59 protein-coding genes and 1 pseudogene are annotated in these 56484 nt (G+C 36.0%); 40 read left to right on the forward strand and 20 right to left on the reverse strand.

The genetic code is table 11. The features are described from left to right. The 3 genes from HXY53_03385 to HXY53_03395 all read left to right on the forward strand — a co-directional run. Positions 1–308, forward strand: a 308-nt coding sequence (locus HXY53_03385; GenBank protein ID NWF75609.1) for an extracellular solute-binding protein, incomplete at its 5' end; no start/stop codon positions are given. 5 nt (positions 309–313) lie between these two features. Further along, the gene (locus HXY53_03390; protein NWF75610.1) at positions 314–1018 is read left to right on the forward strand and encodes an ABC transporter permease; all 705 of its coding nucleotides are present in this window, start codon (positions 314–316) and stop codon (positions 1016–1018) included. After that, on the forward strand, positions 1018–1671 hold the full coding sequence (locus HXY53_03395) for an ATP-binding cassette domain-containing protein (GenBank protein ID NWF75611.1): 654 nt from the start codon (positions 1018–1020) through the stop codon (positions 1669–1671). The genes HXY53_03390 and HXY53_03395 overlap by 1 nt, the downstream gene beginning before the upstream one ends. 246 nt (positions 1672–1917) lie before the next feature. Here the strand turns inward: HXY53_03395 and HXY53_03400 are convergent. Continuing rightward, positions 1918–2126: pseudogene (locus HXY53_03400) on the reverse strand (DUF2283 domain-containing protein). Positions 2127–2580: 454 nt separating this feature from the next. Here HXY53_03400 and HXY53_03405 point away from each other — a divergent pair. Together HXY53_03405 and HXY53_03410 are read left to right on the forward strand one after the other, a co-directional pair. Further along, positions 2581–2871 carry a DUF134 domain-containing protein gene (locus HXY53_03405; GenBank protein NWF75612.1) on the forward strand — a complete coding sequence of 97 codons (291 nt, stop codon included), beginning with the start codon at positions 2581–2583 and terminating at the stop codon, positions 2869–2871. Positions 2872–2874: 3 nt separating this feature from the next. Continuing rightward, positions 2875–3255 carry a diguanylate cyclase gene (locus tag HXY53_03410; GenBank protein NWF75613.1) on the forward strand — a complete coding sequence of 127 codons (381 nt, stop codon included), beginning with the start codon at positions 2875–2877 and terminating at the stop codon, positions 3253–3255. 116 nt (positions 3256–3371) lie between these two features. On the opposite strand, the gene HXY53_03415 is transcribed toward HXY53_03410, so the two are convergent. Both HXY53_03415 and HXY53_03420 read right to left on the reverse strand, forming a co-directional pair. Further along, positions 3372–5291, reverse strand: a complete 1920-nt coding sequence (locus HXY53_03415) for a phosphotransferase (protein NWF75614.1) — start codon at positions 5289–5291, stop codon at positions 3372–3374. After that, positions 5288–6490, reverse strand: coding sequence for a DUF1343 domain-containing protein (locus tag HXY53_03420; protein NWF75615.1), 1203 nt, complete (start codon positions 6488–6490; stop codon positions 5288–5290). The genes HXY53_03415 and HXY53_03420 overlap by 4 nt, the downstream gene beginning before the upstream one ends. Positions 6491–6702: 212 nt before the next feature. Between HXY53_03420 and HXY53_03425 the strand changes: the two genes are divergently transcribed. The 7 genes from HXY53_03425 to nrfD all read left to right on the forward strand — a co-directional run bounded on the left by HXY53_03425 (position 6703) and on the right by nrfD (position 14834). Further along, entirely contained in the window at positions 6703–7134 is a 432-nt protein-coding gene (locus tag HXY53_03425) for a MerR family transcriptional regulator (protein NWF75616.1), read from the forward strand. Positions 7135–7409: 275 nt separating this feature from the next. After that, positions 7410–8669, forward strand: coding sequence for a WD40 repeat domain-containing protein (locus HXY53_03430; protein NWF75617.1), 1260 nt, complete (start codon positions 7410–7412; stop codon positions 8667–8669). Between the two features lie 24 nt (positions 8670–8693). Further along, positions 8694–9365 (forward strand): nitrate reductase, encoded by a 672-nt coding sequence (locus tag HXY53_03435; protein ID NWF75618.1) that lies wholly within the window; start codon positions 8694–8696, stop codon positions 9363–9365. Positions 9366–9392: 27 nt separating this feature from the next. Further along, positions 9393–10787, forward strand: a complete 1395-nt coding sequence (locus tag HXY53_03440) for a (Fe-S)-binding protein (protein NWF75619.1) — start codon at positions 9393–9395, stop codon at positions 10785–10787. A gap of 21 nt (positions 10788–10808) precedes the next feature. Beyond that, on the forward strand, positions 10809–12479 hold the full coding sequence (locus HXY53_03445) for a hypothetical protein (protein NWF75620.1): 1671 nt from the start codon (positions 10809–10811) through the stop codon (positions 12477–12479). Positions 12480–12637: 158 nt separating this feature from the next. Continuing rightward, a complete protein-coding gene (locus HXY53_03450; protein ID NWF75621.1) occupies positions 12638–13636 on the forward strand; it encodes a 4Fe-4S dicluster domain-containing protein in 999 nt (332 codons plus the stop codon). Next, the gene (nrfD, locus tag HXY53_03455; protein NWF75622.1) at positions 13620–14834 is read left to right on the forward strand and encodes a polysulfide reductase NrfD; all 1215 of its coding nucleotides are present in this window, start codon (positions 13620–13622) and stop codon (positions 14832–14834) included. Before HXY53_03450 ends, nrfD begins: the two co-directional genes overlap by 17 nt. Before the next feature lie 41 nt (positions 14835–14875). Here the strand turns inward: nrfD and HXY53_03460 are convergent, their stop codons facing one another. Together HXY53_03460 and HXY53_03465 are read right to left on the reverse strand one after the other, a co-directional pair. Next, positions 14876–15376 carry a PocR ligand-binding domain-containing protein gene (locus HXY53_03460; GenBank protein ID NWF75623.1) on the reverse strand — a complete coding sequence of 167 codons (501 nt, stop codon included), beginning with the start codon at positions 15374–15376 and terminating at the stop codon, positions 14876–14878. A gap of 211 nt (positions 15377–15587) precedes the next feature. Beyond that, positions 15588–15917, reverse strand: coding sequence for a hypothetical protein (locus HXY53_03465; GenBank protein NWF75624.1), 330 nt, complete (start codon positions 15915–15917; stop codon positions 15588–15590). Between the two features lie 253 nt (positions 15918–16170). Between HXY53_03465 and HXY53_03470 the strand changes: the two genes are divergently transcribed. The 24 genes from HXY53_03470 to HXY53_03585 all read left to right on the forward strand — a co-directional run bounded on the left by HXY53_03470 (position 16171) and on the right by HXY53_03585 (position 33900). Beyond that, positions 16171–16539 (forward strand): CGGC domain-containing protein, encoded by a 369-nt coding sequence (locus tag HXY53_03470; GenBank protein ID NWF75625.1) that lies wholly within the window; start codon positions 16171–16173, stop codon positions 16537–16539. Positions 16540–16553: 14 nt separating this feature from the next. Further along, entirely contained in the window at positions 16554–17027 is a 474-nt protein-coding gene (locus tag HXY53_03475) for a transcriptional repressor (GenBank protein NWF75626.1), read from the forward strand. Between the two features lie 86 nt (positions 17028–17113). Then, the gene (locus HXY53_03480; protein ID NWF75627.1) at positions 17114–17482 is read left to right on the forward strand and encodes a DUF5320 domain-containing protein; all 369 of its coding nucleotides are present in this window, start codon (positions 17114–17116) and stop codon (positions 17480–17482) included. 134 nt (positions 17483–17616) lie between these two features. Next, entirely contained in the window at positions 17617–18027 is a 411-nt protein-coding gene (locus HXY53_03485; GenBank protein NWF75628.1) for a dinitrogenase iron-molybdenum cofactor, read from the forward strand. Between the two features lie 10 nt (positions 18028–18037). After that, positions 18038–18412 carry a NifB/NifX family molybdenum-iron cluster-binding protein gene (locus HXY53_03490; protein NWF75629.1) on the forward strand — a complete coding sequence of 125 codons (375 nt, stop codon included), beginning with the start codon at positions 18038–18040 and terminating at the stop codon, positions 18410–18412. Between the two features lie 15 nt (positions 18413–18427). Then, positions 18428–18652, forward strand: a complete 225-nt coding sequence (locus HXY53_03495; protein NWF75630.1) for a hypothetical protein — start codon at positions 18428–18430, stop codon at positions 18650–18652. Then, positions 18649–19056: a hypothetical protein gene (locus tag HXY53_03500; protein ID NWF75631.1), complete on the forward strand. Its 408-nt coding sequence runs from the start codon at positions 18649–18651 to the stop codon at positions 19054–19056. Before HXY53_03495 ends, HXY53_03500 begins: the two co-directional genes overlap by 4 nt. Then, positions 19046–19927, forward strand: coding sequence for an Mrp/NBP35 family ATP-binding protein (locus tag HXY53_03505; GenBank protein ID NWF75632.1), 882 nt, complete (start codon positions 19046–19048; stop codon positions 19925–19927). The genes HXY53_03500 and HXY53_03505 overlap by 11 nt, the downstream gene beginning before the upstream one ends. 17 nt (positions 19928–19944) lie before the next feature. After that, positions 19945–20202: a zinc ribbon domain-containing protein gene (locus HXY53_03510; protein NWF75633.1), complete on the forward strand. Its 258-nt coding sequence runs from the start codon at positions 19945–19947 to the stop codon at positions 20200–20202. Between the two features lie 66 nt (positions 20203–20268). Continuing rightward, a complete protein-coding gene (locus HXY53_03515; GenBank protein NWF75634.1) occupies positions 20269–21138 on the forward strand; it encodes a P-loop NTPase in 870 nt (289 codons plus the stop codon). Further along, the gene (locus tag HXY53_03520; GenBank protein ID NWF75635.1) at positions 21135–21983 is read left to right on the forward strand and encodes a P-loop NTPase; all 849 of its coding nucleotides are present in this window, start codon (positions 21135–21137) and stop codon (positions 21981–21983) included. Before HXY53_03515 ends, HXY53_03520 begins: the two co-directional genes overlap by 4 nt. A gap of 2 nt (positions 21984–21985) precedes the next feature. Continuing rightward, a complete protein-coding gene (locus tag HXY53_03525; GenBank protein NWF75636.1) occupies positions 21986–22912 on the forward strand; it encodes a radical SAM protein in 927 nt (308 codons plus the stop codon). A 152-nt stretch (positions 22913–23064) separates the two neighbouring features. Continuing rightward, entirely contained in the window at positions 23065–23256 is a 192-nt protein-coding gene (locus HXY53_03530; GenBank protein NWF75637.1) for a ferredoxin, read from the forward strand. A 156-nt stretch (positions 23257–23412) separates the two neighbouring features. Continuing rightward, on the forward strand, positions 23413–24135 hold the full coding sequence (locus HXY53_03535; protein ID NWF75638.1) for an MBL fold metallo-hydrolase: 723 nt from the start codon (positions 23413–23415) through the stop codon (positions 24133–24135). 50 nt (positions 24136–24185) lie between these two features. After that, positions 24186–24338: a 4Fe-4S binding protein gene (locus HXY53_03540; GenBank protein NWF75639.1), complete on the forward strand. Its 153-nt coding sequence runs from the start codon at positions 24186–24188 to the stop codon at positions 24336–24338. Between the two features lie 43 nt (positions 24339–24381). Beyond that, entirely contained in the window at positions 24382–25221 is an 840-nt protein-coding gene (locus HXY53_03545) for an MBL fold metallo-hydrolase (GenBank protein NWF75640.1), read from the forward strand. A gap of 289 nt (positions 25222–25510) precedes the next feature. Next, complete coding sequence (locus HXY53_03550) at positions 25511–26794, forward strand: cation diffusion facilitator family transporter (GenBank protein ID NWF75641.1); 1284 nt, start codon at positions 25511–25513, stop codon at positions 26792–26794. Further along, the gene (locus tag HXY53_03555) at positions 26781–28013 is read left to right on the forward strand and encodes a hypothetical protein (protein NWF75642.1); all 1233 of its coding nucleotides are present in this window, start codon (positions 26781–26783) and stop codon (positions 28011–28013) included. Before HXY53_03550 ends, HXY53_03555 begins: the two co-directional genes overlap by 14 nt. Positions 28014–28111: 98 nt before the next feature. Then, positions 28112–29164 (forward strand): PAS domain-containing sensor histidine kinase, encoded by a 1053-nt coding sequence (locus tag HXY53_03560; GenBank protein ID NWF75643.1) that lies wholly within the window; start codon positions 28112–28114, stop codon positions 29162–29164. Positions 29165–29299: 135 nt separating this feature from the next. After that, a complete protein-coding gene (locus tag HXY53_03565; protein ID NWF75644.1) occupies positions 29300–29761 on the forward strand; it encodes a transcriptional repressor in 462 nt (153 codons plus the stop codon). Beyond that, positions 29754–30017 carry a ferrous iron transport protein A gene (locus tag HXY53_03570; GenBank protein ID NWF75645.1) on the forward strand — a complete coding sequence of 88 codons (264 nt, stop codon included), beginning with the start codon at positions 29754–29756 and terminating at the stop codon, positions 30015–30017. Before HXY53_03565 ends, HXY53_03570 begins: the two co-directional genes overlap by 8 nt. Continuing rightward, positions 30017–31999 carry a ferrous iron transport protein B gene (gene feoB / locus HXY53_03575; protein NWF75646.1) on the forward strand — a complete coding sequence of 661 codons (1983 nt, stop codon included), beginning with the start codon at positions 30017–30019 and terminating at the stop codon, positions 31997–31999. The genes HXY53_03570 and feoB overlap by 1 nt, the downstream gene beginning before the upstream one ends. Beyond that, entirely contained in the window at positions 31996–33108 is a 1113-nt protein-coding gene (locus tag HXY53_03580) for a radical SAM protein (GenBank protein ID NWF75647.1), read from the forward strand. The genes feoB and HXY53_03580 overlap by 4 nt, the downstream gene beginning before the upstream one ends. A 36-nt stretch (positions 33109–33144) precedes the next feature. Beyond that, on the forward strand, positions 33145–33900 hold the full coding sequence (locus HXY53_03585) for an N-acyl homoserine lactonase family protein (protein ID NWF75648.1): 756 nt from the start codon (positions 33145–33147) through the stop codon (positions 33898–33900). Between the two features lie 164 nt (positions 33901–34064). Here the strand turns inward: HXY53_03585 and HXY53_03590 are convergent, their stop codons facing one another. The 4 genes from HXY53_03590 to HXY53_03605 are packed head-to-tail and all read right to left on the reverse strand — an operon-like array spanning position 34065 to position 39216. Beyond that, positions 34065–36464 carry a DNA internalization-related competence protein ComEC/Rec2 gene (locus tag HXY53_03590; GenBank protein NWF75649.1) on the reverse strand — a complete coding sequence of 800 codons (2400 nt, stop codon included), beginning with the start codon at positions 36462–36464 and terminating at the stop codon, positions 34065–34067. Continuing rightward, complete coding sequence (locus HXY53_03595; protein ID NWF75650.1) at positions 36464–37810, reverse strand: phosphoglucosamine mutase; 1347 nt, start codon at positions 37808–37810, stop codon at positions 36464–36466. Before HXY53_03595 ends, HXY53_03590 begins: the two co-directional genes overlap by 1 nt. 3 nt (positions 37811–37813) lie before the next feature. Beyond that, positions 37814–38458, reverse strand: coding sequence for a YbbR-like domain-containing protein (locus tag HXY53_03600; protein NWF75651.1), 645 nt, complete (start codon positions 38456–38458; stop codon positions 37814–37816). Next, complete coding sequence (locus HXY53_03605; protein NWF75652.1) at positions 38455–39216, reverse strand: TIGR00159 family protein; 762 nt, start codon at positions 39214–39216, stop codon at positions 38455–38457. The genes HXY53_03600 and HXY53_03605 overlap by 4 nt, the downstream gene beginning before the upstream one ends. A gap of 281 nt (positions 39217–39497) precedes the next feature. Between HXY53_03605 and HXY53_03610 the strand changes: the two genes are divergently transcribed. Further along, a complete protein-coding gene (locus tag HXY53_03610; protein ID NWF75653.1) occupies positions 39498–39953 on the forward strand; it encodes a hydrogenase maturation protease in 456 nt (151 codons plus the stop codon). 8 nt (positions 39954–39961) lie between these two features. On the opposite strand, the gene HXY53_03615 is transcribed toward HXY53_03610, so the two are convergent. The 8 genes from HXY53_03615 to HXY53_03650 form a co-directional block, all read right to left on the reverse strand. Further along, complete coding sequence (locus HXY53_03615; protein NWF75654.1) at positions 39962–41023, reverse strand: cytochrome C; 1062 nt, start codon at positions 41021–41023, stop codon at positions 39962–39964. A gap of 5 nt (positions 41024–41028) precedes the next feature. Next, positions 41029–41748 (reverse strand): cytochrome c3 family protein, encoded by a 720-nt coding sequence (locus HXY53_03620; protein ID NWF75655.1) that lies wholly within the window; start codon positions 41746–41748, stop codon positions 41029–41031. A 10-nt stretch (positions 41749–41758) separates the two neighbouring features. Then, positions 41759–42832 carry a 6-bladed beta-propeller gene (locus HXY53_03625; protein NWF75656.1) on the reverse strand — a complete coding sequence of 358 codons (1074 nt, stop codon included), beginning with the start codon at positions 42830–42832 and terminating at the stop codon, positions 41759–41761. Next, positions 42829–44565, reverse strand: a complete 1737-nt coding sequence (locus HXY53_03630; protein ID NWF75657.1) for a hypothetical protein — start codon at positions 44563–44565, stop codon at positions 42829–42831. Before HXY53_03630 ends, HXY53_03625 begins: the two co-directional genes overlap by 4 nt. Before the next feature lie 97 nt (positions 44566–44662). Continuing rightward, on the reverse strand, positions 44663–45688 hold the full coding sequence (locus HXY53_03635) for a 6-bladed beta-propeller (protein ID NWF75658.1): 1026 nt from the start codon (positions 45686–45688) through the stop codon (positions 44663–44665). Positions 45689–45712: 24 nt separating this feature from the next. Continuing rightward, positions 45713–46660: a hypothetical protein gene (locus HXY53_03640; GenBank protein ID NWF75659.1), complete on the reverse strand. Its 948-nt coding sequence runs from the start codon at positions 46658–46660 to the stop codon at positions 45713–45715. A gap of 361 nt (positions 46661–47021) precedes the next feature. Beyond that, positions 47022–47939: a cytochrome C gene (locus tag HXY53_03645; GenBank protein ID NWF75660.1), complete on the reverse strand. Its 918-nt coding sequence runs from the start codon at positions 47937–47939 to the stop codon at positions 47022–47024. A 3-nt stretch (positions 47940–47942) separates the two neighbouring features. Beyond that, positions 47943–48788 (reverse strand): cytochrome C, encoded by an 846-nt coding sequence (locus HXY53_03650; protein NWF75661.1) that lies wholly within the window; start codon positions 48786–48788, stop codon positions 47943–47945. Between the two features lie 259 nt (positions 48789–49047). Between HXY53_03650 and HXY53_03655 the strand changes: the two genes are divergently transcribed. The 3 genes from HXY53_03655 (at position 49048) to HXY53_03665 (ending at position 54962) form a co-directional block, all read left to right on the forward strand. Then, positions 49048–50631, forward strand: coding sequence for a fused MFS/spermidine synthase (locus HXY53_03655; protein NWF75662.1), 1584 nt, complete (start codon positions 49048–49050; stop codon positions 50629–50631). Positions 50632–50836: 205 nt separating this feature from the next. Next, the gene (locus tag HXY53_03660; protein NWF75663.1) at positions 50837–53644 is read left to right on the forward strand and encodes a tetratricopeptide repeat protein; all 2808 of its coding nucleotides are present in this window, start codon (positions 50837–50839) and stop codon (positions 53642–53644) included. A gap of 49 nt (positions 53645–53693) precedes the next feature. Then, positions 53694–54962 (forward strand): glycosyltransferase, encoded by a 1269-nt coding sequence (locus tag HXY53_03665; protein NWF75664.1) that lies wholly within the window; start codon positions 53694–53696, stop codon positions 54960–54962. A 156-nt stretch (positions 54963–55118) separates the two neighbouring features. Here the strand turns inward: HXY53_03665 and HXY53_03670 are convergent, their stop codons facing one another. From HXY53_03670 to HXY53_03680, 3 genes are all read right to left on the reverse strand, one after another. Continuing rightward, positions 55119–55556: a DUF86 domain-containing protein gene (locus HXY53_03670; GenBank protein NWF75665.1), complete on the reverse strand. Its 438-nt coding sequence runs from the start codon at positions 55554–55556 to the stop codon at positions 55119–55121. Continuing rightward, on the reverse strand, positions 55543–55998 hold the full coding sequence (locus HXY53_03675) for a nucleotidyltransferase domain-containing protein (protein ID NWF75666.1): 456 nt from the start codon (positions 55996–55998) through the stop codon (positions 55543–55545). Before HXY53_03675 ends, HXY53_03670 begins: the two co-directional genes overlap by 14 nt. Before the next feature lie 61 nt (positions 55999–56059). Continuing rightward, positions 56060–56392, reverse strand: a complete 333-nt coding sequence (locus HXY53_03680; protein NWF75667.1) for a hypothetical protein — start codon at positions 56390–56392, stop codon at positions 56060–56062. Positions 56393–56484 lie beyond the last annotated feature (92 nt).

Here is a 56484-nt window from a genome sequence, read left to right on the forward strand (position 1 = left end):
CAGGGCAGGGTATGGAGAAGACCCAGAGGATAGCAAATGAAAAACGTGCTTATACACTAACAGACAGGGGGACATGGCTTGCTACAAAGGATAAAGACAAACTTGAAATGACGATTGTTGTTGATGGAGATCCAGTTCTGTTTAATCAATATGGTGTCATGGCTGTAAACCCTAAAAAACAGAAACATGTAAAATATAAAGAAGCCATGGAATTTATTAACTGGCTTATTTCTAAAGAAGGGCAAAGTGTTATAGCCTCTTTTAAAGATAAAAATGGCAATCAATTATTTATACCAAATGCAAGGTAAAAAGAATGGATTCAATTATAGATGGACTTAGAAAAGCATTATTTCTCATTCTAAGTCTTGATCCAGAGTTATTAGGTATAATTTTTTTATCTCTTAAGGTTTCAGTTACAGCCTTGATAATAGCCACATTAATAGGGCTTCCTTTAGGTTTAATTATAGGATTGAAAAGATTTCCAACGAGGGGATTAATTATTACCTTACTGAATACTTTTATGGGTCTTCCCCCTGTTGTTGTAGGACTTTTTCTATATCTTCTCTTGTCTCGAAGGGGTCCTTTTGGATTTCTGTCTCTGCTATACACACCTTACGCAATGATTATTGCACAATGTATCCTTGCATTTCCGATTGTTGCAGCTCTATCACATTCGGCTATTATAAAGGTTGACCCCCTAATAAAACAGGCTTCTCAGACCCTTGGTGCTAAACCTTCTCAAGTAACTGCTACTGTTATTAACGAAGCGAGATACGGAATAATGTCAGGGATAATTGCTGCCCTTGGGAGGGTAATGGCTGAAGTAGGTGCAATATTAATTGTTGGAGGCAATATTGCAGGTTATACAAGAGTTATTACTACAACCATAGCCCTCGAAACAGATAAAGGAAATTTTGAACTTGCACTTGCTCTTGGTATTATACTTCTTATTCTGTCATTTATAATAAACATGTTCTTATACTTAATACAGAAAAAAGGAGTAATCCAAATCGCATAATGAATTTGAGACTGAGTGTTTCAAATATTTATAGAAATTACAATGGGAAAAATGTACTGAATAACTGTTCTTTTTCATTTGAAAAAAGTGGAACTTATGTATTGATGGGACCAAATGGAAGTGGAAAATCAACCTTCCTTAGAATATGTGCCTTACTCGAAAATCCTGATGAGGGAAATGTTAATTATTTCATAGGAAGAGATATGCTGAAGAAGGATATTGAACTAATGCGAAGAATAACTCTTTTATTGCCAAAGGTCGGGGTCTTTAATACGACTGTATTTAAGAATGTTGCTTATGGTCTTAAAATAAGGGGTATAAAAGATAATGAAATGAAAGAAAAGGTATATAAGGCACTTGATTTTGTTGGAATGTCTCATAAAAGTAAACAAAATGCATTAACCCTTTCGAGTGGTGAGACCCAGCGACTCGGTATTGCAAGAGCAATTGCCTTTGACCCTGAGATTCTTTTTCTTGATGAACCGACCGCATCAGTTGATCAGGAAAATACAACCCTCATAGAAGATATTATTTTAAGGATGAAGAAAAAAGGAGATTCAATTGTTATTATAACGACACATGACATATCACAGGCTGAAAGACTTGCAGACTGGTTGCTGATTATGAAGGATGGACGAATTTTTTCTAATTAACCATTATATTCAAGAGAGGCAAGTCAAGTGGCACATCTTGATGTATGAGAATTGTTTCTTTATTTTTGCTACCTTTCTTCTTAATCTCGAAGGGCAAGTCATTTTGTCTTTTGTCAAGGTGCGCCCCCAAGAACCCCTCTTTTCACTTATATTTTTCCATTTATTTTCAGATTAACGATTAAAATTAAGGCGGGCTGAAAGCCATTGCCTTGAATGTCTTGTTGAACGCTGTCTTTTTTATTTTCTTTAAGGAATTACTACTTCTTTTTCTTTTACAAGACTGGAGAGAGAATTGAGCAGGAAATCTTTTGCATCCAGTATCTCAAAAAGAACTGGTTCTCCCTCTTTTGAAAAATGGATAATTATCTGACCTTCTTCTTCAGCATAGTCTAATTTTTTTCTGAAAATTCAATAAGAAGGGCGTCGACATCTTTGCTGTATTTAATCTTTCTCATATCGTGACCTCCTTCCTGGATAAACAGCTATAACATATTTCTTATTAGGAAAATCTTCATAAACAACCCTCAGACATGAGCATAATCAAATCCCTCGATACATCAACACAGTGAGCTTTTAATATCTCAATTTTCAACAGCAAATGTAGGCTGAATTCTATGTCAGCTGGCAAAAATTATTTTACCTCAATAGCATATTTTCTGCATAAGCTTGTAGTATCCAGTCTGTCGCAGACAGTTTTTAGATGTGCAAAGTCAAAAAGCACATTCAATCTTGTTTTTTGTTGTAAAACACTTTGGATAAAAATATATAGAAGCAGGCCATTTTCTTAATGAATATTCACTGGCCGACTCAATTGAGCGCTTTGCTTTGTTTTGGGTCACACCTTGACAGAAGAGTATTTCTTTTATGCTGTGGTTGACATAATTATGAGCATATGCCTATAATATATACATGCCTAGGCCTCAGAAAACCAGATGTGTTCAATGTAAGCCGGGTGTTACATATTTTAAACCAAGAGGTATTCCACTTGTAGAACTCGAAGAGATATGCATTACGATTGATGAACTTGAGGCGCTTAGGCTTGCTGATTATGAAGGTCTATACCATGAAGATGCTGCTTCGAGCATGAAGATTTCGAGGCAGACATTCGGAAGGATACTTGATAGCGCACATAAAAAAGTTGCTGAATGTCTTTTAAAAGGTAGGGCATTAAAAATACAGACTAAAAACAGGGAGGAGTAAATTATGAAGATTTGTTTTCCAGTTTTAAATCCTGATGGTTTAGAAAGTGAGGTTTATGGCCATTTTGGTTCTGCGCCTTCGTTTATTATCGTTGATACTGATACGAATGAAGTCACCACAATAAATAATAAGGACCAGCATCATGCTCATGGTGCCTGTAATCCCCTTAGAGCTTTTGATAACCATAAAGTTGATTCATTAATAGTTGGTGGTATCGGAGGCGGTGCTCTGAATAAGCTGAATTCAGAGGGTATAAGAGTATTTCAGGCTAAGGCTAAAACAGTCAGGGAGAATATTGAACTCCTGAAGGGGAAAAATCTGCTTGAATTCTCGTTACAACAGTGTTGTCCAGGACATACACACAAATCAGGATGTAAACATTAAGCAAAATCACATTAGTCAATAATAAATGAATCACAAAGCTACTTAATAAGGCATAAGGCTCTATTTTTAAATCAAAACACGTATAAGCTCGAAGGTTTTCGATACCATACAGGGCACTATAATTGCATAACGAGTTCAAACAATATCGGATAATCGCTTTTTGAGAGAGATACATCTTCTTTTAACAACCTCAAGCCCTCAGGAATGTATTTAAGGAAATATTTTTTTCCTTTTATTTTAGATAAAAATCCATAAGCCCCAAGGGCTTGCATATGTCGCTGGAGCCGGCACGGGAGAAGTGATTCCCTGATTTCTTGCTCGGTAGTCATCAGGTGCCCTTTGGTAAATTGAGATTGTTCTTCTTGAGCAACATTTATTTTTTTAATGTAGTAATTCAAAAGCCTTTCTTTCATATTATCCGCAAGTCGATAGTATGGATCCCATAAGAGTGAAGCGATGTCATAAGCAGGAGGTCCTATTCTTGCTCCCTGATAATCAACTATTTTTGGAATATTTCTTTTTGTGATCATGATATTCTGTGATTGAAAATCACGGTGCACAATCGTTTTATGGAATGAATCAACTTTTAATGCTAAACGGTGAAAATCATCATATAAAGCTGAAAGATTTTTCACTCTAACATTTTTTATCCCATCAACAAATCTTTCGACAAAGTAGTGTGTCTCCCATTTGAGATATTCATAATCGAATATTCTATTCTTAAGAAGTGGACATTCTGAAACATGTTCAGTCACTGAAGTGTGTATTGAAACCATGATATCAAGAACCTTTTTATATATCCTCTCTATCTCTTCAGTTTCACGAGGGCATTTTAGCCAACTATAGAGTGTAAGGTCTCCAAGGTCTTCAAAGAGTGCTTGTTTTTTATTGGTGTCTACATCGATCAATTTCGGAACAGGAATGGAATATTTGTTGAAAAACTGAGTGTATTCAATATGCCTCTGAAAATCAGAATCATGGTCAGGACTTTGCATAAGTATAATTGGATGTTTGTGACTTCTTACTCTATAATATTTTCTGTCGGAGCCCCCTGTTCCAATGAGAAAAACACTGTTATTATCCGATTCGAATATATCTGACTCGCTGAAATCAATTTTAAATTTAGAACCAAGGATGCAGTTTTCGAAAAAATACCCTTCTTTATCAATAGAGGGAGGTTCATTGGTTCTTATATTAATCTTAGTATCAGCAAGCAAGATACAATTTCTTAGGGTAACGTTTTTAGATAAAACACTTCCTTTTTCGAATACTATATATCCATCAAATTTAATATCTTTGCACCAGTTTACAGATGGATGGATATATACAGTTTCACCGATCTTTTTTAGTTCATTAAAAACTGTTTTCGCATATGAAACAGGGGTGCCGATGTCACTCCATGAACAACCTGTTACATCAAAGGTTCCTATTTTGTATCCTGCGGATAAGGCTTTTGCCCATGCATTAACTACACTTGATGTCCCCGGTGGAAGAAATTCAAGGAATTCAGGCTGGTAAACAGCAATACCTGTAAAAGCAACTAATCTCTCGATTGCCTTAGCTTCTCTATTCACTTCAATTCTTTTAAGAAACCCGTTATTGTCAATAAAAAGCTTATTGAATTCTGGATAATTATGCACTGCAAGGGTGGCAAGATTTTTTGATGCATTGTGAAATTCAATCAGTTTAACTAAATCTATATCAGAAATAATGTCTGAATTATGAACAAGGAAAATACTATTTTTTAGAAATGCCTCAGCATTTTTTAAAGCTCCACCTGTGCCGAGAATAGGATCTTCAGGGAAAAGTTCAACATTATTACTGAATGATGAATTTTTAACCCAATTTTTTAACACATCTTTTTTGTGACAAATATTTATTCCTATTTTGTTTATTGGTAAAGCAGAGACTTTTTCAAGGATAGATTGTAAAACAGGTTTCCCAAGTATTGGAATTAGAGGTTTAGGAATATAATCTGTAATCGGTTTCAGCCTTTCACCAAGACCAGCAGCCAAAATGAATACTGAAAGGTTCATTTGTAAATCAGATATTTTTTTCTGACGGTTCTATTAAATTGCAGACATTCCTCTTCCCACCATTCTTCCATTCTATCAAGCTTTTCCCCTTTTTCGATATCTTTTCTCAGTTTATCTGTTCCAACAAGGATATCAATTGGCATCCTCTTATATTCATATTCATATGGCGGCAGTTTCCATGAGAAGTATTCTGGATAGAGATCATATATTGTTTTGATAACAGCTACTCCGGTTTTGAACGGTTTGAATCTTTCTTTATTAATAATATGGATCTGTGCACCTCCGCATAATTTTCCTGTATGTTTTTGAAAGGTTGGCAGAAAATGCATGGGTCTGAAAAAAACACCCTGCAGTTTGTATTCTTTCAAACGATTTACGACCTTTTCAGGAGTGATAAATGGAGCTCCAAATATTTCGAATGGTCTGGTAGTTCCTCTGCCTTCACTTATATTTGTGCCTTCAAGAAGACACATGCCAGGATATACAGTAGCCGTTTCAACCGTGGGCATATTCGGGGAAGGCATTACCCAAGGCAGTCCTGTTTCATTAAACCACATTTTTCGTTTCCACCCTGTCATGTGTATAACATGGAGATTCAGGGAATGATAAATTTCATTTTTTAAATAAATACCTATTTCTCCAATTGTCATGCCATGACGAACAGGCAGAGGTCGTTGTCCTACAAAAGATGCATATGGCATCTTCAAAACAGGTCCTTCTATAATGTCGCCATTTATTGGATTTGGTCTGTCAAGTATAATAATTGCTTTCCCCGTTTCTGCACACGCCTGCATACAGAGTTCCATTGTCCAGATAAATGTATAATAGCGTGACCCGATATCCTGAAGATCAATCACCATCACATCAATATCTTTCAAAATGGATGGCTCAGGTTTTCTGGTGTGTCCATAGAGGCTGAAAACGGGCAGGCCGGTTTTCCTATCAATAAATCCATCCCATTCAATCATATTATCCTGAGTTTCTCCATATAAACCATGTTGAGGTCCAAAGAGTGCTTTTAGCATGAATTTTTTTGACTTGATAAACAGTTCAACAGCGTGTTTTAAATTCCTGTTAATCGAGGCGGGATGTACCAAAATACCAATACGAGAATCATTTAAATGTTTGGGCCATTTTTTATCGAACAGATCAAGTCCTGTTTGAATTGAATAGTTAGCCTTTTTTTTAATTAATTTCATATGAAATTATATAATCTTTTTATTTAATAAAAACAAGTCAAATAATATGTTCCACATCCAGCAATAAGATGAGAGAACCCTTGAATAGTTTGTCTTTGCGGTTGGAGTCGGGATCGGAATGAAATATCCTCCTTGTCGTTAGATTTGGGTAAGATATTTTTATTGGTTTTATTTTTCTGAAAAGTATATAATTACAATTATAAAGTGATATTATGTTAAACAAAAAAGATACAACAAAATTTATCAAAGATAAAAGTGAGATGCCCCTTTATACAATAGGGGTTGTTTCTGAACTATTGGGAACAACAAATCAAACTTTGCGTCTCTATGAAAAACACGGCCTCATTAAACCGTTTCGCAAAAACAAGAATAGATTTTATTCAGAGAATGACATTAAATGGTTATCATGTGTCAGGGATCTGATACATCAAAAAAAAATCAGCATTGAAGGCATAAAAAAACTTTTAAATTATGCTCCGTGTTGGGAGATTACAGACTGTTCTGACAAAAAAAAGAATACCTGTCTTGCCTATAAAGAGAGAGTCAAACCCTGTTGGGAAATGAATAAAATGATCTGTAGCCGTAATATAGGAAAAGCATGTGAAGATTGCGTAATATTCCTTCAGAGCAAAAAGTCCACTTAACAACCCATATTACAATATCTAAAATTTAAGATTTATTTTTTTTAAAGAAAATAGTTATAATTTTTTATATTATTGAAATTTTATGTATAAAAAGTTATTGACTTTTTTAATTAACTATGATAATTTTGCTAACCAATTGTAAACTTTAACTGCTTTGTAAAGGCTTAAAAAGTCTGAATTAATGGAGGGTATGTTAATATTGACATTTGATACATTATCTATAATAATACTGCAAATCCTGCCAAATAGCTTTGAAAAAAGGAAGGTAACTCATTATGAGTGAAAAAACCCAGTGGGATTGGGATACGAAAGAAAAACTTATCGCAGATATAAACGAATGGAAAAAGAAATTTCCTGCAATACGTGAACTTGTACCAAGTGATGATGGAGAGAAAATAGCTACTATAATTAAAACCGAAGATAGAAGATTCACTACTTGTGTAAATGGAGAGACGTGGGAAGAAACATTTGAAAGGGTTTATTCACTGAAATTTAATCCTGATAATCAATTAATTTCCCTTGTTTTTAGAGATTATGAATGGGCTGTTGCAGTTGATCACGAAATGTGGGAAGAAAAATTTGATTTTCTATGGAATCTTACTCTAAGCCCTGATGGTAAGAGTATTGCTGTCAATATACGAACAGGTGAGATGACAAGTGGTGTGTGCTTAAATGGTCAAACGTGGGAAAATAATTTTCCTGAGGCAAGGGACCTCATTATGAGTCCGGATGGGAAAAGAACAGCGTCACATGTTCAGGTTAGGCCGCGTCCTGAACTTGACATCCTGGGTTTCCTTAATAAGAACTGGACGGCTGCAGTAGACGGAGTTGCGTGGGATAACACTTTCTTAATTCTCTGGGGAGGTGTTTTTAGTGATGACAGTAATCATGTAGCAGCAACTGTAATGACTGATATGTCACAATATACAATTGCTGTGGATGGGATACCATGGGATAAGGTTTTTGGTGCAGCTTGGGAGCCAATCTTTAAACCTAAAAGCTCTGATGTCGTTGCCCCTGTTCAGACTCCACAAGGCTGGACACTAGCCATGAATGGTAAGCCAATATGGGGTAATTTTTCACAGGTGTGGAAACAAAAATATAGCCCTGATGGACGTAAACTAGCTGCTGTTGTCGCAGTTGATGTAGGAAAATGGACAGTAGCAGTGGATGGTACACCATGGAGCACTGTATTTAATCAAATGGTATTGTCTCCTGTTTTCAGTCTGAGTGGGGAGAAGATTGCAGTTGTAGTAAAAAATAATAATAAATGGACTATAGCTATAAATGGTTCGGCGTGGGCTGAAACTTTCGATAACATTTGGGATCCTGTTTTCAGTCCTGCTGGTGATGCTGTAGCAGCAAAGGCTGAAAAAGATGGTCTTTATTTTGTTGTTGTTAACGGAAAAGTCGGGAAGAAAGGATATGAGTCACTATGGCCTCCTGTTTTCAGTCCTGACGGAACAAAGCTCTTAGTGCGTGCTGTTGATAATGGTAAATATTACCGCAGGATTGTACCTGTAGGTGAAATTTAAAATGACAGTCTTTGAGGGAAAAATATGGAATTTTTAACAAGTACAGCACTATATAATTTTCTTAGAGGGCCTCTTGTATGGGTTACTTTTTTTGTTTTTATTGTAGGTAGTATCTATAAACTTTATACTTTGATTAATCTGGCAAAAAAAGAAAAAGTAATTTTTCCGTTCATAAGCTTAAAAGCTACGCTCAAATCACTCCTTCATTGGGTTATTCCTTTTGCCTCAAGAAACTGGAGATTGAGACCCGTAATAACAACTTTTACTTTTCTTTTTCATATATGTTTGGTTTTTACGCCTATATTTCTTCTTTCCCACAATATCCTCTGGTATGAATCATGGGGAATAACATGGTGGACTTTAGCTGAAAGCACAGCAGATATTATGACTATAGTAGTTATTTCTGCTTGTATTTTTTTCTTTTTAAGAAGGATTATTGCTTCTGAAGTAAGATTTGTTACATTTACTTCAGATTATGTAATACTTGCAATTTCTTTTATGCCGTTCTTAACTGGTTTTCTTGCATATCACCAATGGTTACTTCCTCATAAAGCCATGGTGAATCTTCATATATTTTTTGGTGAGATAATGTTAATGGCAATACCATTCACCAGATTAGGGCATATGTTCTATTTCTTCTTAACCAGGTCATGGATGGGTTCTAACTTTTCACTCTGGGGAACAAGAGACTGGTAGTGGGTTAAATATATAGGAGGGATAATAATGGCAACAGTATCAAAAGAAAAAGAAGTACAAAAAGAAAAATATGTCAGCAAATATTTTAAAGAATATGTTAGGGATATAATTCCAGATATCGGTCTTGATGAAACAGTAAAAAGACTTACTCCAGAAAAAATAGAAAAGACCATTAAATCAGTTATAGGAAAAAGCTCTTCAAGAATAAAGGCAGTAATGGAGACATGTATTCATTGTGGATTATGTGCAGAGGCTTGTCAATGGTATCTTTCTTACGATAAAGACCCGACATATGCACCTGTTGCAAAAATGCGCATGACAATATGGGAGATGATAAAAAGAGATGGTAAAGTTGATGCAGAATTCATAAAACAATGTGCAAGGATAGTATTCACCGAGTGCAATATATGTCATCGCTGTAGTATGTATTGTCCGTATGGTTTGGATATAACATTTATTATAGGTATGGTGCGTCGTATTTGTTTCCTTCTGGGTGTTATGCCTCAACGCCAATTTGATCAGGCAGAAGCGCATATAGCAACACAAAATCAGGTCTGGATGTCTCAGAATGACTGGATTGATGCTGTTCAATGGATTGAAAGTGAATCAGGTGCGGATTTTAAAGATCTGCGTATTCCTATGGATGTGGAGGGAGCAGACATTATGTTTTTACCACTGGGTGCAGAACCAAAGACAGGCACATATCATCTGGATCGAACAGCGAAAATTATGCTTGTTGCAGGTGTTAAATGGACATTGCCAGAAAAAGATACATGGGACAGCAGTAACATGTCAATGTTTGTCCGTGATTTTGTGACTATGCAACGGATTGTCCGGGGGTTATATGAGAACGCAGCAAGACTAAGAGTAAAAACGTTGATGTTAACGGAGTGAGGGCATCCACGTTTTGCCACAAGTTTTGTGGCACCGCCGATGCTGGGATACAAAGAACTTCCTTTTGAAGTAAAACAAACAGGTGAAGTTTATTATGACCTTTTAAAGAGTGGAAAGATAAAGATAGATAAATCGAAAAAGATTAAAGAGCCTGTTACTCTTCAGGATCCATGTAATATCATAAGAAGGGCAGGAGCAGCAGAGAAATTCAGATATATCGTAAATGAAACATGTGAGGACTTTAGAGAAATGACTCCAAACAAAGAGCATAATTTCTGCTGTAACGCGGGTGGTGGATTAGCTGCGCTGTCAAACTGGGCTGCCCATAAAGCAAAAGGAAACAGGGTTAAGGCTGAACAGATTAAGAAAACAGGTGCAAAAATTGTTATTACCCCATGCCATAATTGTAGTACCGGTATAAAAGATGTTATAAAGATCTGGAACCTCGGTCTCAAGAATATGTTTTTTGATGAAATAATAGTAAATACAATGGTAATTCCTGAGGAATTTAAACTTAAAGCAGGATAATAAACCAAGAAGGGAAGGGTTATGAAGAAAAAGATATTATTCTTGGTAATTACGACAGGTCTTCTCCTCTTCGTTATTATTGGATTAAATGGTGTTTATTCTACCGAAGGTCCTATGCTGCCTAAAAAAGCAGTTAAACCAGTGAAAGAGATCAAACCTGAAAATAAGATTGGTATAGCCCATACCGAGATTTTCGGAGAATTGGAACGTCCTCAGGTAATATTTGATCATCAGAAACATGTCGAAGCACTTAAAAAAGAGAATCAGGATTGTGACGCCTGTCACCCAGTGAACGAATGGAAAGAACTTATATTTGATTTTCCTAAGAAAGTCAAAGATAAAGACGAAAAATCAATAATGAATGCCTATCATGATGAGTGTATTGAATGTCATAAGAAAAAATATAAAGAAGATAAAAAGACAGGCCCAGTTACCTGTGGAGATTGCCATAAAGAAGAATATAAATTAGTAGCCGTCAAATATCCTGTCATGGAATTCGATTTTTCTTATCATGATCAACATGTGAAAAAACTTAAAGAAAAAATAGGTAAAGATGATTGTAGCCTCTGTCATCATACTTATGACATAGATGAGGAAGATGAAACACTTGCATTAGTTTATGAAGAGGGAACAGAGGAGTCATGTTTTTATTGTCACGACCTAAATACAAAGAGAGGTCCCAAATTAAAAGCAATAACCAGTGTTTCTGCAAAGAAGGGGCTTGATATACGTCGTGCATCTCATCTTCAGTGTCTGAATTGCCATCTGGAATATGAAAAAGAATTGAAAATGAAAAAAGTTAAAAGGGAAGATGAGAAAGCTGGTCCGCTCGAATGTGCCAAATGTCATACTGGTAAGTACAAAACAATAGCTGAACTTGAAAAAGTTCCCAGACCTGATAGGGGTCAAAATAATATAGCATTTATTAATATAGAAAACGCAAAACTAAAAGGTGTAGCATTTGATCATAAATATCATCAGAATAATCATAAGAGCTGTCGTGGATGTCATCACGAGACCTTAAATGCATGCAAACAGTGTCATACACTGACAGGCAGTCCTGATGGCAAATGGATAAATATCGCAAATGCATATCATGACGTGTTATCAGAAAAAAGCTGTATGGGATGCCATAGCATAAAGAAAGCTGAGAAGGATTGCGCTGGATGTCACACTCTCTTACCTATTATGGATATTCAGACAAAAGGTCCTAAGAAAGAGATATGTAATACATGCCATGCAGGCAAAAAAGAACTCTTTGATGTTAAACCTTTGTCTATTACAGGGCTTGATACAGAAAAAGTCAAAAAAGAGGTTACCATCAAAGTCCTGGAGAGGGAATATGAGCCTTCAAAATTCCCACATGTCAAGATTATTGAAAAGCTGGTGAAAATTTCAAATGACAGTAAATTGGGAAGTTATTTCCATAGAGATTTGCAGAGAATATGTGAGGGATGCCATCACCAGAGTCGAGCCGAGGCTGAGGTTGAAAAAAATAGCCCCCCTTATTGTAGAAACTGTCATAGTGTCAAATTTGACAGACAAAACAGAAATAGACCTAAACTGGTTGCTGCTTATCATAATCAATGTTTAGGTTGTCATGAGTACATGCAACTCGAAAAAGGCAGGAAATGCAAAGAGTGTCACGAGGAAAAAAAGATTCGACAAAAATATCCCTTAGAGATACAATGATTGCCTTGAAGTAGAAAGGAGAAAAGATGTATATCTTTGAACAACTTTTTACACCAAAAGGCTATGAATATGCGGTAGCTGTTCTGGCTATGTTTGTATTTATTCTAATTTATTTTATCCTTAATAAGGAAACAAAATATTAGCCCGGAGGCAGATGTATGGGAATTAATAGAAGGGACTTCTTTAAAAAGAGCGTCATAATCGCGGGCTCAGCGTTAATCGGTACGAGTTCAAAAGCTTATGCTCAGAATGTCGCTAATGAAAAGAACTGGAAACTTTGGGAGAAAAGAAAAGGCATTATTTCTGAAGATCGTTATGGTGTTCTTGTTGATACAACACGTTGTATTGGATGTAGAAGATGTGAATGGGCATGCAATGAATGGAATAAGAATCCGAATAGGCCTATACAAGAATTTGAAGCATCAGTATCTCAGACAGATTCTGTCTTTAATCATATAAGAAGGATGCATGCGCAGAACTTTACAGTAGTGAACCGCTACTATAGCCCAAAAGATGGTAAACCCATATATGTCAAGAGACAGTGTATGCATTGTGAAGAGCCAGGCTGTTTATCAGCATGTTTTGTTGATGCTTTCAGAAAAACCTCCGAGGGTTCGGTACTCTATAATCCAGGTGTTTGTATAGGATGTCGTTATTGTATGATAGCCTGCCCCTTCGATGTGCCAGCATATGAGTATAATGAACCACTTAATCCTCAAGTTACGAAATGTACCATGTGCTACGACAGGATTACAACAGAAGGTGTAGTCCCTGCATGTGTAGAGATATGCCCAGCAGAAGTAATGACTTTTGGTAAAAGAAGCGAATTAATAAAGCTTGCGCATGAGAGAATAAGAAACAATCCTGGTAAATATGTTGAACATGTTTACGGAGAACGTGAAGTGGGTGGAACTTGTTGGTTATATCTTTCATCTGTTCCTTTCAACCAAATCGGTTTTAAGACAGATATAGGAGAAACACCGATCCCGAAAACAAGCAAGGGGTATCTTTTTGCGGTAAAGATGTTTGAGATTGTTGGTGCCTGGCCACTCGTTTTCGGTGCATACTATGCGATATCAAAAGCTCGTAAGAAACATACCTCGAGCCATGACACATCTTCAGAGAAGAAAGGAGAAAGCCATGGCGCAAAACACTAATTCCTGGTTTAGAGAAAAAATACTTCTCGGGATGACACCGAGAGATTATATTATCAGTAATTTTAATTTTGGTAATCTTGTTGCAGGTGCTTTTATTGGCCTCGGAGTTGGTGTTATGATTTATCGACTAATTTTTGGGCTCGGGCCTTCAACAAATCTTTCAGATAACTATCCGTGGGGATTATGGATTGGTTTTGATATACTTGTCGGAATCGCTTTAGCAGCACCCGGGCTTACCCTCGGGACAGCAGTTCATTTGTTCGGGATGAAAGAATATCATCATTTTGTAAGACCTGCTATCCTCTCCAGCCTTCTGGGATACATATTTGCTGTTTTTGCGCTTATGTTTGATCTGGGTCGCTATTATCGTATTCCTTACCTTCTTGGTTGGTCATGGGGTTTTGCGTCAATTCTGTTTTTAATCGGCTGGCATTTCTTCCTTTATATAAATATCTGTCTAATTGAATGGGCACCAGCGCTATTTGAATGGTTAAATCTAAGAAAAGTTCGCGAATTTTTTACTAAGCTGGCAATCTGGGCAACTATCTTCGGTGTAATAATTGCTGGTGGCCATCAATCGGCACTTGGCGGTTTATACCTTGTTGCCCCGGGCAAGCTTCATCCCCTTTGGTATTCAATGCTACTGCCAGTTTTTTTCCTTTTATCAGCTATTTTTGCTGGAATATCCATGGTGATTGTTGAAAGCACAATTACACATAAGGTTTTTAAAAGACAACTTCAGCATTTTGACCAGGCTAAATTTGATAGACAAACAATTGGTCTCGGAAAAGCAACAGCTTCAGCTTTATTTATTTATCTGATCTTAAAAATCTTTGATCTTGCTCACTACAATAACTGGGGGTATATAAATACTCCATACGGTTACTGGTATTTAGTAGAAATGCTTGGATTTGTTCTTTTGCCAGCTTTTCTATTCACACACGCTGCAAGAAAGGGGAAGGCAAAACTTGTTAGATTTACTGGTTTTTTAACAGCACTCGGAGTTATTTTAAACAGGTTGAATGTATCTATTATTGCATATAACTGGCAGATTCCTGCTTCACAAAAATACTATCCATTATGGAGTGAGATTGCTCTTTCACTTGGTGTGGTGGCAATGCTGGTTGTTGCTTATCGTTTTATTGTAAACCGTATGGCTATAATGTACGATCATCCAGATTACGAATCAGCACATTAAAAGATTCTTTTATTTTCAGATATCTAAAATGAACTTTCGGGTTAAGTATTATTTTTCAAGATTCTCTTAAGGTGTTCCTGTGTATAAGAAATTGCTTCTGATAATTCGTCAGAAGTAAGCCGAGGTGTATTTTCTGATAAATCTTTGATGTCTTTTTCGTCTTTTCCAAGAAGTTTGGCGACATAAAAGCTATCAACAGATGATTGATCAATCAGACAACCACAGCCTCCAATCATACCTAAAAATTTACCATTAACAAAAATTGGGATTACAAACTTTGTAAAACCGGCATCGCATTCTCCAATTGCCAATTTATTGCTATCTCTGGCTATTTTTGAAAGCCTTTGCTGAGCAGACGAACAAATTATAACACCATCTTTACTTCCTTTTATAACAGGGCATAAATTGTTAGCTGGTGAAGTAGATTTTGAAAGAATAAAGTTATCAGATTTATATACTGTTCCATTGAATCCGAATCTGTTATGAATATCGTTGGCAATTTTTTCCCATTCAGATATTGGAATTAAATCATCAAGTTCCATTTTTTGTCCTCCTGTTTTTTGTAATACAAGTATTTATTTTTATTTAGATATCTAAAAATCGCGATATAAAATTATAATTTTATATTATATCATAATCAGTATTTTATAGTAGAATAAATTGTAATGATTTATTCAAATAATTTGCCGAATATCTTTTATTGTGGTCAATTGTGGTCATATTTAGGCCGGACAGGTTTTTATCTAATCATTTTCACTGGCTAATATATTCAAAAAAATCAACAAAACGTTTTCCATACTCGTCTAAGAGTTTTACAAGCTGTTCTTGCGTAAGTGGTCTGCATTCATCAGGATTTTCCTTATCAACCTGCACAAACATTATTCTTTTAATTTTTCCTTCGAGTACTGCCACACATAAGACGATTTCTTGATTTGCTGGACTTAAAGAAAGTTCTATCTCGTCGAATTCATCCAATGATGTTGGCAATGTCTTGCAAACAATTCCATAATTGATTAACTTTTCCGGCTTATTAAGATTTTCTGAAATAATCTCTGCACCGATAAATCTCTTAAACCTCTGCATTTAATCTCCAACTAATGCTTCGAGTAATAAATAATAATTAGTCTTCTTGCCAAGAAAAAGCTCTTTTTTACATTACCATTGTAACATCCTAAAGTTAAAATTGGAAGGTTTATTATAAATTTTTATTTGAAGGTTATATCTCTCGGCCGAATAATCCAGAAACTTTAAATGTTTTTCAAGTTAAGGATTGACAAAAAAAAATATTTATGTTATTAATAATGAAAATCATTATCAATAAAAGGAGGCAGCCATTATGAGCAAAAAAAATATAGCTATCATAGCATGCAAAAATATTAAGGGAACAAGTTGTGTTGGTGGATGTCTTAAGTGTTTTAAAGGCATTGCCGAGAGAAATGGTGAGTATGGGCGGTGGAAAGATTATGAAATTGAAGTCATTGGAATGGATGATTGCGGAGGATGTCCTGGCCTTGTTATACCGAAGCTGAAACTTATGATGGATATGGGTAAATTGTTTAACAGAGATTTTGACGCTGTTCATATCGGGACATGTGTTGTTACTGCTACTCGAACAGCAAAATGTCCTATTAATCTTGAAGATCTGAAAAATATAATTGAAACAAAATTTGAAAAAGAGGTTATACTCGGCACCCATTCTTACTAATAAAGGATAAGTTTATGCCTTGGAGAAATGGAACAGGACCACCCTGGCTACAGGGAAAATTTAGAGGTTGTGGTTATAGGCTCACAATGCCGAGACAGATTATTCTCGATGTTTTAAGTAAAACGACTGATCATCTTAGTGCAGAAGAAATATATATGACAGTTCACAAGGTCTATCCAGCTATAGGGCTTACAACTGTTTACAGGACTCTTGAATTGCTTGTGCAAATGGGTCTTGTTTTTAAGTTTGATTTTGGTGATGGTAGGGCAAGATATGAATTATCCGAGGGTCCTAAAAGTATAGGGCACCATCATCACCTTATCTGTACAGGTTGCAGAAGGATTATTGATTATACAGATTTCATTGATGAAGAAATTGAATTATTAAAGAGAACTGAAAAGGGACTTTCAAAAAAATATAATTTTAAAATAAGTAACCATCTTATTCAGTTCTATGGATTATGTGAAAAATGTAAAGGTAAAGGATAAAAATTTTTTGATTCATAATGAAAATGATTATCATTAATAATAAATTAATTATTGTCATCATAAATAAAGAAAGGAGGTGAAGTAAAATGCCATTTGGAGACAGGACAGGACCTATGGGCTTAGGACCAAGAACAGGAAGAGGAGCAGGATATTGCAGTGGATTCGGCATGCCTGGTTACGCAAATCCTGTTTTAGGTAGAGGTTTTTACGGATTTGGTCGTGGTTGGGGTAGAGGACGCGGCTGGTTCGGTGGAGGTCGTGGATTAAGGAATCGGTTCTGGGCTGCTGGCATGCCTGGCTGGCCAGGATATGGCTATCCTTACGGTGCGGGCTTAACAGCTCAAGAAGAAATAGATATGCTTAGAGATCACGCTGATCTTCTCAAGAGAGAACTTGATGAAATTCAGAGTCGTATTAGCAAAATAGAAAAAAGCAAGGGATCTGAAAACGAATAATCTTTATTACAAGAATCATTGCGGGTGCAGGGAGTGCAGACTTTATTCCCCCTTCAGAGTTTGCTGGTGCCTGAGCACTCGCAATGATGAAGTTTCTTTTATTTCTGAACATTATAGAAAGGAGGTGTTAAAGATTGAAGATAGCAATATCTACAGATGGCGATTTTGTATCTGCTCATTTTGGGAGATGTCCTTTTTTCACAATACTGAATATAGAGGATGGCAAACTCTTACAACAAGAGATAATAGAAAATCCCGGACATCAACCTGGATACATACCTCAGTTCCTGCATCAGAAAGGCGTTGAATGTATTGTTGCAGGAGGGATGGGTATGCGTGCAAGAGGTTTTTTCGAGGAGGCAGGTATCCAGACGATACTCGGAGTAACTGGAAAAATTAACGATGTAATAGAAAAAATCAAAGATGGTATTTTGAAAGGTGGTGAAAGTCTTTGTAAGCCTGGTGCTGGAAAAGGATATGGTCTGGATAAGACTGAATGTAACCATCCACACGAAAAGATACATAAAAAATGCGAACACAAATAGAGGTGATTTTATGAAAATATGTATAAGTTCACAGGGGAATTCTTTAGATTCAGAAGTTGACCCAAGATTCGGGAGATGCCAGTATTTTATTATTGTTGATACTGAAACAATGGAATTTGAGGCTATAAAAAATCCAAACATAGATGCAATGGGAGGTGCGGGAATACAATCAGGTCAATTTGTAGTAGGGAAAAAAGTCAAGGCAGTTTTAACAGGTAACGTTGGACCAAATGCCTTTCAGACATTAAATGCTGCAGGACTTGACGTTATCACCGGTGTATCAGGAAGTATAAAAGAGGCAATAGAAAAATATAACAAGGGTGATTATAAAACTGCTAAAGGCCCTACATCTGCATCTCATTCTGGTATGCCAGCAAGCAAATAAAATAGGAGGTAAAAAATGCCATTTGGAAAAGGACAAGGATCAGCAGGACAAGGTGGAGGAAGAGGTATGGGAAGAGGAAGAGGAGGAGGTCGAGGCAGGATGGGTGGAACGAGGTCAGGTGCTGGCCCTGGAGGTTATTGTGTATGTCCGTCATGCGGAGAAAAAGTTACACACCAGCCGGGGGTACCATGCTATTCCGTGAACTGCCCTAAATGCGGGGGCAAGATGGTAAGGGGATGATTAAAGAAACGATATTCAAAGAGAACCATGTTAGTTCATTGAGGGTACTGAGTTTTATTTTTAATGCGCTGGCAGAATTAAAAAATGATCCAGTGTGTAAAAGATGCAGTACTTTTGCCGGAAGTATCGATACCGCAAAAGAGTTTTTTATTGACTTTGAAAGGTCGATAAAGAGAAACAGCGATTTACCGGGAGATTTTAGGAAGTTGCTCTTTGATATCTATGCCATATTAGCAGAATTGAATACTTTCGGGAACCTGGTGGAACAAAAGACCATGGGTAAATGTCAGCTTCCTGATGATATTTGTTTTGCCAGGGCGATACTCGAAATGTATAGAAATTGTGAAGTGGGTAATATTCATATGAGAAAAGAGAAAGGAGAAGAAGTGAAATATGAGCAATGACCAAGAGAGTAAAAGTGGCTTGAAATGTTCTACCAAGAATTTGCCAAGCGAAAAGGAGATCGAGGAAATACGGGAGAAGCTTGCCCTGCAGGACAATATAAGCAGGATAAAGCATAAGGTTATTGTGCTATCTGGAAAAGGAGGTGTTGGAAAGAGCACTGTAGCGACAAATATTGCTGTTGCACTTTCGATGAAAGGGCAGAAAGTTGGTTTAATGGATGTTGATATCCATGGTCCGAGTATTCCAAAGATGCTCGGCTTAGAAGGAAATACACTCAGAGGAACAGAAACAGGGCTTGCACCAATTGTATATAATGATAATCTGAGAGTTATGTCTATTGGTTTTATACTCCGTTCCCAGAATGATGCAGTAATATGGAGGGCACCTCTGAAACACAAATTGATAAGAGATTTTCTGACAGATGTAAAATGGGGATATCTGGATTATTTAATTGTTGATTCTCCTCCTGGTACAGGTGATGAACCTATGTCGGTGGTCCAATTGATTGAGAATGCAGACGGTGCAGTCATTGTTACTACACCTCAGGACGTATCACTCATAGATGTACGTAAAGCTATCACTTTTTGTCGACATGTAAATCTCCCTGTGCTTGGAGTTGTTGAGAACATGAGCGGTTTTATCTGTCCTGATTGCGGCAAGACTATAAATATATTCAAAGTCGGTGGAGGAAAAGAAATGGCTTTAGAAATGGGGGTTCCTTTTTTAGGCAGTATTCCTCTCGACCCGCATGTTGTTGAAGCTGGCGACAGCGGAAGGCCTTATCTTCAGTACAATTTGAGTTCTGAAACTGCAAAGGCTTTTGATGGAATAATCAAGCCTTTACTTTCTTTAGAAGATAAAAACAAATAAAAGATTCAGGAGCTTATATGCCAAATTATGAATATAAATGCGAACAATGTGGGCATTCCTTTGAAATTCAGCATTCTATGAAAGAAGCCCCGCTTGTGAACTGTCCTAAATGCGAAGGACGAACAAGAAAAGTAATAACAGGCGGTAGCGGTTTCATTTTAAAGGGGTCCAGGACTAACTATCCTATGGGCAGCAATCTGACTCCACAATGTGGTAGAGAACAGAGCTGTTGTGGACGTAGTACGCCCTGTGAAACAAGACCTTGTGATAAATAATTTTCTTTAAGAATTTCCTTAATTAGAAATCAAAATTGTATTTTAAAAATATTTCGGGAGAGAAAAATGATAATTTCTGTCGCAAGCGGAAAAGGTGGTACCGGAAAAACCACGTTTGCAGTGAATCTGGCTTTAGCATTGAACAATGTGCAATTTCTTGATTGTGACGTTGAGGAACCAAATGCCCATCTGTTTTTAAATCCTTTGATTAAACAAAGGAGTATTGCATCAATACCGATACCGGAGGTTGATGAATCCCGATGCGATTATTGCGGAAAGTGCAGGGATGTATGTTCCTATAATGCAATAGCAGTATTCCCGAAAGATAAAGATTCGAGGGGTGGTATATTAATTTTCCCACATCTTTGTCACGGTTGTGGTGGATGTAGTCTCTTATGCCCTCAGCAGGCAATAAGAGAAGTAAACAAAGAGATAGGGGTTGTTGAAAGGGGGGCAAGCGGAAGCATTGATTTTATACACGGGAAGCTGAATATCGGGGAAATAATGTCACCGCCACTGATCAAACAGGTAAAGGAATATATTGATGTCAGTAAAACGGTTATCATTGATGCTCCACCAGGCACTTCATGTCCTGTTATTGCCTCAATAAAAGGAAGTGACTACTGTATACTTGTGACAGAACCAACACCCTTTGGTTTGAACGATTTAATCCTGGCGGTAGAGGTTGTGAAGAAGATGTCCATCCCCTTCGGCGTAGTTTTGAATCGGTCGGATATTGGAGATCAAAAGGTCGATATTTTCTGTAAAGAGAATAGTATTCCTGTGCTGATGCGTATCCCTTTTGACAGGGACATTGCATTTTTGTATTCTGAAGGAATTCCTCTGGTCAAAAAAAAGAAAGAATACATTCAGAATTTCCAGCAGGTATTTAACCATATTGAAAATGAGCTATCTGTGAAAGGGAGAGCAAAGTGAAACAAATAGTAATAATTAGTGGCAAAGGTGGAACAGGAAAAACTGTACTAACCGCATCTTTTGCAGTTTTGGCCAAAAATAAGGTTATGGTGGATTGTGATGTGGATGCAGCAGATTTGCATCTTTTGTTACACCCTGAGACGAGGGAGAAACACGAATTCAGAAGCGGGGTGACAGCCCGGATTAATTCAGAAATATGCCAGCAGTGCGGCCAGTGCATTTCTGTTTGCCGGTTTGACGCCATAAGTGAAAATTTTGTAGTTGATCCAGTATCATGTGAGGGCTGTAAAATTTGCAGTTATGTCTGTCCTGAAGGTGCGATTACACTCGAAGAAAATGTTTCGGGAGAATGGTTTGTTTCTGATACAAAATATGGGCCTCTTGTCCATGCAAAATTGGGTATTGCTGAAGAAAATTCCGGGAAACTGGTGACGCAAGTGAGGCAGACAGCAAAAGAGATTGCCGAGAAGCAAGGAATGGATTACGTGATCATTGACGGTCCTCCGGGCATTGGCTGTCCAGTCATTGCTTCCATAACTGGTGTCGATTTGTCTTTAATTGTGACCGAACCTACTCTTTCCGGCATTCATGATATGCAAAGAGTTGTTCAGGTATCAAAACATTTCGGTGTTCCTACCAAAGTAGTCATAAACAAATTTGATATTAATACGGCTAATAGCGAGGAAATTAAAAAACTCTGTGATAAAGAAGGAATAGAATTGATGGCAGAAATACCATTTTCCAGAAAAGTGAGCGAATCAATTGTTCAGGGAATACCTTTTGTTGAACACTGTACGAACGGGATATCGAATATTATATCTTCTTTATGGGAGAGGATTAAGTAATTATGGAATATGTTTATGGTCCTGTACCTTCGAGAAGGTTAGGTTTTTCCCTGGGGGTGGATTTAGTCCCTTATAAAACTTGTACCCTCGATTGCATATATTGTCAGCTCGGGAGGACAACTAAAAAAAGCATAAATAGAAAACATTATGCTCAAAGAGATAATGTTCTGAGAGAAATCAATGAAGTTTTAAGCAAGGAACATCAAATAGATTATATAACCTTCTCAGGCTCTGGAGAACCAACACTGAATTCAGACATTGGTGTTTTTATAAGAGATATAAAAGAATTAACAAATATCCCGGTAGCGGTTCTTACCAATAGTACATTAATTTCCGCAGATGATGTTCAGTATGATCTGGTAGGCGCAGATGTTATCTTGCCATCTCTTGATGCCGCCTCCCATGAAATATTTAAAAAGATAAACAGACCTCATAGTTCCCTGAAAATCGAAGCAATTATTGCCGGTCTAAAACGATTCAGAAAGATTTACAATGGCCAGATTTGGCTTGAAGTTATGTTGATAAGAAATATTAACAATAATGCAAAAGAGCTATCTATGATAAGAAATGCCATATCCGAAATACATCCGGATAAGGTTTATCTCAATACAGTTGTAAGGCCCCCGTCCGAAATATATGCAAAGCCACTTAACAAAGATGAAATGATTGCTGCAAAAAACTTTTTAGCTACAAGTTGTGAGGTTATTGCAGAATTTCATGGTGAAAGAGTTGCTGAAACACAAAATGTTGAAGGCGCCATTGTAGAAATGGCTAAAAGACGCCCGTTGACAATTATAGATATAGCGAACGTCCTTGGGATTTCTGAGACTAATGCAAAAAACTGGGTGAATTGCCTGAAAGATGCAGGTGGGTTACAAGAAAAGCAATATAATGGGAAAAAATATTATTCTTACTCAATGAAAAAATAGTGCATATGAAAAAATTTATATTAGTAGAAAAAATCAATATGAAGATAGACAACAAAATATTATAAAAAATTTATGCTTTATCTTTTTGAGTTCTATTATTTTATTTAAAAAGAGTAGTATCTTAGGGAAAACAGATAAAAGGAGGAGAAAAAATGGCAAAAAAATTAGTAATTGATGAAGACTTATGTGAAGGGTGTGAGACTTGCGTTTCACTTTGTCCGGATGTTTTCGAACTTGGAGAAAACGGCAAAGCGCGGATTAAGAATCCTAATGCTATTGATAGTTGCAATGTTCAGGAAGCAATCGAATCATGCCCTGTAGGTGCCATAAGGTGGGAGGAGTAGCAGGAAAGGCAGATATATAGTCAAAAATACTCAAAAAACAGTTGAGCAACCAAACCGCTTGCAAAGAAATGTAACAAAACATGGATAGACATCGCTCCGAGACTTGCTGAAAAGCCATCGGATCATACAATTGTAATAGCTGAATTTTCGGAATAAATGAGAAATATAAGCATAACGATTGTATATGACAATAATCCATATAAAGCAGGATTAAAAACTGCGTGGGGATTTTCCTGTCTTGTAAAGGTAATAGAAAAAACTATACTTTTTGATACAGGCGGAGACGGGTTCCTGTTGTTAAGAAATATGAAGTCACTAACAATTGATCCGACGGAAATAAGTCTGATTTTTCTATCACATATTCATAATGACCATGTGGGAGGGTTATGGAATATTATTGAAAACAATAATAAAGTTACTGTTTGTGTGCCTAAATCTTTTCCTGAAAGTTTTAAAAATGAGGTTAAAGGTCACGGGATAAAAATCATTGAAATTCAGCGTCCTGTGAAGATATGCGACAATGTTTATTCTACTGGTGAACTTGGGGTATTGATAAAAGAACAGTCTTTGATTATACACACGTATGAAGGTTTAATATTAATAACAGGATGCGCGCACCCCGGTATTGTCAATATAGTCAATAAAGCGAAAGATATTTTTAAAGAGGATATCTTTCTGCTTCTGGGGGGTTTTCACCTGAGTGGGAAAAGCAAAGATGAACTGGAAAAAATTGTGTACAGTTTGAAAAAAGCAGGCGTGCGTAATGTAGGGCCCTGCCATTGTTCAGGCGATGCAGCGAGAGCAGTTTTTAAGGAGAAATATCAGATGAATTACATAAATGTAGGTGTAGGGCAGATAATAGATATCAGATACAGGTGAGATGATTCGAGTTCCTTTTATATGCTGCTACAAAGAAGGGAGACCTAAAAATGCCCTGGGTTGATGAGGAAAAATGCACAGGGTGTGGAATCTGTGTTGAGGAATGTCCTGTTGGTGCTAAATCAATGGAAAATGAAAAGGCAGAGATTTATTTCCATATATTGGTTCTCAGTCGAGATGCCTCAGGTAGCGTCAAGCTTTAGAACGTTGTAAGGTTATTAAAAGCGTGATAAGGAGACAAAGGAGATGAAAATACGAATAACAGTGTTGTGTGACAACTTAGTATGTAGATTGGCTGGTTCAGGGGAACATGGGTTTTCAGTTTTTATTGAAACGGATAAAGGAAATTACCTATTCGATACAGGAAGTGGGCATTCTATTGTTGGAAATTCTCTTGTCTTCTGCAAAGACCTCCGGACTATAAGAAAGATATTCCTTAGCCATGGACACTACGATCACACAGGAGGACTTCCTGAAGTCCTCAAGATAAGAGGGAAAGTGTCTGTTCATGCACATCCTGACATATTTTTAGAAAGAATAGCAGTCATTAAAGAAAAAACTAAAGAAATTAAAAGATTTGTGGGAATTCCTTTTAAGAAAAGTTATCTTGAATCCTTAGGAGCAAATTTTATTTTTAATACAAAATTCGTTGAAGTGGAGAAAGGGATTTCTTTAACAGGGCAGGTGCCAAGAAAAACCCCTTTTGAGAAACCGGATCCAAGACTATTTACCGAAGTTAATGGAAAGATAAATCAGGATATTTTGCTTGACGATCAATCTCTTATCCTTGATAGTAAAAAAGGGCTTATCCTGATTCTTGGATGTGCCCACTCGGGAATGATTAATATCATTAACCATGTCATAAATAAAACAAAGAAAGAAAAGATTTATGCTATTTTAGGAGGAACCCATTTAGATTTTTTAACCGCCGAACAACTGGAGAAATCGATCGAGTTTCTTAAGAAAATTGAAGTCGAAAAAATTGGGGTCTCCCATTGCACTGGTTTGAAGGCAGCGTTTCGACTTCAACAGGAATTTGGAGACCGATTTTTCTATGGATGCGTGGGGGGTGTTTTAGAAGTTTGAGTGCAGAACATAAGTAAGAAATTGTGGCTGTAGAAGAGGAATTATACAATGCCATTTGGTTTTGGAAGGTGTAGAAGAAGAGGATTGGGCAAAGCTTTCGGTGAAAGATGTCCTGACAGACCCCCTACTAACTGTATATGTCCTAAGTGTGGTTTCATAATGCCTCATCAGCAAGGTATTCCCTGTTTCCAAACAAGATGTCCACGATGCAGCTCACCGATGGTACGTCAATTTTTTCAATGAGTATAAATAGAATATATTTTATACCGATGAAACTCTGACTGAAACAATGGGCAATAGAAAAGAAGAAAATGTTAAAGAATTAAAAAAGGGACAGAGGATAGCCTTTATTGCAACCTTTGTAACACTTGTTTTAGCAGCTATGAAGGGCGTCATAGGTTATTTATTTGATTCCAGGATTCTGATAGCCGATGCCTTTCATAGCGGAGCTGATCTCCTGGCTATCTTTGCATCATGGTTTGGTCTTTGGATGGCCGCCAGGAAAAAATCTGCAAGATTCCCCTATGGGTTATATAAGGCTGAAACCCTGGTTAGTTTTATAATAGGTGTATTAATAGCATGGGCAGGAGTGGAGTTATTAAAAGAGGGATATCATAAGCTTTCTTATACCGCCTATCCTCAGGCATTTCCATTTTTGCCGGTTATGGCAAGTATCATTTCTATTATTGCCGCCTATTTTATAGCAAAAAAGGAAAAGGCTGTCGGCAGATTAATTAATTCCCAATCCCTGATTGCGAATGCAACCGAATCCTTTTTAGATATCTTTACCTCCATAGTTGTTTTGACAGGCATATTGTTTGCCTATGCAAGGATTCCCTTTATAGAGGGCACTATTATTATGTTGATTTCATTGCTTATTCTCAAATTGGGAATAAAAAACATATGGACATCTCTTCTGGTCTTAATGGACGCAAATCTTGACCCGGAATTGCAATCCGAGATTGAAGAAAACATAAACAAAATCTATGGGGTTAAAGGAGTCAGTGAGGTAAGGATACGCCAATCAGGTCCGCTTAAGATGGTTGAATGCAAGATTGCAACCAGTCCATCACTCTCATTATATAAGGCACATGAACTTGCAAATATCGCAGAAGATTTTATAATTAAAAACTATAAACACATTGAGTCAGTTTTCATCCATGTTGAGCCATCAAGGGATAAGGCTATCTCAGCTATTATCCCTGTTAAGGATATCAACGGTTTGGACTCGAAAGTTCATGGCCATTTTGGCCGGGCCCCTTATTTCATCATATTAAGGCTTGGCAATGATAACAATGAAATAGAGGATTTTTACTATAATGAATTCATTAATGAAAAAAAACATGCAGGGATTAAGGTCATAAAGGCTGTTATTAAATATAAAATTGATGTGTTATTTACATCGCGGGTTGGAGAAATTTCCTTCTATATGCTTAAAAATAACTTTGTTGATATATATAAGACTGAAGAAGGCTGTTCGGTAAGGGAGATTATAGAAAAGTATCGCAAAAATCAAATTGAACGGATTACGTTACCAACACATTCAGTAGAAGAAGCCCATGCAGAAAGTTAAAAGATGCAAGCATAAACCCTCTCAATTGGGAATTAAAGAAATTTTGCGTGCCTACGATATTTCTTCTGGTATATCTGCTTCGATCATACCCCTCGTTGAGGCCGAAGACAGGGGAATAATTGTAGATCTAAAAGAACCTCATAATATTGCATCGAAGATCATCAGATACGATGCCCTTTTCTCAATTGGATTGTCAAAGGAATATGTGGACAAGAGGGAATTAAATTTATTTATATCATTAAGGGAGTTAATTCAGAATGCCTTAGATGAAGAAGAATCGGTTAGCGGGCAACCTCAAGTTCAGTTTGAACAAGACTTACAGGGAACATGGATTATTGACAAAGGTCGCGGTCTTAAATTAGAGGCACTGCGCATGGGAGAAAGCAACAAGGATTGCTGGATGAGGGGATATTTTGGAGAAGGATTAAAACTGGCAGCATCATATCTGACGCTTAATCACATACCGGTCTATATATTTACGAAAGACAAGATTCTTAAATTTTTGGTACTCCCAAAAGATGCTCAAAACCCCGGTATCTTCGTACTCATTGGACGGTCAAAAGAAAAAGTACAGGGAACAAGAATCCTTCTTTATGGATATAAACCTGATCCTGAGTTCATCGAAAAAATAGTGCGCTTCTGGAATAATGAACTTGAGAATAAATTGATTGCAGAGGTAAAATTTTCCTCCAAGGATTGTCCGAAAGAAATGCCTTCTGCAATTTTTGATTTCCCTAATCTGCTTTATATAAGGAATATGTATGTCGGGGAAATGAGTCAGGTTGCTAAAAGAAAATCTCTCCTTAGTTATGACCTCTGGTGGGTCCGGCTTGATATCTCAAGAAAACTGATGACCCAGACTACACCGCAGCTATTCTTTGAGATTGCCAAGTTGCTTGGGCTCTCAGTAGTGGCACGAAAAAAGTTTGTTGAAAAGCTTGTAGAAACAGGGATGCTCAAAACAAGAAGAATCGGAGAAAAACTTGCAATTGAATTTAATCCGATATTCTCTATTGTTGAAGGTCACCTTTTTGTATACGCCTTTCCAGAGGGAATGTTTGATACATTTGTCGATATTCTGGGACTTGTAGAAAAAAAAGACTTCATACGTCGGGTTACTTCGCATGAAGAAGTAGAAAGAGCTATTTCAGAAGGGATGATTCCGTTATTACTTCCTTACGAAATTTCTGATAGGTTTAGCAGTATCCCGTCTTTATAAAAAAGTAGTGGTTTTGAGCGTAATTACTGTGAGGCTTTGGCCATGCTAACTTAGGTATAAGGTTTACACAGGACAAATAGTATGATATTTTATAAATTATGGAAAATGAAAAAGTGTTATACAAGCAAGTTTGTGAAACCATCGTAAAGAACCTGCCAATCGGATTTACCGTTATAGATGAAGAAGGAATAGTTATCAATTTTAATGATTCTGCAGAGGGGATAACTGGATATAAAAAAGAAGATATTATAGGTCAATCCCACCTTGAGATTTTTCATGGGACATCGGATAAGAATGCCTGTCCTTTATTATCCCATTTATTTGATTTGTATAAACCAATAGATGCAATAGAAAGTAAAATAAAAAATAAAAACGGAGATGAAATTATTCTTCTGATAACAGCAGCTCCTATTTTTGACAGTAAAGGCACATTTATGGGAGGTGTTGAGCTTTTCAGAGATATTACAAAAATTAAGAAATTAGAAAGAGAACGTCAGTATCTTTTCTCAGCTCTTGTTCATGATATGAAAAACCCGATTACAGCATCATTAGGCTTTCTGTCGAGAATTCTGGCAGGCAAAGCAGACGAGCAAAAGCAAAAAGACTATCTGGAATTAGTCGTTGGAGAACTTATAACAGTAGAACAATTGATAACAAATTTCCTTGATTTTGCAAAAATTGAAGCAAAAGAGATGAGATTAATCCCAACGCCTTTCGACCTAAATGCAGCAGTAGAACAACAAGTCAAAAATATGGAAATAATAGCAAAAGAGAAAAATATCCAATTAATCGCTGAAAGACCTGATCGTGAAATGCCAAAAATTGTGGTTGACGGAGCAATGATTCAAAGAGTCATAATAAACCTATTAGATAATGCAATAAAATTTACAAAAGCTGGAGGTTCTGTGACCGTCAGGCTCATGGATCAAAAAAAAGATTTACTTGTTGAAGTTATTGATACTGCTGTCAAAATACCTCGTGACCAGTTCCCGTACATCTTTGAGCCGTTCTATCGGGGGATGAGAGAACAAAAAGGATCAGGGCTGGGACTTTTTATTGCCAAAAAAATAATTGAGGCACATGGTGGAAAAATATGGATAAAGAATGCAAACGGTAAAGGTAATATCTTTGGTTTCAGTCTTCCCAAATAAGAACACGTAAAAAGACTTCAAATACAGTTTTAAGCCACTCCTTCTTTAAGATTGAGGTAGTAAAAATTTGACTCAATTTTTTATATTTGACAAAAAATCCCTGTTTGTATTAATCTATATTGAGACTCAATCTCAATGAGACAGAAAATATTCAGACAATTCCTTGAAGAAAGAGGACAGCGTTTAACAAAAGAGAGGAATGCTGTTTTAAAGAAAGCTTTTTCATGTAAGGGGCATTTTGATCCAGAGACACTTTATATGGATATGAGGAAGAGGGGCTTGAAGGCATCGAGGGCTTCTGTATACAGAACTCTGAGCCTGCTGTGTGAATGCGGACTTGTTGAGAAGGTTAGCAAAACAGAACATGGAACTATTTATGAACAGTCGCTTGGTCGCCAGCATCATGATCACATGGTTTGTCTCAATTGCGGGAAAGTTATAGAGTTTTATTCAGAAAACCTTGAGAAGCTACAAGAAGAACTTTGCCGTGAGCGTGGATTCAAAGGGAAAAGTCATACACTCGAGATTCGAGGATTTTGCGAAAATTGTAGAACAGAGGAAAATGTTGTGAAAGGAGAAGATAATTCGCATGGATAGAGAGATAACAACATTAATCTCGCTTAAAGAAGGCGAAGAAGGAATAGTCCATCTTATTTCTGGCGGTCGTGGCCTTATAGGCAGACTTGCTTCAATGGGTATAACTTCAGGTATGAAGATTAAAGTTCTTAGAAACATCGGTGGTCCTCTGATAATTACTACTAACGGAACGAGGATTGCCATTGGAAGAGGGCAGGCCCAGAAAATTTTCATAAGACATTTAAATGCTGGAAGAGAAAAAACAGAGATTGCATAATGCAAAAAAGGGATCTTCTTATTGCGCTTGCAGGCCAGCCCAATGTTGGTAAATCAACAGTTTTTAATCTTTTAACCGGTCTGTCTCAACACGTAGGAAATTGGCCAGGGAAGACTGTAGAGAAAAAAGAAGGTTTTTACCACGCTGATAATACAAGAATAAAAGTCGTAGACCTTCCCGGTAGTTATAGCTTAACAGCTTACTCTGAAGAAGAAAAGGTAGCAAGAGACTTTATAATAAATGAGCGGCCTGATGCGATTGTTCTTATAGCTAATGCTTCTTCGCTCGAGAGGAGTCTTTACCTTCTATCAGAGTTTCTTCTCTTAAAATCTCCTATAATTGTTGCTCTGAATATGATGGATGTGGCAGAACAGCAGGGAATACGTATCGATGTAAATTTACTCGAAAAATATCTTGGGATTCCAGTTATCCCTATGGTTGCTTCAAAAAACAAGGGAATCAAAGCTTTAATCTCAACTATATTATTACTATCCGAAGGAAAAAAGGAATACAAACCTTCTATGGCTGATGTTACTGAAGACCATAAAGAAATTTTCACGGAACTGATAAATATTCTTGAAAGATATGTTACCCCTTCTTATTTGACAAAATGGACTGTTACAAAAATAATGGAAGGTGACCCTGATGTTACTGAAAATATGAGCAGGATTGTAGATCCTGATTCATGGAACAAGGCACAGGCTATTTTAAGGGAACATGAAGATTCTCTTCTTGCTGTAGTTCATGGCAGATATGATTGGATTGAGGGTGCGATACGCTCCTGTGTTTTAGAGTTTAAAAGAGGTCAGATCCTTTTAACAGATCGTCTGGACCATATTCTTACACGTCCGTTGTTGGGTATCCCAATTCTTCTATGTATTCTTGCTGTCGTTTTTTTGCTCACCTATGGTTTGGGTTTGCCTCTTCAGCAGTTGCTTGAATCTTTTATGAATTCAATTGCTATGCATGTAGAACCTCTGCTTGGGCAATCATTCTGGCTTAGGGGGATTATAGTTGATGGCTTACTTGGAGGTGCAGGAACTGTACTTACATTTCTTCCTGTACTTCTTTTCTTTTTTACGGCTATGGCCTTTCTCGAAGACGTTGGATATATGGCAAGAGCTGCTTTTGTAATGGATAGATTTATGCATGTGATAGGACTTCATGGTAAGAGTTTTCTCCCTTTCTGTCTGGGTTTTGGTTGTAATGTTCCGGCTGTGATGGGTGCGAGAATATTGGAGTCAGGAAAAATAAGATTTCTTACTATTTTTCTTACACCCTTTGTCCCTTGCACAGCAAAGCTGGCTGTAGTCACGCTTATTTCGGCTGCAATATTCGGAAAGAATGCTTTGCTTATTTCATGGGCACTTGTAGCAGGAAATATTTTGATCCTTGGTTTTTCAGGCATGATAGCGAGTAAATTCCTTTTCAAAAAACAGTATATGCCCTTTATTATGGAGCTTCCTTTTTATCACAAACCTAATCTGAGAACAATATTAATGGTTGTATGGAAGAGAATAATAGCTTTTATAAAAAAGGCTGGAACAATAATTGTAATATTTTCGATTATTCTTTGGTTTTTTTCTCATATACCAAGTGGCGATATTGAGGGAAGTATTCTCGGTTTAATAGGAAAATTAATTGAGCCTGTTGGTCGCCCTGTAGGTCTTGATTGGAAGATGATCGTAGCTCTATTAGCGAGTGTTACAGCAAAGGAAAACTCGATAGCTGCCCTTGGGGTGCTTTATGGTGTTGGAGAAGAAGGGATTAGAGAAATCTTACCTGATGTAATGAGCAATGCATCTGCTCTCTCTTTTCTGGTAATACTAATGCTTTTTGTCCCCTGTGTTGCTACACTCGTAGTTATGAAACAGGAAATGGGCAGTTGGCGCTGGTTTTTATTTTCATTCACCTTCATGCTGATTGTATCCTATTTATCAGGTTTGGCTGTTTATCAATTTGCTCTCATGATCGGAATATGAAGAATATCAGAATAAAAAGCAGACCTTTTATAGCCTTTCAAATCGAACCCACTTCCAGATGTCAAATCAAATGCGTTATGTGTCCAAGAACTGCTTTTACTGATGAATGGATAAACGGAGATATGCCTTTTTCTGTTTATAAAAAAATAAGCAGGTATTTTCATCTTGTTGATGATATTCATATTCAAGGTTGGGGAGAACCACTTCTTCATCCTGAGATTTTTGAAATGATTAAAATAGCAAAAGCTGAAAATTGCAAGGCAAGCTTAATCACAAACGGCGTCCTGCTTACCCCGGATATATCAGAAAAATTGATAATAAACGGGATTGATATTATTGCTATATCGATTTCCGGAGCGACTAAAGAAACACATGAGAGGTTCCGATGCGGTTCTCATTTCGAAAAGATTGTTGATAACATCAGAAACATGACACATTTAAAATCGAAAATGCGGTCAAAAACTCCCAAACTGGCACTTTCTTTTCTCATGACAAAAAAGAATGTCAAAGAGCTTCCTGAAGCAGTGAGTCTTGCGAAAGATTGTGGCATTAATGAATTTGTTGCAACCAATCTTGATTATACCCCAACACAGGAGCAGGATGATCTGAAGGTATTTTCTTGTAATAAGGCAGACTTAGACTTTAAAAATTATATTGAGACTGCGAGGAAAAGAGCCAGTAAATTAAAAATACCCTTTCGAGTTTATCCACTTGAGTTAGAGGAAGTAGTTATATGTGAGATGAATCCACTACAGATAGTTTTTATATCATTTGATGGCTGTGTATCTCCCTGTGTTTATTTGAATATGACAAAGAAAAACCCTATCACGAGAATATTCTGTGGTCAACAATACCAGTTACAGAGGTTATGTTTTGGAAATATTGCTGAAAAAGATTTTATGGAGATATGGGAGAGTGATGCTTACAGGGATTTCAGGAAGACCTATTATAAGCGGTTAGATCTGATTAACAGGACCTATATCGATATCGAATTCGGCACAGGAGCTTTGAATAAAATCGAAGATATTGAGAAATTGATAGAAAATAGACTTTCTGAACAGCCATTGCCTGAAGTCTGCAGGACTTGCTATAAGGCATATGACATATGAAATACAATTACTTTAATTTATTAAGGAGGGGATGTCATGAAAAGTGCAGTGCAATATAAAATACATCCTATTGTGATGGGGACAAAAGCCTTTGATAAAGGCATGATGACTTACCAGCATGACTACGGAAAGCCCTATACAATCCCTATATATTGCTGGTATCTTGAGGGTGGGGATAAAAAAATACTCGTTGATACTGGAGAGATGGCTCCTTTACTATCTAAAGAGAGGGAAAACTCTATTGGAGGTAAAATCTATAGATTTGAAGAAGGACTTGCCCGTTGGGGGTTATCACCTGAACAAATAGATATTGTAATTCATACACATTTACATAATGACCACTGTGAAAATGATTCAAAATGCACAAATGCGGTTTTTTATATACACGAAAAAGAACTTCAGAGTATACATAATCCACATCCGCTCGATTTCCGTTACATGGAAGACTATATTTCTGACATCGAGAAGAATGGACAAATCATTTCTGTAAACAGTGATATAGAAATAGTCCCCGGCATAAAGGTTATTCATACGCCTGCCCACACTGAAGGTGGGATGACAGTTCTTATTGAGACATCGAAGGGAAAAGCTGCGATAACAGGTTTTTGTGTAATCATGGAGAATTTTAATCCTCCCATGAAAATAAAGGCGATGGAGATGGAGGTTATCCCGCCCGGAACGGTAGTCAATCCCTACAATGCCTATGACATAATGATAAAAGTCAGGGATACCGCTGATATACTGCTTCCGCTTCATGAACCTCAATTTGCATCGGTTGAATCAATTCCTTAGCCAAGATCATTGATGTGCTTAGTTTATCAAGACAGGAGATAGTATTTTAGCTCATTCATCGAGTTAAAGAAATTTTTGAGCAATGTCTGCATTATTCGGGTTAAATACTATGTCCTGTCTTTACTCGATAAATTTTTGAATGATAATGTGGGTTAGGATTGTGATTACCAGGTCTGAAAAAGTTTTTTCAGATTGCTCATTTCTTCTAAAATAGAATTAGCCTGTTTAAATTGGGAATCCTTATATGTTTTAATCTTAAGTCCAGTAGCTGATTCGGTAATTTTGATCGCTCCGTGAATGTCTGTCCTGAATATTTCTGCTCCATCTAATGCATCTATGGTATCCTGGTGTGGATGCCCAAATGTATTTCCACGTCCGCAACTGATTACAGCTATTTGCGGAGATACTGAACGAAAGAAGGGCTGATAGGCAGATGTTTTTCCGCCATGATGTGGAACTTTCAATACATTACTTTTCAACCAATCACCAATATGCAGTATACTCTCTTCAGCCTCTTCTTCGATATCTCCGGTAAAGAGAAATGAGTGATTAATGCTCTGAATTTTTAGAACCAGCGAGTCGTTATTAGCCTCGTCATCTTCTTCACTAGATAATGTGTAGAATTCAGGATATGGATGAAGAATATAAATAGAATAATTATCTCCATCAATCCTATCACCCCTGTTGAATGCACGAAAGGTTAACTTATCTGGTATCTCAGAAAAAATCATACGTCCGTTATGCCAGATTTCTCTAATCTCGAATCTATCCAGTAAATAATATAGACCCCCAGTGTGGTCAGGATGGCTATGTGAAAGTATGAGGGCATCTATAGTTCTTTTACCTCTATAATCAAGGAATGTGGCGGTTTCCCTTCCAGTTTTACCCGTGTCTGTTACAATTGTTTTGCCATCAGGAAGCTCAATGACTGCAGAATCCCCTTGCCCGACATCAAGAAATGTGATTTCAATATATTTTTTTTCAAAGATTGTGAATGAGAAGTAAATAAGCACAGGAATAAAAGGGATTAGAATGGTATACCTCTGTCTTGACGAAATATTACCCTTCCCCCCACCCCCTCCCTCACTGGGAAGGGGAGAGAGGGAGAGGGAAGAAGTATTTTTTGGTAAAAGAAAATAAAAAATGAACCCAACATAGAAGAGTAGTACTAATATTGGAGGAAAATTTGGAATTTTTATAGCTGCAAATGGAATTTCAGAGAAAAGTCTTACAAGCGAAATACTAAATTTAGTTAAAAATTCGATAAGTGGAGTAAAGATGAAATAACCAGAAACAAGATATAAAAATGATGATAAAACAGAAAGTGGTATGATGATAAAACCAATAAGAGGTGCTACTAATAGATTCGAGATAGGGGATATGAAAGAAAAATAGTGAAAATAATATGCTACTAATGGAGCGATTCCAATTGACGCTGAAATTGGAATAAGTAGAATATTTTTGATATATTTCATTATCCTATGGTCTTTTTCTGTTTTTTTATCTTTAATGAACATGCCTATAAAAAATACAGCTATAAAAGAAAGCTGAAAAGAAAGACTGAATATATGTTCTGGATTCCATAACGCTATTATTAATGCAGCAAACAGAAGTGAATTTAACCAGAAACCTTTTCTGCCGATGATCATCCCGAATAGAAAAAGGCTTATCATTATGAATGATCTGACCGCAGGAATGCTGGAACCGGAAATGCCGAGATAGGTTAACATAAAAGGGAAGCTTAATAACGCAGCAGCTTGTGCAGGAGTCAAAAAAATCGTTATTTTCTGTAAGATACTGTATGGAAGAATTTTAATAATCAGACGAAATATACCAAATAGAAGCACAGAGAATAAACCGAAATGCGTGCCAGAGATGCTAAGTATATGTGCCAGTCCTGTTCTATTAAAAGCATTTTTCAAATCTTCATTCATAAGTGCCCTGTGCCCAGTTGTAATTGATGAAATCAGAGCTGCAGAATCTTTTGTAAAATGCTTTTCTATATATACATTGATTCTATTCCGGCAATCTTGAATCTTTTTATTCAATGAAATAATCTTTTCCCCTTCATTATATATATCGAGAACATTTGCATACCTATGTTGGTTTAATTGCTCACCCGGGTTCAATCTTTCTCTATTTTTCAGAAACTTTATTCTGAGTTTGCATTTTAGTCCAGGTTCAAATGGTTCGTCAGAAAAAAGTGTAATTTCCTGATTATCGAGTTCCTGGAGATATTGCTGACTGTTACTATCTACTGCAGATGCTATCCTGAAGATTTGATTGTATGTATCGTTATTATTTTTTATTGGATAAGATACAAAAATGCCGTTTACCGTAACTTCCCTTCCAAAATAATGCAGAAGTAGATCTGGTTCATATCTGATATAAGCGTATGAAATTCCTGTAATGATTCCAGTGAGTATGATTAATACAGGAATAAATTTTCTTTTTAATAATATAATAAGAGAAATAAGCACTATGGTAAAAATGGAAGAAAATGGAAAATAGGGAAAAACTTTAAAAATAACTACGCCTGTAAGAAATGCTATGAAAAAATGCATCAGGCCATCTTTTCTTTAATCACCCTGACTATATCTTTCCCGAGCTTTGTAATAAGCCTTCTGTCAATTCCTTCAAGCATAATTCTTAATTTTGGCTCAGTCCCTGAAGGTCTGACGAGTATCCTTCCCGAGTCTATAAGTCGTTTTTCTGCATAATGTATTACATCCATAATTTCAGGTATATCTCTGAAATCAATATTTTGTCTAATGGTAACATTCATTAGAACCTGTGGGTAAAGCTTTATATTAGCAGCGAGTTTCGAAAGAGGTGAATCTTTCTTTTTCATCAAATGCATAACCTGGACCGCTGTGAGAGGGCCATCTCCAGTTGTATTATGATCAAGAAATACAATATGTCCTGATTGTTCGCCCCCGAGATTGAATCCACCTTCGAGCATTTTTTCAACAACGAACCTATCTCCAACTTTTGTCCTGATTAGTTTTATCCCGCTACTTTTTAAAAATTTTTCAAGTCCAAGATTGCTCATCACTGTTGCTACAACAGTGTTTTTACTTAGTGTATTATTATTTTTCATTTCTACTGCCCACATTCCCATTATCTTATCACCATCTACAATATTGCCTTTTTCGTCACAAAATAGAGCCCTGTCTCCATCTCCATCATGAGCTATACCTATATCTGCCTTATGCTGTTTTACTGCTTTTTGCAAACCTTCAATATTAAGAGAACCGCAGCCTGCATTAATATTTTTTCCATCAGGCTTATTGTTGATAGAAATTACATCTGCTCCAAGCTCACATAAAAGCCATGGGGTAGTTTTATATGTAGCTCCATTTGCACAGTCAATTACTACCTTCATACCCTCAAAAGTAGTGCCCCTCGGTATAGTTGATTTGATATATTCTATGTAACGACCTGTTGCATCGTCCAGACGATAGGCTTTACCTATATCTGGTCCTTTTGCTCTAAGCTTTGAGAGTTCATCGTCATGTACGAGTTCTTCTATCTTTTTTTCAAGTGCATCAGGTAGCTTGAAACCTTTAGAAGAGAAAAATTTTATTCCATTATCTTCAAACGGATTGTGAGATGCAGAGATAACAATTCCTGCATCAAGTCTTAATGTCCTTGTAAGGAATGCTATCCCTGGTGTAGGAAGTGGTCCAACAAGTGTAACATTCATTCCCATCGAACAGATACCTGAAGTAAGAGCACTCTCTATCATATAACCTGACAGCCGTGTATCCTTTCCTATTAGGATCATATTTCTGCCATGTTTTTCTCTAAGAAGGCTTGCTATAGCCATACCAATTCTCAAAACCGTTTCAGGTGTCATAGGAGATCTATTAACTGTGCCTCTTATCCCATCTGTTCCAAAAAGCTTCATTGTTCATTTCTCCACATTCACTCTTATTTTGATAACATCGGGCTTAGCCCGGATATTCTTACCTTTTAAGTCAAGTTTCAAATCCTGAGAAAATGACTCAGTGATACCTGTTATATCCAGAGGCTCGGTCTTTAGTTTATTAATCTTTCTGACTTCAGATTTTGAACCTTCGACTACAACAGTAGGTGGCTCTATAGTTACAGACCTAACAGAATAATCTTTTTCCAGTTCACCTATTATAACAGGACTTACCTTGACAGTTTTTGATAAAGTCTCTTCTGTGGTTATTTTTAGACTTGATGGATTTATATTCGATACCGTAATACCATGCGGGGTTTTAATATCATCACGTGTTATGTAATAGACATTATCGCCTTTTTTTGTTTTACTAAGGTCGATTGAAATCCTGATATCCGAGGGCTTGAGGTTTCTGATAAATCTTTCCTGTCCTTTAACATTAAGACTGATCATTTTTACTGTATTATTAACCATCTCGAGACCCGGAGGAATATTTTTAAACTCCACCGGGACATCAAGGTACATCTCGGATTGACCTCGTGAAGTTACGTAAAACCACAAAACGATAGATAAGAATATTGCAGCGATCTTTAATCCAAAATTTTTTGAAAAGATATTTTCCTTTTTCATTTCATTGCTTTTTTAGTAAATAAATCAGTCAGTGCGTCTCTGAGCAAGCCCAGATCAAAAGGCCTCTCTAATTTTCCATTTATCGCCATTGATATCGCACCGGTCTCTTCCGAAACGATTATTACAACAGCATCAGTCTCTTCTGAAAGCCCGATTCCTGCCCGGTGGCGTGTTCCCAGTGATCTGCTTATATCACTCTCTGTAGTGATAGGTAGAAAACATCCTGCAGCAACAATTCTGTTGCCTTTTATTACAACAGCTCCATCATGAATGGGAGATGTCGGATGAAAAATACTTAACAACACCTCTTTTGATACCTTTGCATCAAGTGGAGTGCCTATTTCGACAAAGTCCTTGAGACTCGTTTCACGCTCAATAGCAATAAGAGCGCCGATTTTTCTGTTAGAGAGTGCTATGGTAGCTTTAATAATCTCATCGAGTGATTTCAACTCCTCGGCAGAAGTGAGCGTATGGAGGAAACGTGCTTCTCCCATCTGTGCAAGTGCTCTTCTTATTTCAGGCTGGAAGAGTATGATGATAGCAATAACAATATGTGTCCAGAAACTTTGTATTAGCCAGTCAACTGTATAGAGTTCAAAATATCTTGATAGTATAGATGCCAGCAACAGGACTCCGAGCCCGCCAAGCATCTGGGCAGCTCTCGTTCCCTTTATCAACAGCAGCAGGCGATAGAGTATGATTGACATAAGTATGATATCTATCGCATCCTGCCATCTGAATTCCATAAATGCTCCAATTAAAATAAAACTTTTGCTTAATATGATACCATATATTTAACACATTGGAGGAATATTAATAAAATCTCAGATCCAGCAATAAAATGACAGAAGCCCTGTATAATTTGTAATTCCAAGCAAAACAAGGAATCTCAAAGCATTACAAATTTACTGAGAATTACCTGCATAAGAGACGAATATATTGACAACACTTCAAATTATAATTGATAATTTTAATTATAGAATAGTTCATTCTCTAAAGAGTGTGAAAGACTATATAAAATCTATGAGGTGATTAAAGAATGGAAAAGAATATTTTGATTTTGTGCTGCGGCTATCCTTTTGAAACTGATAAAGCATTTGGCTATCAAGTGGCAAAAATTCTGGAAAAGATGAATCTACCTGAAAATGTTGATTTAATGGAAGTGGGTGAATCTGCCTGTATGATTCCAAGTTTTATTGATGGCAAGGAAAAATTAATTGTTATTGATTATTTTCAAACAGGACAAACACCAGGTACTATAGTTCGATTAAAACAAGAAGAGGTTCCTTTGACAGTCAATGGAGTGACAGACGTTCCTAAATTACATCTTATAGAAACTCTAGAACAAATAGCTATTAGTGGAAAACTTCCAGAGACTACATTTATCGGAGTGGTGCCAAAAGATATCACAACAGTAGGCACAAGTTTAACTCCTGAAATAGGCGAAAAGATTCCGGAAGTGGTTAATCTTATTATTAAAGAAATCAAAAATTAATATAAGGGTTAAGGATAAGTAGCTGGATCATGGTTTCTACTGTGACAGTTTAGAAAACACTGGCCAGTTTTATTCCCAAGGTCTATAAAGTCTAAATTTCCACTATCAGAATGACCTATAGAAGGAGACTCTAAATCTATAAGATGAGTATATTGGATGCTTCCGTGGGGATTATGACATGTCCTGCAGGAAGCCCCGACTATTGAAATATGAAGATTATGATAAAAGAAACTTTCATTACTTAATATACTATTTCTATTATGACATTGATAACAAAGCTGATAAGCAAATTCGCTTTCAGGTCCATCATCATGATTAAAATTCATTTTGAGTATGTGCTCATAATCTGAGCCATGTGGACCTTTTGGTCCGTCCAAATTATTATTCCCGTGGCAATCACTACATTTTATCATACTTAAAGATGTTAATGGAAAAATGAGACTCGGGACATCACTATTTTTTCCGCTGCCAACAACAGGATGATATGACGGATTCAATAAATTAAACATTGTTGCTTTATTTGTCTGGTCTACGGGTAAATTCGCACTGTTAGAGTGACACTTAAAGCATAATTCATATTCAGAATTGATATTTTGTACTATGAATCCTTGACTGTTAAACCCTTTAATACCAAATGTTATATCATCTTTTTTTACATAATGATAATTATGACAGTCAATACATTCTGAGTGTCTTGGAGTAGAAGGATTTAATTCGGGTAATGCTTCACCATATTGATGAATACCAGTATTTTCTATTGGGTGATGATACGGCTTTCCAAATTCTTTTTCTATATTTGTTAAATCGACATCATCAGAAAGATACCCCATTTGTTTCATCAGGTTTCTTATATCATCGTATCCGTGACACCTGAAGCAAAATTTTTCTTTTTGTTCTGGAAGCATAGGGGTATTGAAAATGCCGTGCCCTTTATGACAACTTCCACATCCTTTGGGCAATTTATTTTTATCAAGATGCAAATAATCACTTAGTTCTTGAGGATGAATCTCAAATGTAGGAAATGTAATTAGAATAAAGAATGTAATTATTAAAATTCTTTTAATGAACATATTGTTTAATGTCCTATTATTGTTGATAATGTATGACAGACAAGGCATACTTCATCATATGTAGTTTTTCTCCATAACGGTGGAGCATCTATTCCGCCCTTTCCTCCATGAGGATCGTGACAAGATGAACATTGAACGCCGTATCCATCCTGTGTCTGATAAAGTTTTACATCTTGGTCTATAATAGGCCAATTTAAATGTATGAGATATGGATCTGCATTTCTGATGTTTGCTAATATGGCATCAAATTTTATGGATATCGGATGACCACCTGATAAATCCGTTCCTAAATATCCTGACGCCCCTGGTCTAAGTCTTCCAAGTTCAATAATATCTTCAATATTTACCATTTCGATTTTACCTTTTTTTGTAATAATCGCTCCGATGGCTACAGTTCCATCATGGCAACTGAGACAGAGACGAGAAACACCATCAATAGGTGGAGCATCTGCTTCTGAGGAATATGATTTCAATGTATCACTTGTGTAATGCGTATAATAATTGACGGGCGTGATTTCATGTCCCCACAAAGGATAATCAGGATAGGCATTATGAGGTGTATGACAGAATATACAGATTTCTGTTTCTTTTGTAGACTTTATATTGCCAAGACCTGATATTGAAAGATTATGCTTTGTATTTATTATTGCGGTAGATTCTTTAGAAAAACTAAAAAGTAGAAAAAGACATAAAATGAAAAGATAAATTAGCTGTTTAACTTTCATTTAAACCTCTTTATACATCAGTCTTAATATATTTGAATATCTGTATTCTTCTATTATATGAGTCCGCAACATAAATATAATCATTTTTATCAATAAAGATACCCCCTGGAATTAAAAAATGTCCCTTTTTAAGACCTGTTCCTCCTAATATAAGAAGTAACGTGCCATTTCTATCAAATATCTGGACAACGTCAAATTCTGAATCTACAACATAAATATGTCCTTCTGAGTCTACTGCTATTCCTTTAGGTTTTGAGAAATTACCTATTGCATCTCCATGCTTTCCAAAAGAAGAAACAAAATTTCCGTCTATGTCAAAAATCTGCACACGAAAGTTAAGTGAGTCTGTGATATATATATAACCATTTGAATCTATAAAAATATGTGTTGGATAATGGAACTCTCCATGTCCCTTTCCATTTTGACCAAAACAATAAAGAAGTTTTTCATTATCTTTAGAGAACACTAATATTTTATCCCCTAAGGTATCCACAACGTATAGCCTATCTTTGTAAATTGCTAATCCTGTTGGTCTTCCAAAGAGTTTATCTGAGCCTATTTCTCCGAGATATTTACCATCATCACTAAATATAAAAATTTTTTTTAAATACGAATCTGATATATATATTTTTCCATTAATATCAATGGCTACACCAATGGGTGAGATAAGATGTTGGTCCTTTGCGTCTGTTATCTGAAAATAATTTTTCTTTTTTTGGTCAAAGATGTGAACGAGAAAAAGGCCGGGATCTGTTACGTATATTTTCTCCTCCTGAACATATATACCATGTGGTCTTAACATTAAATTTTCTGATTCTTCTTTGCCTGTGAGAGAGTCGATTACTTTTTTTAGCCAGTTTTTCTTTATACCAAAATCTAAAGAACTTGAAATGCTCTGAATAAATCTAATTTTTGCTTCATAAGGAGGAGGTGGCCATACCATTTCATTTTCTTTTTGGATTGTATTGTTTTGTTTCAGTTGTTGGTCAAGGGAAGCACATGCCTCTACCAGTAGTAGAAGGCAAAGTAATAAATAAAAGTATTTTAATTTCCTCAAAAAAGATAAATTATAACTAATTATCAAAATGATCTCCTTAACTTTATTATAAATCGTCTATAATTTCTCTCACGATTATTTTCCTCTTGATTCTGAGCCCAGTATTCTGCGCTGAGATAGACCTTTGCAACCCTATAACTTAAAGATATTTCATACTCTCTTACTTTTCTGTCGAAGCCTATATCATAGTTATACCACATTTCTCTCCACCAGGATAAAAGACGCAGTCTTCTTGAAAAAGGAAAATTAAACTTGACTTCATAAAAAGTTTTACTTGAACCTATAGAGTCAATTTCGCCAAAATTATAACCAGACCTTAAATTTAAGGTTGCTCCTTTTCGACCAATCGGATAAAAAATTTGACCAAGAAAAACATAATAATTTTTCTCAATCTCTGTTTTCAGCATTGAGGATTCAAAATAATCATAGCTATAGTCAAAATATTTTTTGGGCCGTTCTTTACTTGATGAAGAGTTATAATATTCAACTTCTAAAGACCAGGGTGCCTTTTTGAGAGCTCTGCCTCTTACTCCAAGCGTGAAGGTATTTGTCATGCTTTCATATTTACCTTCTTTTACTTCCATATCTTCAAAATAAAAATCATAAGGATATTCCTCTTCATAAATTTTAAAAGTCCCATTCAGTATGTGAAAACTATATGATAAATAAATAGTCCCCCATCTATATTTTCTTGTTGTAACTTGCAAGTTAATTGAATGTTGTGTGTATTCGCCTTTTAGTTCATTATTTCTTTGTATAAAATTATAATATGTGTATAAATGATACTTTTTGAAGGGTTTAGAATAATTTAATGAAGCAAATATTGAATCAAATTTGTATTCGTTTTCTCGCTCGTTAATAATACCGTAATTCATTGATAGAGAAGAATAAAGGTTTTTAGCAAATCTATAAGTAAAAAAACCCCGAATTTCTTCTCTCTCGGATTCATTTTTAAGAATATCTGTTTTATTCTCATATTTTTCATAGATATAATGATATTCGTGGGAAAAATTCTTCCATTTATGGGCCTGTAAGTTGGTATATATCCCGAAGTTTTTAGAAGATTCCTGATTAGAAGATTCTTGATCATAATATTTAAAAAAATTTACAAATTTAAATTTTTTTAAATCTGTATTAGTGTATATATTTGCATATTTATTTTCTCGGTTATCTTTTTGTGTTTGTATATCAGAATATCCAAAATTAAGTGAATACTGGGTTCGTAATTTATTAAGTATGCCGCGAATATTTAAATAAAATGAATCAGAAGTTGTTTCTCTATCAATTTTTCGAGAGGGTGGTGATTCGATATTCATATGGTAATATTCAAAACGGATGAGGGGAAGTTTTCTAAGATTTATACCGAGGATAGCTCCATAATTTATTATTTTCATATCATAAATACTGCCATCTCCATAAATACCACCGAACGAATAGTCAGAGATTGTTGCATATGTTGTTAAATTAATTGGTCGATATGGTAAAAAGACAGCAGAAAGTTCATAAATATAACTATCTGAATGTGGTTTGAATTGAGAAGTTGAATCGAGGGTTTTTTCGTCTATAAATGTAAAGCGTGAAGAAAATACTAAAAGTTTTGGATGAATTAAAAAGCCCTTCAGGCCTAAACCATATTCTTGTTCAAGAATAGAATAACTACTTTCATATTTTCGATTATTTTTTACTGTGATATTATAGTCTTTATAGGTGAGCTCTATGCTACTTTCAATAGTAAATTTACGCGGATAAGAGATGCGCATTTGAGCATTTGTATCTTTTTTAAATAAGAATAATTCGCAAATAAAAACAAGACATAAAAGTAATAATAATTTTTTTTTTCTTTTAACATTACACTTTTTATGTTTGTTCCTTCAGATACTGAAATACTTGAACTCTTCTGTTAAAAGTGTCAGACACATAGACCTTATCGTTTTCATCAATATATAACCCTGACGGTAGATAAAATTCTCCCGGTTTTCGCCCACCACGACCAATCCATAGAAGGAGTTGACCATCTTCATTAAAGATTTGAAAGTTATTGAAAGCTGCATCAACTACATAAATATGACCCTCTGAGTCAACTCCAATACCGTGTGGTCTTGAAAAGTATCCTGATGCATCACCTAATTTCCCGAATTTTTTGAGAAAATTTCCATTGGAATCAAAAATTTGCACTCTAAAATTGAAACCATCGACAACATAAAGTCTTGATTTATTATCAATCGCTAAGTAACTTGGAAAATTGAATTCGCCATCAAGACCACCACGTTTCCCGATATTAAAAAGGAATTTTCCATTCTTGTCATACACTTTAATAATATGTGCTCTTGTATCTGATACATAAAGTCTCTCTGTTTTTTCGTCATATGCAAGCCCTGAAGGGCCTATAAATTCGCCAGGAGCACCAATTGTAATAATAATATTATCCTTATTTTTATCAATACCGAAAACCTGTTTTAGTCTCGAATCAGAAACAAAAATGATTTCTCTTTTATTGTCTATTGCAATACCAACTGGTCCTGCAAGAGAACCAAATCCTAAAAAACGTAATGTTTTTTTCTCAAAATCGAAAACAAATATTATACGCAACTCAGAATCTGCAACATAAATATTACCTGCTTTATCTGCTACGACACCATTAGGTCTCCGCAGGCGTTCAACTTTTTCTTTGCCTATTAAGAAAGTCATAAGTTCTCCAAGTCCACCAAAATCTTCCTTGCTCGCCCATTGACTGATCCATTTTATTCTTGCTTTTTCAGGTGGCTTAGGCCATACAAATTCTCCATCTGTAGAAAACTGAGTCTTAATTTGCGATGGTGAACAGCAGGTGAAAATCAAAAATATTGTTCCTGTAATGGTAAGAAAAATAATTCTTTTTAACATTTCTTCCTCAAAATATTATTTAGATCAGTAATATTTGTGACAACGTTGACATATATTTTCTATCAAGAATAATTTTCTAAAGTTTGAGCTGTGTGGCTCATGACAGCTTACACAAGTTAGCTCTTTCCCTGGATTTTCAGGATCAAAAACCTCAATCATTCTGCTTGGATTATTAGGATCAGGAATTTTTTTTGGTTTCCCAGGAAAATTCGGATCTGTTACACCTCTAACAGGATGATATTTCCTTTTAGACCCTCTTGTAAAAGCAGCTGTGATGTGCCCGCCTGTTGCCTGGGGTGTGTGACAGGTTACACATGCATCGTTTACATGAGATTTATAAATTAAAGAAGGATTGTCTGATACATGTGGAATGTGACAGCTTGTGCAACCTCCTGGCATATTTATTATCTTATGTATATTTTTTTTTGTAAATTTTGACTTATCATGGCATGTATAACATAATTCAGGTTGATTTTTTAACAGAATTTTATCAACTTCAGATGCATGTGGTGTATGACAACCATTGCACATGCCTACTAATGTATGGCCTGATTTTCCATTTTTGAACTTTGCTTCTTCATGACAGTTATAACAGAGACCGGGTATATCTTTGAGAAGAATCTTTTGAAAATTTGATTGATGGGCATTGTGACAGCCTGTGCACATTCCAGATGAAACCGGCGTATGAACTGATTTTGCTTTAAACTTTGTTTCATCATGACAATCATAACAAAGTCCAGGCATATCTTTGATAAATTTTATGCTGTCTTTTTGATCAGGATGGCTTTTTCCCTCAACAGTTCTATGACATGCTTGGCAACCGAGTCCTAAAGCAGCATGGACGCTCTTTGCAGGTGTCTTCAAATCGACATGACATTGTAAACATGATTGTTCTTCTGAATAAACGATTTTTGAGATAAAAGTCAGTAAGATTGGAAACAATAAAAGGCAAAAAAGTTTACAAAATTTCATTTGTATATACCCTCATTAAGTATTTAAAAAAAATCAAAAAAATAAAAGTTTATAATTTACTTTAATAATAGATAAGTTAAAAGTCAATAACTACCATGTAGTTCAATTTATATTAATACTAAAGTTCATTCAAATTAAAACTATAGTTGTAATTTAAAATTACCTGTAATCAAAATCCAGCGATAAAAATCGTCATTGCGAGTGAAACGAAGCAATCTATTCTCTTATAGTGAGATTGCCACGCACCCTCTGGTGCTCGCAATGACCGAATAGATAAGTTTTTATTCTGATTAACAAAAATAAAAAACTCCCAGGAGTAAATCATCAATTTACTCCTGGGAGTCGCTCGATTCAAAATATTTTACTTTGCTGCGGATTTAGACGGAAGGTCATGCACATCTACATGACATTGCAAACAGTTAGGGAATTTTTTAAGTACCACCTCGCCGTGTGGTTTTCCGTGGCATTCCTCACATTTTGGGATATATCTATGTTTGGAATGACACTGAGCACAGGCGACCTGTCTGTGTTTGCTTGCACTTCCTTCCAGTTTCTTATACACAGGTGCATGGCAGGCACCACAAACATTATTCGGCGTAGTTTGAGGATAGGCTATTATCAAAGGTGAATGTGCAGGATGGCATGAGAGACAATCTTTGTCAACCTGTTCCGGTGTATGTGGTTTGTGACATTGCATGCAGGATGGAATTAAGCCATGTTTGCTATGGTGGCATACTGCACATGCAACTTTTGTATGTTTGCTTATATTTTTCTGAAGTTCCTGCCCAACTTGTGCATGACAATCTCCACATGTTTTAGTAAACTCCGCACTCATTGCCATCTGTGTTTTAGGAGCATGAGGGTTTGAATGACACTGAGCACATGCTGCAAACTTTTCGCCGTGAATAAGTCCATGACAGCCTTCACATTTTGGCATTATCTCTTTCCAGTTCTGTTTGATTGGATTATATGCGTGAAATTTCTCATGACATTGAGTACAGTCAAGTTGATGTTTCCCGCCTTCATTCTTTATCTGGCTGAAGACAGAGTAATGACAGCGACCACATTCCGATGTGCTGAGAGGCTTAATTTCCATAGCATATGGTGATACTGGCTCGGCTTTTGCTGGTTCAGGTTGTGCAGTTGCTTCTTGTTGTTGAGGAGCTAACTGTGGCTGTGCTGCTTCAGGTGCTACTGGTTGAGATGCGCATGCATAAATGATCATTGCGAGAAGAAAAAAAACTGTAGTAAGTAAAAGTGCCTTTTTTTTGGTTTCCATTACTTATTTTACCTCCTTTCCTAAGGTATGTGCACTTAAATGACATGCATTACATTTATCAAATTGTGCAACCATAGCAGGTGGATGAGGTGTTCCGTGACATGTTTCGCATGTCGGAACCATTTTATGTTTATCTTTGTGGCAGAAGACACAGGCAAAGGCAGAATGTTTAGTCTTAGAAGCTAAAAGTTGATCAGATATTGACTGATGACATGGAGCGCAGAATTTTGAAGGCATATCCTGACCATAAGTGATTGTCATAGGCTGATGTGCAGGATGACAAGTCAGGCAGTCTTTATTCAGCATTTCTTCTGTGTGAGGTTTATGGCAGTTCATGCACGAAGGGACTTCTTTATGTGCTTTATGACACATGGTGCAGGCAACTTTTGTATGCAGGCTCGGATAGTTTTTTAACTCACTACCTTGTCCTGGATGACAGGTAAGACATGGATCGGTTAAATCCATTGCCAGTTTCATTTCAAGAGGGGCGTGTGGATCCGAATGGCAACTATTACAGTTTGGAAGCTCGTAATGGGGTTTCCCAGCATGGCATTCATTACAGGCAGGAATAATATTCTCTTTACTGACCATTGGTGGATGTCCTCTGTGGCAGTCCATGCAGCTTACAGCAGTTTTATGTTTACTGCCTTTACTATCAACAGTCTCCTGAACCTTTGGATGACATTTTATACAGTCTGAAAGCCCAAGCTGAACTGGCTGCATCACTGCTTTTTCCTGTGCATAGCTTTCCATCTGGTATGAGGATGTTAAAAAAGAAATTGATAGGATAAATACAAGTATCAAAAGGATTGGCCAGAAGGAGAAATATCTTTTGAAAAATTTCATCATTATACCCCCTTTTTAATTAACAATTGTCAAGTAATAATAACCCAAATCCAGCGACATATACTTTAGTAATCTGGATTCCTGCTCCCCGATTATGACCTGCGGGGACAACCTTCGCAGGAATGAAACTTTTAGTTCTCTCAAAATTTACTACAAGCCTTGGTTTTCAGCATACACTTATACCATCTTTATCCTTTATATGTCAAGGAAAAAAATGATGCATATCATTGAAAAAGTATTTAATTTTAAATTAAATTAGTAAATGAATTATATTGTCCTTATAGCTTTTGGTTTTTCAGGTGCTGCAGCCCTTATTTATGAAGTAGTCTGGACAAGAGCACTTTCGATCATTTTAGGCTCCACGACATATGCATTGTCTACAATGCTTTCAACTTTCATGGCAGGTCTTGCAATAGGTGGATTTATTGGTGGAAGAATTGCAGACAGAAATAAAAATCTTTTGATTACCTTTGGATTGCTTGAATTGGGTATAGGTATTTTTGGACTCATTACGATCCCTCTTATACATTTAATGCCACCCCTTTATTTCAAGATTTATAAAATGTTTCATCTATCCCCTACCGTATATTTTATATTTCAATTCATTTTATGTTCAGCTATTATGCTTATCCCTACAACATTAATGGGTGCTACATTTCCGGTAGTGAGTAAAAAAGTTACAAGCTCTATGGATGAAATTGGCAGGTGGGTGGGAAGTGCATACTCTTTTAATACATTCGGTGCTATTATAGGTTCATTTTCAGCAGGCTTCATTTTAATGCCAATCTTTGGAGTAAAATTAGCAGCTATAATCGCAGCTTGTTTGAATATTACTGTAGCTTTTACAATGACATTATTATCGAAAGCGCGTCTCAAAGGCTCTATTATTGCTGGTTTGGTATTGCTCATTTTAACTCCACTCTTTTTAACACTAATTTCAAGGGAAGAAGAATGGCCAATAACATATTATATAGCCCAGCGCTACAAAAGTTACTCGCAGATAAAAGAAGAGAGAAAAGATTCAGTTGTTCTTATGGATAAAGATTTTATGGAGGGTAGGGTGAAGGCGTGGAGAGATAAAGATGGATTTCTTGTATTACAGGTTGGTGGTAAGATAGAGGGTTCTTCATATATAGATATGGTTAATACCCTTTTACTTGCGTATCTTCCAATTGCTTCCCATGGTAATCCACAATCTTTTCTTACAATCGGACTTGGTGCAGGTATTACCCTGCAGGCAGCTAAACAACATGTTAAAGAAATGCATCTTGTGGAAATAAACAAAGGAGTTATCGAAGCTGTTGAAAGATTTGGGCATCCAGGCTTATTGGATAATGTAACTATTTCGATAAATGATGCAAGAAATTTCCTCTTGTTGACAGATAAAAAATTCGACATTATATCTTCAGAGCCATCCTATCCTACAGAGTCTTCGGTAGGTAATCTTTTTACTAAGGAGTTCTATAAAATTGCAGCATCAAAACTTAACTCAGGTGGAGTTTTTTGTCAATGGTTGCCTTATTATCAGTTAACTGATAATGATGTAAGTATGATGGTAAAGACTTTTGGGTCTATATTTGATTATGTTTATGTCTGGGCAGTAAAGCACTCTCTTGATCTGCTACTTGTTGGTTCTAATGAGCCTTTTAAATTCAACGCGGATGAAATAATAGAGCGAGTTCATACCCTTAATAAAGGCAAATTCCCACTCATATTTGTGTTATCCAAAAATCCATTACAGATTAAGGAATTTTTATCAAATAATTCAAATATTCCTTTAAATACTGATGATAGACCTTTGCTCGAATTCCATGCAGCCAAGAATCTGCTTACAGGAGTTTTTTAGAGTGAATAAAGAAAGATTGTTTTGGGGCTAATGCCCCTCGCAATGGCATACACCACCTCTCCATCCTTGGTAATGGGTGAATTAAGTAATTCTAAGCCATAGCTTGATTGTGTGGAAGTAGCATCAGGTGACAAAACATAAAGGGCTTTATTATAATTAGTTAATTAAAGATAATCAAATTGTTCATTATTAGTATCAATATATTATGAACGTAGAGCTTGCTGCTAAAACCGCATTAGAACATTATAATTCTGGAAACTTTGAAAAATCAGAACTTCTGTGTAAAAAAATACTAAGGCGCCAGGATAAAAATCATTATATTTTAAATCTTCTCGGATTGATTTATTTCAAAAGAAAGGATTATGATTCAGCCATCTCTTATTTTAAAAAATCCATATCCATAAATCCTCTTTACACCGAGGGCCTCTGCAATCTCGGCTTAGTTTTAATGAGAAAAAAAGAGTTAGATGAAGCTTTAGCTTGTTTTAAGAAAGCATCGGAGATTAAACCTTATATGTCTGAAGCTTGGGGAAACATAGGAAGTGCTCTTTACCAAAAAGGTTTAATAGAGGATGCCATAGAATATTATAAAAGAGCATTGAAACTTAAACCGACTCTTGCAGAGAATTGGCTTAATATAGGGACTTGTCTTATTGATATCGGGAAACCTCGTGAGGCAATTCAGTATTTGCAAAAAGCAATAGAGATAAAACCAGATTATGCTCTTGCACATTTCAATTTGTCTTTTGCCAGATTAGTTCTGGGTGATTTTAAAAGGGGATGGTATGAATATATGTGGCGGTGGGGGTTAGAAGAATTCCAAATACCTCAATTTCCACAGCCCCTATGGAATGGTTCATACCTTGAGGGGAAAACGATTTATATTCACGGAGAGCAGGGGTTTGGAGATACCATTCAATTTGTACGTTATGCTCCTCTAATTGTAGAACGGGGAGGGAGAGTAATTATTGCAGTCCAGAAAGTCCTTTTATCACTTCTGAAGAGTGTAGAGGGCATCTCTGAGATTGTAACAGAGGGCGATCCTCTTCCACAATTTGATGTGCATTGTCCACTTGCAGGTCTTCCTCTGGCTTTTGAAACAGATCTAAATTCTATACCTTCAAAAGTTCCATATATTTCAGTAGATAGAGAGTTAATTAAAAAGTGGGCTGAGAAGCTTAAAAGTGCCAGAACAAACCTTAAAGTTGGATTAGCTTGGGCTGGAAGTCAATCTCATAAAAAAGATATGTTTCGTTCGATTAATCTTGAACAATTTGCTCCATTGGGAGATCTCCATAATATTGTGTTTTACAGCTTACAGAAAGGTAGGGGTTCAGAGCAGGCAAAAAATCCCCCTTATAGAATGAAGCTTATTGATTTAATGGATGAGGTTCAAGACTTTTCAGACACTTCAGCAATAATAGAGAATCTTGATTTAGTAATTTCGGTTGATACGTCAGTTGCACATTTAGCAGGGGCATTGGGTAAGCCTGTATGGACATTATTACCATATGCACCTGATTGGCGGTGGTTGCTTGATAGGGAAGACAGTCCGTGGTATCCAACGATGAGATTATTTCGCCAACCTAAGATGAGGGATTGGGATTCGGTGATCAGAAGGGTTGTGGAAGAATTGAGAGCATTGTCTAAAGGAAATAATTTGATTCAGATATCAGAAGAGAAAAAAGACGAAAGAAAATCTATTCATGATGAGGTTGCATCTTCAAAAGAAGCGTATGCTCTTTATAGTAAAGTTTCGATTAAACAAAATGACTTTGTAAGGGCTCATTATGTTATAAGATTGACAGATAGATCAATATGCGACTTTTCATTTATAAATGGGCCGGTAGTCTTTAAGCCCGGTGAAGGAAAAGTTATTCGTGGTTTAGAAAATGCTGTAAAGACTATGCTTCCTTATGAGTTTAAGTCTATTCAAATAAGTGCTTCTGATGCATTTGGTTCTTATGACCCGAAACTTGTTTTTATAAAATCTAAGATAGAACTTCCCGCAAATTTACAAATAGGGCAGGTATTACAAGTAAAGCAACATAATGGGAAAATATTATCATTCTGGATTGCAGACATACGCGATGGAATGGTAGTGCTTAATGCAAATCATCCTTTAGCAGGAAAAGATTTGGTGCTTGATATATTACTTCTTGAGAGGGGTGAGAATGCTGTCGAATTAAGTGATGATACAAAGTATCGATCGACAATAGAAAAAATCAGCAGGTTGGAAAATCCTGAAGAAGCTATTGAGGCAATGAATCAAAATTCATATGATAAGAGCATTTTAATTTCCGTCCCTGTTTTTAACAGAAAAAAAATAACTCAATTGTGTCTATCCCAGATTCAACGTTATAAGACTTCCAGATGTTTTTTACAAGTTTATAATGATCATTCTACTGAGTTTGACAACCAATTTCTTGTTGAATACGCGGATGAAGTAATTCAATTACCAAATAAAATGGGAATAAACAATTTGAGGCTTTATCAATTAAGAAAATTCATTCAATCAGATTTTGATTTTATTTATCTGACAGATAACGATGTGATTCATGACCCGAGCTTTATAAAAGTTCTAATTTTCTTATACGAACTTGGAGAAAGAAAATTCCCAGTTTGCATTTATAACACCATACATCATATGCAACCAAATGTCATTCTTTTCAAAAACAATTTTATTCTCTTAAAAAGAACATCGCCTGGGGTGTCGATTTTTTTTGACAAAAAAATGGTAGAAACAATCATCAAGATACTTGATAATGTTGGAGATTATCAGGCCGACTTTAACTGGGATTACAGAGTTATAGCCTATCTGGACAGACCAGTTTTAACATCTGTAACTTCATATCTTGATCATTTTGGAGCAGGAGGCACACATAATTTGGATTTTGAAAGAGACAGGGCTTTGAATCCGACAAAGTACTTGCTCGAAAGAAGAGAAAGCATAATAGACTATTTGACAGGAAAGAATCCAGCAGATATGGGAGACTTACAAAAAATAATATAAAGAATAATCAAAGGGCGGTTAAAATTTACCGTAAGGGTTTATTATTAAAGTGGATATCAAAATTAATACTATTCGTCAGTTAATAAATCTGGCAGAATTTGATGAGGCAGAACGTTTCCTTACAGAAGCTTTGAATCAAAATCCTAATTCGGTTGAGTTGCTTAATCTTAAGGCGGAACTTTCATTGAAACTTGGTTCAACTCTCTGGGAAAAAGGAGAAATTGATAGATCGCTTGATTATCTTATAAATGCATTAGAAATTAATCCCAATAACCGTGAAATTGTTCTTAAATGCGGAGAAGTATTGACAACTTTAGAACAAATTGAATCCGCAAAAAATCTTTATGAGGCCTATCTCAAAAAAAATCCAGATGATGAGGAAATAGCACACGCATTGAAGGGAATAGAGAAGATTTCTATACCTTTGAAACATAAGGATATCGAGGTTGATGTAGCTGATAAAAAGATTAAGGTTTCTGCTATAGTTTCCACTTACAACTCTGAGCGATTTATGCATGGATGCCTTGAAGATCTTGTGAATCAAACACTATATCAAAAAGGAGAACTTGAGATAGTAGTTATCGACAGTGGTTCACAGCAGAATGAGAAAAATATCGTTGATCAATTCAGAAAGCGTTTTAAAAATATAGTTTATTTACGTACTAAACGTGAGACCATCTATGCTTCATGGAATAGAGGCATTAAAATAGCATCTGGTAAATATATTACAAATGCCAATACTGATGACAGACATCGTAGCGATGCTCTTGAAGTTATGTCTGAGATACTTGACCAGAATCCACATATTGGTCTTATATATGCAGATGTTATAGTTACAGCGACAGAAAATGAAACATTTTCAAAACATACACCTATAGGCACATTCAGACAGCCGGATTATAGTAGAGAACTATTAACCCTTCAATGTTTTATAGGTCCTCAGCCCATGTGGAGAAAATCTCTTCACAAAAAATATGGATTCTTCGACAAGTCATTTACATCATCAGGAGATTGGGAATTCTGGCTTAGAATAGCCGAAGGAACAAATATGCTTCACATACCCGAATTACTGGGTCTCTTTTTACATTCTTCTAAAATTGCTGAATATAGAAATATCGAAAAAAGGGCTAAAGAGGATATAACGATATTTAGTAAATATATTCCTCGATATCTGGGCACTGTTCAGGATATAAAGCGTGCGATGTTAACTGCACAGACTTTTGAACAGAAAGGTTTTTTATGTTTGAACTATGCCCGTATTAAAAATATTTTAAGTTTTCTGATGAGTCAGGCTATTACCAAACCGGAAAGAGTATAATTATTAACAAGCACAAGAGAGATTGTTTATCCGAATCAAGTTTGGAATCGCAATGAAGAGTAAATGTTAAATGAAGAGATTGATTCGGTGCTATGCCCCTCGCAATGACGAATAAAGGAAGTGTCATTGCGAGTGACCGTAGGGAGCATGGCAATCTCAAGGTTTTCTTTTTTTTCTTTTAATTTCTTTAGGATATCTTTCTTCTATTTCTTTCAGAAAAGTATTAAAGTCTGACAAGTGTTTTTTAAGAACGCCGAAAATAATTGCATCATCTATTTTTTCATATCCATGAACAAGTATATTTCTGGTTCCAGCCATAGGAATGAGAAATCTTAAAGAACTTTCACTAATAATATTGTTTTCTGATAAAACGACGAATACCCCTTTATTATCTTCAGGCTCTCGCAGGCCTTCTTTTTTAATTATTATTTTTGCAATATCAATGCAGGCTTGTATAGCAACTTCGATATTCCTCTCTATGGCATCTTTAACAGTAATATCTTTCAGATACGTTTCAAAAGATATTTTTTTAAACTTTGATAATCTCCTAACCCTTTCTTGAATAACTGATATCTTTGCCTTAATTTCTTCCACTAACTTTATCCTTCTTTAATTCTCTGAGTTCTTCAATGAATGGCTTAAAATCATGATATTTATTATCCAAAGATACCTCGTATAATATTCTTTCTACAGAGTTTTTTTCATAAAGGCATATCCCGTTCCTCACGGTAAAATATGCAAAAGAAAGAGAACAGCCGTTAAGCACCACTACATCAACAAGTCTTTTAATATTCTTACTTATTTTAATAGATAATAGTTCAGCCTGCTGAAGTGCAATAAAAGGGTCTATTTTATAAAAGAGTTCATTAAAGACAAATGCAAGGTCTATATCAGAATCTTTTTTTTGGGAGTTTTTTGAAAAAGAACCGAATAGATAAATGGCCAATATGTATCTTTTTATGTTTGTGTTTATTGGTGGTTCTGGATGTATTATAAATTTATTAAGGAGATTTTTTAATGTATTGATAGTATTCATTACCGTGAATATTATAGCATCTTTGTCCTCCAGCTTTTATAAGAACAAATAAACTATAATTTCATTTTACAGCCTCAAGGGCTTTAACCCTTCGTTCTAATTCTCCATAAGTTATTTTATAAAGATTCAAAACATCGTGTCTCATCTCTGCTGCATGTCTGATATATTCTGATTCAAATCGTGTAAATTTTTCATTGAGCATTACATGCCCTTCCGCGATCAATCTAACATCTGTCCTTATAGCCTCTATCTCGATACCCATCTTCTGGATAATCCTTTCTACAGAGTCCATTCTCTTTTCCAGACTATCCATTCTCTTTTCCAGACTATCCATCCTTGCGTCGATATGATTCTTTAGTGCAGAGAATTGCTCTTCAAAAAATTTTTGATCCATAATCACCTCCGAAAAGATATGGTAAATTATATCAAAATTGTTTTTAAAAAGTGAAAAATTAATCAAAACAAAAGGAGCTTTGTTAAAAAAAA

Source organism: Nitrospirota bacterium (assembly GCA_013388455.1).
In the GTDB taxonomy this organism is placed as follows: domain Bacteria; phylum Nitrospirota; class Thermodesulfovibrionia; order Thermodesulfovibrionales; family SM23-35; genus JACAFF01.

Bases quoted from the DNA above. Each gene is read 5' to 3' on its own strand.
- HXY53_03390 (NWF75610.1), top strand. From the start codon at position 314: ATGGATTCAATTATAGATGGACTTAGAAAAGCATTATTTCTCATTCTA.
- HXY53_03395 (NWF75611.1), top strand. From the start codon at position 1,018: ATGAATTTGAGACTGAGTGTTTCAAATATTTATAGAAATTACAATGGG.
- HXY53_03405 (NWF75612.1), top strand. From the start codon at position 2,581: ATGCCTAGGCCTCAGAAAACCAGATGTGTTCAATGTAAGCCGGGTGTT.
- HXY53_03410 (NWF75613.1), top strand. From the start codon at position 2,875: ATGAAGATTTGTTTTCCAGTTTTAAATCCTGATGGTTTAGAAAGTGAG.
- HXY53_03415 (NWF75614.1), bottom strand. From the start codon at position 5,291: ATGAACCTTTCAGTATTCATTTTGGCTGCTGGTCTTGGTGAAAGGCTG.
- HXY53_03420 (NWF75615.1), bottom strand. From the start codon at position 6,490: ATGAAATTAATTAAAAAAAAGGCTAACTATTCAATTCAAACAGGACTT.
- HXY53_03425 (NWF75616.1), top strand. From the start codon at position 6,703: ATGTTAAACAAAAAAGATACAACAAAATTTATCAAAGATAAAAGTGAG.
- HXY53_03430 (NWF75617.1), top strand. From the start codon at position 7,410: ATGAGTGAAAAAACCCAGTGGGATTGGGATACGAAAGAAAAACTTATC.
- HXY53_03435 (NWF75618.1), top strand. From the start codon at position 8,694: ATGGAATTTTTAACAAGTACAGCACTATATAATTTTCTTAGAGGGCCT.
- HXY53_03445 (NWF75620.1), top strand. From the start codon at position 10,809: ATGAAGAAAAAGATATTATTCTTGGTAATTACGACAGGTCTTCTCCTC.
- HXY53_03450 (NWF75621.1), top strand. From the start codon at position 12,638: ATGGGAATTAATAGAAGGGACTTCTTTAAAAAGAGCGTCATAATCGCG.
- nrfD (NWF75622.1), top strand. From the start codon at position 13,620: ATGGCGCAAAACACTAATTCCTGGTTTAGAGAAAAAATACTTCTCGGG.
- HXY53_03460 (NWF75623.1), bottom strand. From the start codon at position 15,376: ATGGAACTTGATGATTTAATTCCAATATCTGAATGGGAAAAAATTGCC.
- HXY53_03465 (NWF75624.1), bottom strand. From the start codon at position 15,917: ATGCAGAGGTTTAAGAGATTTATCGGTGCAGAGATTATTTCAGAAAAT.
- HXY53_03470 (NWF75625.1), top strand. From the start codon at position 16,171: ATGAGCAAAAAAAATATAGCTATCATAGCATGCAAAAATATTAAGGGA.
- HXY53_03475 (NWF75626.1), top strand. From the start codon at position 16,554: ATGCCTTGGAGAAATGGAACAGGACCACCCTGGCTACAGGGAAAATTT.
- HXY53_03480 (NWF75627.1), top strand. From the start codon at position 17,114: ATGCCATTTGGAGACAGGACAGGACCTATGGGCTTAGGACCAAGAACA.
- HXY53_03490 (NWF75629.1), top strand. From the start codon at position 18,038: ATGAAAATATGTATAAGTTCACAGGGGAATTCTTTAGATTCAGAAGTT.
- HXY53_03495 (NWF75630.1), top strand. From the start codon at position 18,428: ATGCCATTTGGAAAAGGACAAGGATCAGCAGGACAAGGTGGAGGAAGA.
- HXY53_03500 (NWF75631.1), top strand. From the start codon at position 18,649: ATGATTAAAGAAACGATATTCAAAGAGAACCATGTTAGTTCATTGAGG.
- HXY53_03505 (NWF75632.1), top strand. From the start codon at position 19,046: ATGAGCAATGACCAAGAGAGTAAAAGTGGCTTGAAATGTTCTACCAAG.
- HXY53_03510 (NWF75633.1), top strand. From the start codon at position 19,945: ATGCCAAATTATGAATATAAATGCGAACAATGTGGGCATTCCTTTGAA.
- HXY53_03515 (NWF75634.1), top strand. From the start codon at position 20,269: ATGATAATTTCTGTCGCAAGCGGAAAAGGTGGTACCGGAAAAACCACG.
- HXY53_03525 (NWF75636.1), top strand. From the start codon at position 21,986: ATGGAATATGTTTATGGTCCTGTACCTTCGAGAAGGTTAGGTTTTTCC.
- HXY53_03530 (NWF75637.1), top strand. From the start codon at position 23,065: ATGGCAAAAAAATTAGTAATTGATGAAGACTTATGTGAAGGGTGTGAG.
- HXY53_03535 (NWF75638.1), top strand. From the start codon at position 23,413: ATGAGAAATATAAGCATAACGATTGTATATGACAATAATCCATATAAA.
- HXY53_03540 (NWF75639.1), top strand. From the start codon at position 24,186: ATGCCCTGGGTTGATGAGGAAAAATGCACAGGGTGTGGAATCTGTGTT.
- HXY53_03545 (NWF75640.1), top strand. From the start codon at position 24,382: ATGAAAATACGAATAACAGTGTTGTGTGACAACTTAGTATGTAGATTG.
- HXY53_03550 (NWF75641.1), top strand. From the start codon at position 25,511: ATGGGCAATAGAAAAGAAGAAAATGTTAAAGAATTAAAAAAGGGACAG.
- HXY53_03555 (NWF75642.1), top strand. From the start codon at position 26,781: ATGCAGAAAGTTAAAAGATGCAAGCATAAACCCTCTCAATTGGGAATT.
- HXY53_03560 (NWF75643.1), top strand. From the start codon at position 28,112: ATGGAAAATGAAAAAGTGTTATACAAGCAAGTTTGTGAAACCATCGTA.
- HXY53_03565 (NWF75644.1), top strand. From the start codon at position 29,300: ATGAGACAGAAAATATTCAGACAATTCCTTGAAGAAAGAGGACAGCGT.
- HXY53_03570 (NWF75645.1), top strand. From the start codon at position 29,754: ATGGATAGAGAGATAACAACATTAATCTCGCTTAAAGAAGGCGAAGAA.
- feoB (NWF75646.1), top strand. From the start codon at position 30,017: ATGCAAAAAAGGGATCTTCTTATTGCGCTTGCAGGCCAGCCCAATGTT.
- HXY53_03580 (NWF75647.1), top strand. From the start codon at position 31,996: ATGAAGAATATCAGAATAAAAAGCAGACCTTTTATAGCCTTTCAAATC.
- HXY53_03585 (NWF75648.1), top strand. From the start codon at position 33,145: ATGAAAAGTGCAGTGCAATATAAAATACATCCTATTGTGATGGGGACA.
- HXY53_03590 (NWF75649.1), bottom strand. From the start codon at position 36,464: ATGCATTTTTTCATAGCATTTCTTACAGGCGTAGTTATTTTTAAAGTT.
- HXY53_03595 (NWF75650.1), bottom strand. From the start codon at position 37,810: ATGAAGCTTTTTGGAACAGATGGGATAAGAGGCACAGTTAATAGATCT.
- HXY53_03600 (NWF75651.1), bottom strand. From the start codon at position 38,458: ATGAAAAAGGAAAATATCTTTTCAAAAAATTTTGGATTAAAGATCGCT.
- HXY53_03610 (NWF75653.1), top strand. From the start codon at position 39,498: ATGGAAAAGAATATTTTGATTTTGTGCTGCGGCTATCCTTTTGAAACT.
- HXY53_03615 (NWF75654.1), bottom strand. From the start codon at position 41,023: ATGTTCATTAAAAGAATTTTAATAATTACATTCTTTATTCTAATTACA.
- HXY53_03620 (NWF75655.1), bottom strand. From the start codon at position 41,748: ATGAAAGTTAAACAGCTAATTTATCTTTTCATTTTATGTCTTTTTCTA.
- HXY53_03630 (NWF75657.1), bottom strand. From the start codon at position 44,565: ATGCGCATCTCTTATCCGCGTAAATTTACTATTGAAAGTAGCATAGAG.
- HXY53_03635 (NWF75658.1), bottom strand. From the start codon at position 45,688: ATGTTAAAAAGAATTATTTTTCTTACCATTACAGGAACAATATTTTTG.
- HXY53_03640 (NWF75659.1), bottom strand. From the start codon at position 46,660: ATGAAATTTTGTAAACTTTTTTGCCTTTTATTGTTTCCAATCTTACTG.
- HXY53_03645 (NWF75660.1), bottom strand. From the start codon at position 47,939: ATGGAAACCAAAAAAAAGGCACTTTTACTTACTACAGTTTTTTTTCTT.
- HXY53_03650 (NWF75661.1), bottom strand. From the start codon at position 48,788: ATGATGAAATTTTTCAAAAGATATTTCTCCTTCTGGCCAATCCTTTTG.
- HXY53_03655 (NWF75662.1), top strand. From the start codon at position 49,048: ATGAATTATATTGTCCTTATAGCTTTTGGTTTTTCAGGTGCTGCAGCC.
- HXY53_03660 (NWF75663.1), top strand. From the start codon at position 50,837: ATGAACGTAGAGCTTGCTGCTAAAACCGCATTAGAACATTATAATTCT.
- HXY53_03675 (NWF75666.1), bottom strand. From the start codon at position 55,998: ATGAATACTATCAATACATTAAAAAATCTCCTTAATAAATTTATAATA.
- HXY53_03680 (NWF75667.1), bottom strand. From the start codon at position 56,392: ATGGATCAAAAATTTTTTGAAGAGCAATTCTCTGCACTAAAGAATCAT.